This is a genomic window from Flavonifractor sp. An82 (assembly GCF_002159265.1).
Taxonomy (GTDB): domain Bacteria; phylum Bacillota; class Clostridia; order Oscillospirales; family Oscillospiraceae; genus Flavonifractor.
On record NZ_NFHG01000009.1, the window covers coordinates 1 to 54611 of the forward strand.

At 55.7% G+C, this 54611-nt stretch carries 59 protein-coding genes and 3 pseudogenes; 20 read left to right on the forward strand and 42 right to left on the reverse strand.

The window, feature by feature from the left end:
• Nucleotides 1–107: 107 nt before the first annotated feature.
• Nucleotides 108–1466, forward strand: a pseudogene (locus tag B5G34_RS10220) (RNA-binding domain-containing protein); the annotation flags it as partial.
• A gap of 169 nt (nt 1467–1635) precedes the next feature.
• Here the strand turns inward: B5G34_RS10220 and B5G34_RS10225 are convergent.
• The 13 genes from B5G34_RS10225 to B5G34_RS19485 form a co-directional block, all read right to left on the reverse strand.
• Entirely contained in the window at nt 1636–1947 is a 312-nt protein-coding gene (locus B5G34_RS10225) for a CD1845 family protein (RefSeq protein WP_087336848.1), read from the reverse strand.
• Nucleotides 1944–2249, reverse strand: a complete 306-nt coding sequence (locus B5G34_RS10230; RefSeq protein ID WP_087336851.1) for a hypothetical protein — start codon at nt 2247–2249, stop codon at nt 1944–1946. The genes B5G34_RS10225 and B5G34_RS10230 overlap by 4 nt, the downstream gene beginning before the upstream one ends.
• A gap of 140 nt (nt 2250–2389) precedes the next feature.
• Nucleotides 2390–2734, reverse strand: coding sequence for a plasmid mobilization relaxosome protein MobC (mobC, locus tag B5G34_RS10235; RefSeq protein ID WP_087336854.1), 345 nt, complete (start codon nt 2732–2734; stop codon nt 2390–2392).
• Nucleotides 2731–3663 (reverse strand): AAA family ATPase, encoded by a 933-nt coding sequence (locus B5G34_RS19135; protein ID WP_087336857.1) that lies wholly within the window; start codon nt 3661–3663, stop codon nt 2731–2733. Before B5G34_RS19135 ends, mobC (B5G34_RS10235) begins: the two co-directional genes overlap by 4 nt.
• Before the next feature lie 601 nt (nt 3664–4264).
• Nucleotides 4265–5476 (reverse strand): site-specific integrase, encoded by a 1212-nt coding sequence (locus B5G34_RS10245; RefSeq protein WP_002576318.1) that lies wholly within the window; start codon nt 5474–5476, stop codon nt 4265–4267.
• A 145-nt stretch (nt 5477–5621) separates the two neighbouring features.
• Entirely contained in the window at nt 5622–6833 is a 1212-nt protein-coding gene (locus B5G34_RS10250; RefSeq protein ID WP_002576319.1) for a site-specific integrase, read from the reverse strand.
• 84 nt (nt 6834–6917) lie between these two features.
• Nucleotides 6918–7148 (reverse strand): hypothetical protein, encoded by a 231-nt coding sequence (locus tag B5G34_RS10255; RefSeq protein ID WP_002576320.1) that lies wholly within the window; start codon nt 7146–7148, stop codon nt 6918–6920.
• Nucleotides 7149–7624: 476 nt separating this feature from the next.
• On the reverse strand, nt 7625–8095 hold the full coding sequence (locus B5G34_RS10265) for an RNA polymerase subunit sigma-73 (RefSeq protein ID WP_002576321.1): 471 nt from the start codon (nt 8093–8095) through the stop codon (nt 7625–7627).
• 167 nt (nt 8096–8262) lie between these two features.
• Nucleotides 8263–9090, reverse strand: coding sequence for a bacitracin resistance undecaprenyl-diphosphatase BcrD (bcrD, locus tag B5G34_RS10270; protein ID WP_002576322.1), 828 nt, complete (start codon nt 9088–9090; stop codon nt 8263–8265).
• Nucleotides 9090–9839 carry an ABC transporter permease gene (locus B5G34_RS10275; RefSeq protein WP_002576323.1) on the reverse strand — a complete coding sequence of 250 codons (750 nt, stop codon included), beginning with the start codon at nt 9837–9839 and terminating at the stop codon, nt 9090–9092. The genes bcrD and B5G34_RS10275 overlap by 1 nt, the downstream gene beginning before the upstream one ends.
• Nucleotides 9832–10749, reverse strand: a complete 918-nt coding sequence (gene bcrA, locus B5G34_RS10280) for a bacitracin ABC transporter ATP-binding protein BcrA (RefSeq protein WP_002576324.1) — start codon at nt 10747–10749, stop codon at nt 9832–9834. The genes B5G34_RS10275 and bcrA overlap by 8 nt, the downstream gene beginning before the upstream one ends.
• A gap of 180 nt (nt 10750–10929) precedes the next feature.
• Nucleotides 10930–11544, reverse strand: coding sequence for a bacitracin resistance transcriptional activator BcrR (gene bcrR / locus B5G34_RS10285; RefSeq protein WP_087336860.1), 615 nt, complete (start codon nt 11542–11544; stop codon nt 10930–10932).
• Nucleotides 11534–11731: a helix-turn-helix domain-containing protein gene (locus tag B5G34_RS19485; RefSeq protein ID WP_009246557.1), complete on the reverse strand. Its 198-nt coding sequence runs from the start codon at nt 11729–11731 to the stop codon at nt 11534–11536. Before B5G34_RS19485 ends, bcrR begins: the two co-directional genes overlap by 11 nt.
• A gap of 165 nt (nt 11732–11896) precedes the next feature.
• Here B5G34_RS19485 and B5G34_RS10295 point away from each other — a divergent pair, with 165 nt between their 5' ends.
• Entirely contained in the window at nt 11897–12250 is a 354-nt protein-coding gene (locus B5G34_RS10295; protein ID WP_002576326.1) for a helix-turn-helix domain-containing protein, read from the forward strand.
• An 80-nt stretch (nt 12251–12330) separates the two neighbouring features.
• On the opposite strand, the gene B5G34_RS10300 is transcribed toward B5G34_RS10295, so the two are convergent.
• From B5G34_RS10300 to B5G34_RS10330, 6 genes are all read right to left on the reverse strand, one after another.
• Complete coding sequence (locus B5G34_RS10300) at nt 12331–12627, reverse strand: hypothetical protein (RefSeq protein WP_002576327.1); 297 nt, start codon at nt 12625–12627, stop codon at nt 12331–12333.
• A gap of 284 nt (nt 12628–12911) precedes the next feature.
• Nucleotides 12912–14327: a relaxase/mobilization nuclease domain-containing protein gene (locus tag B5G34_RS10310; RefSeq protein ID WP_002578499.1), complete on the reverse strand. Its 1416-nt coding sequence runs from the start codon at nt 14325–14327 to the stop codon at nt 12912–12914.
• A 55-nt stretch (nt 14328–14382) separates the two neighbouring features.
• Nucleotides 14383–14715 (reverse strand): hypothetical protein, encoded by a 333-nt coding sequence (locus B5G34_RS10315; protein WP_002578498.1) that lies wholly within the window; start codon nt 14713–14715, stop codon nt 14383–14385.
• Nucleotides 14712–15566 (reverse strand): nucleotidyl transferase AbiEii/AbiGii toxin family protein, encoded by an 855-nt coding sequence (locus B5G34_RS10320; protein ID WP_002578497.1) that lies wholly within the window; start codon nt 15564–15566, stop codon nt 14712–14714. The genes B5G34_RS10315 and B5G34_RS10320 overlap by 4 nt, the downstream gene beginning before the upstream one ends.
• A complete protein-coding gene (locus B5G34_RS10325; protein ID WP_002578496.1) occupies nt 15563–16156 on the reverse strand; it encodes a type IV toxin-antitoxin system AbiEi family antitoxin domain-containing protein in 594 nt (197 codons plus the stop codon). The genes B5G34_RS10320 and B5G34_RS10325 overlap by 4 nt, the downstream gene beginning before the upstream one ends.
• A 136-nt stretch (nt 16157–16292) precedes the next feature.
• Nucleotides 16293–16730, reverse strand: coding sequence for a hypothetical protein (locus B5G34_RS10330; RefSeq protein WP_002578495.1), 438 nt, complete (start codon nt 16728–16730; stop codon nt 16293–16295).
• A 120-nt stretch (nt 16731–16850) separates the two neighbouring features.
• Here B5G34_RS10330 and B5G34_RS10335 point away from each other — a divergent pair, with 120 nt between their 5' ends.
• Nucleotides 16851–17090, forward strand: a complete 240-nt coding sequence (locus tag B5G34_RS10335) for a helix-turn-helix transcriptional regulator (RefSeq protein ID WP_002578494.1) — start codon at nt 16851–16853, stop codon at nt 17088–17090.
• Nucleotides 17091–17123: 33 nt separating this feature from the next.
• Here B5G34_RS10335 and B5G34_RS10340 read toward each other — a convergent pair whose 3' ends face one another.
• The 6 genes from B5G34_RS10340 to B5G34_RS19140 all read right to left on the reverse strand — a co-directional run bounded on the left by B5G34_RS10340 (nt 17124) and on the right by B5G34_RS19140 (nt 22178).
• Nucleotides 17124–17435 (reverse strand): CD1845 family protein, encoded by a 312-nt coding sequence (locus B5G34_RS10340; RefSeq protein ID WP_002578493.1) that lies wholly within the window; start codon nt 17433–17435, stop codon nt 17124–17126.
• On the reverse strand, nt 17432–17737 hold the full coding sequence (locus tag B5G34_RS10345) for a hypothetical protein (RefSeq protein WP_002578492.1): 306 nt from the start codon (nt 17735–17737) through the stop codon (nt 17432–17434). The genes B5G34_RS10340 and B5G34_RS10345 overlap by 4 nt, the downstream gene beginning before the upstream one ends.
• Before the next feature lie 152 nt (nt 17738–17889).
• On the reverse strand, nt 17890–18234 hold the full coding sequence (gene mobC / locus B5G34_RS10355; protein WP_002578491.1) for a plasmid mobilization relaxosome protein MobC: 345 nt from the start codon (nt 18232–18234) through the stop codon (nt 17890–17892).
• Complete coding sequence (locus B5G34_RS10360) at nt 18231–19037, reverse strand: DUF3848 domain-containing protein (RefSeq protein ID WP_002578490.1); 807 nt, start codon at nt 19035–19037, stop codon at nt 18231–18233. The genes mobC (B5G34_RS10355) and B5G34_RS10360 overlap by 4 nt, the downstream gene beginning before the upstream one ends.
• A 1-nt stretch (nt 19038) precedes the next feature.
• Entirely contained in the window at nt 19039–21768 is a 2730-nt protein-coding gene (locus B5G34_RS10365; RefSeq protein WP_242956978.1) for a helicase-related protein, read from the reverse strand.
• Between the two features lie 53 nt (nt 21769–21821).
• Nucleotides 21822–22178: a TnpV protein gene (locus B5G34_RS19140; RefSeq protein ID WP_242956979.1), complete on the reverse strand. Its 357-nt coding sequence runs from the start codon at nt 22176–22178 to the stop codon at nt 21822–21824.
• Here B5G34_RS19140 and B5G34_RS19145 point away from each other — a divergent pair.
• Together B5G34_RS19145 and B5G34_RS10370 are read left to right on the forward strand one after the other, a co-directional pair.
• Entirely contained in the window at nt 22177–22455 is a 279-nt protein-coding gene (locus B5G34_RS19145; protein WP_242956981.1) for a hypothetical protein, read from the forward strand. The two genes, B5G34_RS19140 and B5G34_RS19145, sit on opposite strands and share 2 nt — an antisense overlap.
• A gap of 609 nt (nt 22456–23064) precedes the next feature.
• Nucleotides 23065–23796, forward strand: coding sequence for a hypothetical protein (locus tag B5G34_RS10370; RefSeq protein ID WP_087336867.1), 732 nt, complete (start codon nt 23065–23067; stop codon nt 23794–23796).
• 21 nt (nt 23797–23817) lie between these two features.
• On the opposite strand, the gene B5G34_RS10375 is transcribed toward B5G34_RS10370, so the two are convergent.
• Both B5G34_RS10375 and B5G34_RS19150 read right to left on the reverse strand, forming a co-directional pair.
• Nucleotides 23818–24027 carry a transposon-transfer assisting family protein gene (locus B5G34_RS10375; protein WP_087336870.1) on the reverse strand — a complete coding sequence of 70 codons (210 nt, stop codon included), beginning with the start codon at nt 24025–24027 and terminating at the stop codon, nt 23818–23820.
• Nucleotide 24028: 1 nt separating this feature from the next.
• A pseudogene (locus tag B5G34_RS19150) lies at nt 24029–24238 on the reverse strand (hypothetical protein); the annotation flags it as partial.
• Between the two features lie 5 nt (nt 24239–24243).
• Between B5G34_RS19150 and B5G34_RS18460 the strand changes: the two are divergent.
• A pseudogene (locus tag B5G34_RS18460) lies at nt 24244–24420 on the forward strand (site-specific integrase); the annotation flags it as partial.
• 310 nt (nt 24421–24730) lie between these two features.
• Here B5G34_RS18460 and B5G34_RS10385 read toward each other — a convergent pair.
• Complete coding sequence (locus tag B5G34_RS10385; RefSeq protein ID WP_087336873.1) at nt 24731–24964, reverse strand: helix-turn-helix transcriptional regulator; 234 nt, start codon at nt 24962–24964, stop codon at nt 24731–24733.
• A 124-nt stretch (nt 24965–25088) separates the two neighbouring features.
• On the opposite strand from B5G34_RS10385, the gene B5G34_RS10390 reads away from it, so the two are divergent.
• From B5G34_RS10390 to B5G34_RS10400, 3 genes are read left to right on the forward strand one after another with little or no spacing between them, the layout of a single operon-like run.
• Nucleotides 25089–26021: a WYL domain-containing protein gene (locus B5G34_RS10390; RefSeq protein WP_242956982.1), complete on the forward strand. Its 933-nt coding sequence runs from the start codon at nt 25089–25091 to the stop codon at nt 26019–26021.
• 30 nt (nt 26022–26051) lie between these two features.
• On the forward strand, nt 26052–27626 hold the full coding sequence (locus tag B5G34_RS10395) for a hypothetical protein (RefSeq protein ID WP_087336878.1): 1575 nt from the start codon (nt 26052–26054) through the stop codon (nt 27624–27626).
• Between the two features lie 3 nt (nt 27627–27629).
• Nucleotides 27630–28976: a hypothetical protein gene (locus tag B5G34_RS10400; RefSeq protein WP_087336881.1), complete on the forward strand. Its 1347-nt coding sequence runs from the start codon at nt 27630–27632 to the stop codon at nt 28974–28976.
• A 36-nt stretch (nt 28977–29012) separates the two neighbouring features.
• On the opposite strand, the gene B5G34_RS10405 is transcribed toward B5G34_RS10400, so the two are convergent.
• Nucleotides 29013–29252 (reverse strand): hypothetical protein, encoded by a 240-nt coding sequence (locus B5G34_RS10405; protein WP_204245942.1) that lies wholly within the window; start codon nt 29250–29252, stop codon nt 29013–29015.
• A 45-nt stretch (nt 29253–29297) separates the two neighbouring features.
• The gene (locus B5G34_RS10410) at nt 29298–29657 is read right to left on the reverse strand and encodes a LysR family transcriptional regulator (protein ID WP_162609463.1); all 360 of its coding nucleotides are present in this window, start codon (nt 29655–29657) and stop codon (nt 29298–29300) included.
• Nucleotides 29658–29980: 323 nt separating this feature from the next.
• Between B5G34_RS10410 and B5G34_RS10415 the strand changes: the two genes are divergently transcribed.
• From B5G34_RS10415 to B5G34_RS10430, 4 genes are all read left to right on the forward strand, one after another.
• Nucleotides 29981–30841 (forward strand): FAD binding domain-containing protein, encoded by an 861-nt coding sequence (locus tag B5G34_RS10415; RefSeq protein ID WP_087336887.1) that lies wholly within the window; start codon nt 29981–29983, stop codon nt 30839–30841.
• Between the two features lie 18 nt (nt 30842–30859).
• Entirely contained in the window at nt 30860–31333 is a 474-nt protein-coding gene (locus B5G34_RS10420) for a (2Fe-2S)-binding protein (RefSeq protein ID WP_087336889.1), read from the forward strand.
• A gap of 5 nt (nt 31334–31338) precedes the next feature.
• Nucleotides 31339–33624: a molybdopterin cofactor-binding domain-containing protein gene (locus B5G34_RS10425; protein WP_087336892.1), complete on the forward strand. Its 2286-nt coding sequence runs from the start codon at nt 31339–31341 to the stop codon at nt 33622–33624.
• A gap of 69 nt (nt 33625–33693) precedes the next feature.
• On the forward strand, nt 33694–33999 hold the full coding sequence (locus B5G34_RS10430) for a cysteine-rich small domain-containing protein (protein ID WP_087336895.1): 306 nt from the start codon (nt 33694–33696) through the stop codon (nt 33997–33999).
• A gap of 39 nt (nt 34000–34038) precedes the next feature.
• On the opposite strand, the gene B5G34_RS10435 is transcribed toward B5G34_RS10430, so the two are convergent.
• A complete protein-coding gene (locus B5G34_RS10435; protein WP_162609464.1) occupies nt 34039–34392 on the reverse strand; it encodes a DUF3846 domain-containing protein in 354 nt (117 codons plus the stop codon).
• Between the two features lie 167 nt (nt 34393–34559).
• Here B5G34_RS10435 and metF point away from each other — a divergent pair, with 167 nt between their 5' ends.
• From metF to B5G34_RS10450, 3 genes are read left to right on the forward strand one after another with little or no spacing between them, the layout of a single operon-like run.
• On the forward strand, nt 34560–35420 hold the full coding sequence (metF, locus tag B5G34_RS10440) for a methylenetetrahydrofolate reductase [NAD(P)H] (RefSeq protein ID WP_087336902.1): 861 nt from the start codon (nt 34560–34562) through the stop codon (nt 35418–35420).
• Nucleotides 35417–36061 (forward strand): hypothetical protein, encoded by a 645-nt coding sequence (locus B5G34_RS10445; RefSeq protein WP_087336905.1) that lies wholly within the window; start codon nt 35417–35419, stop codon nt 36059–36061. Before metF ends, B5G34_RS10445 begins: the two co-directional genes overlap by 4 nt.
• Complete coding sequence (locus tag B5G34_RS10450) at nt 36058–38442, forward strand: homocysteine S-methyltransferase family protein (protein WP_087336909.1); 2385 nt, start codon at nt 36058–36060, stop codon at nt 38440–38442. The genes B5G34_RS10445 and B5G34_RS10450 overlap by 4 nt, the downstream gene beginning before the upstream one ends.
• 36 nt (nt 38443–38478) lie before the next feature.
• On the opposite strand, the gene hydF is transcribed toward B5G34_RS10450, so the two are convergent.
• The 4 genes from hydF to B5G34_RS10470 are packed head-to-tail and all read right to left on the reverse strand — an operon-like array spanning nt 38479 to nt 42450.
• Entirely contained in the window at nt 38479–39672 is a 1194-nt protein-coding gene (gene hydF, locus B5G34_RS10455) for a [FeFe] hydrogenase H-cluster maturation GTPase HydF (RefSeq protein WP_087336912.1), read from the reverse strand.
• A gap of 15 nt (nt 39673–39687) precedes the next feature.
• Nucleotides 39688–41106 (reverse strand): [FeFe] hydrogenase H-cluster radical SAM maturase HydG, encoded by a 1419-nt coding sequence (gene hydG / locus B5G34_RS10460; protein ID WP_087336915.1) that lies wholly within the window; start codon nt 41104–41106, stop codon nt 39688–39690.
• A gap of 53 nt (nt 41107–41159) precedes the next feature.
• Nucleotides 41160–42200, reverse strand: a complete 1041-nt coding sequence (gene hydE, locus B5G34_RS10465) for a [FeFe] hydrogenase H-cluster radical SAM maturase HydE (RefSeq protein ID WP_087336917.1) — start codon at nt 42198–42200, stop codon at nt 41160–41162.
• Complete coding sequence (locus tag B5G34_RS10470; protein ID WP_087189012.1) at nt 42193–42450, reverse strand: TM1266 family iron-only hydrogenase system putative regulator; 258 nt, start codon at nt 42448–42450, stop codon at nt 42193–42195. Before B5G34_RS10470 ends, hydE begins: the two co-directional genes overlap by 8 nt.
• A 288-nt stretch (nt 42451–42738) precedes the next feature.
• Between B5G34_RS10470 and B5G34_RS10475 the strand changes: the two genes are divergently transcribed.
• A complete protein-coding gene (locus tag B5G34_RS10475; RefSeq protein ID WP_087336921.1) occupies nt 42739–44211 on the forward strand; it encodes a M15 family metallopeptidase in 1473 nt (490 codons plus the stop codon).
• 52 nt (nt 44212–44263) lie between these two features.
• Here B5G34_RS10475 and B5G34_RS10480 read toward each other — a convergent pair whose 3' ends face one another.
• Genes B5G34_RS10480 through B5G34_RS10500 form a run of 5 tightly spaced genes read right to left on the reverse strand, consistent with a single transcriptional unit; the run spans nt 44264 to nt 47008 of the window.
• A complete protein-coding gene (locus B5G34_RS10480; protein ID WP_087336923.1) occupies nt 44264–45019 on the reverse strand; it encodes a DUF364 domain-containing protein in 756 nt (251 codons plus the stop codon).
• 1 nt (nt 45020) lies between these two features.
• Entirely contained in the window at nt 45021–45821 is an 801-nt protein-coding gene (locus tag B5G34_RS10485) for an ABC transporter permease subunit (protein ID WP_162609465.1), read from the reverse strand.
• Complete coding sequence (locus B5G34_RS10490; protein WP_162609466.1) at nt 45805–46110, reverse strand: substrate-binding domain-containing protein; 306 nt, start codon at nt 46108–46110, stop codon at nt 45805–45807. The genes B5G34_RS10485 and B5G34_RS10490 overlap by 17 nt, the downstream gene beginning before the upstream one ends.
• Complete coding sequence (locus B5G34_RS10495) at nt 46103–46291, reverse strand: hypothetical protein (RefSeq protein ID WP_087336934.1); 189 nt, start codon at nt 46289–46291, stop codon at nt 46103–46105. Before B5G34_RS10495 ends, B5G34_RS10490 begins: the two co-directional genes overlap by 8 nt.
• A gap of 42 nt (nt 46292–46333) precedes the next feature.
• Nucleotides 46334–47008: a Crp/Fnr family transcriptional regulator gene (locus B5G34_RS10500; protein WP_087336937.1), complete on the reverse strand. Its 675-nt coding sequence runs from the start codon at nt 47006–47008 to the stop codon at nt 46334–46336.
• A 141-nt stretch (nt 47009–47149) separates the two neighbouring features.
• Here B5G34_RS10500 and ychF point away from each other — a divergent pair, with 141 nt between their 5' ends.
• Nucleotides 47150–48259 (forward strand): redox-regulated ATPase YchF, encoded by a 1110-nt coding sequence (gene ychF, locus B5G34_RS10505; RefSeq protein WP_087336941.1) that lies wholly within the window; start codon nt 47150–47152, stop codon nt 48257–48259.
• A gap of 159 nt (nt 48260–48418) precedes the next feature.
• Here ychF and nifJ read toward each other — a convergent pair whose 3' ends face one another.
• Entirely contained in the window at nt 48419–51985 is a 3567-nt protein-coding gene (gene nifJ / locus B5G34_RS10510) for a pyruvate:ferredoxin (flavodoxin) oxidoreductase (RefSeq protein ID WP_087336944.1), read from the reverse strand.
• Nucleotides 51986–52394: 409 nt separating this feature from the next.
• Between nifJ and B5G34_RS10515 the strand changes: the two genes are divergently transcribed.
• On the forward strand, nt 52395–53912 hold the full coding sequence (locus B5G34_RS10515) for a YifB family Mg chelatase-like AAA ATPase (protein ID WP_087336947.1): 1518 nt from the start codon (nt 52395–52397) through the stop codon (nt 53910–53912).
• A 53-nt stretch (nt 53913–53965) separates the two neighbouring features.
• Here the strand turns inward: B5G34_RS10515 and B5G34_RS10520 are convergent, their stop codons facing one another.
• Nucleotides 53966–54211 carry a helix-turn-helix transcriptional regulator gene (locus tag B5G34_RS10520; protein ID WP_087336950.1) on the reverse strand — a complete coding sequence of 82 codons (246 nt, stop codon included), beginning with the start codon at nt 54209–54211 and terminating at the stop codon, nt 53966–53968.
• Between the two features lie 105 nt (nt 54212–54316).
• Here B5G34_RS10520 and B5G34_RS10525 point away from each other — a divergent pair, with 105 nt between their 5' ends.
• Nucleotides 54317–54565, forward strand: coding sequence for a hypothetical protein (locus B5G34_RS10525; protein WP_087336952.1), 249 nt, complete (start codon nt 54317–54319; stop codon nt 54563–54565).
• Nucleotides 54566–54611 lie beyond the last annotated feature (46 nt).

Consider the following 54611-nt stretch of genomic DNA (forward strand, 5'->3'; position numbering starts at 1 on the left):
TGGAGGATTGCATCAGGCCAAGACACTCTCATTCTAACAGCTTAGGCAACGATACGGAAAAGACACGGCTGGCTGCCGTGCCTTAAACCGTAAATATATTGTAATAGGATGTTTATGATACCGTCTGCTCGTTTTCCAACCGGGAAGGCGGGATCATTCTCCTGGGCGTCAAAGACAACGGAGAGATTTTGGGCGTTGCCCCGGATGCGGTTGACCGCATGAAAAAAGACTTCGTAACTTCCATCAACAACGGGCAGAAAATCAATCCGCCCCTATACTTGCAGCCGGAAGCCTGCACAGTAGATGGCCGCACGCTGCTGGTCATTCAGGTGCCGTCCGGCAGTCAGGTCTGCCGCCATCACGGGCGCATTTTTGACCGCAACCACGAAGCGGATATTGATATAACCGACAACTCCGACCTGGTGTACCAGCTGTACGCCCGGAAAAGCGGCAGCTACTTTGTCAACAAAGTGACGCGCTTCCAAATGGAGGACCTGCGCCCCGACCTGATGGAACGCGCCAGAGCCATGACGGCCAGCCGCACTGCCAACCATCCGTGGAAGTCCATGTCAGACGAAGAACTGCTGCGCAGCGCCGGTCTGATCTTAAAAGACCCCGAAAGGCAGCTCGAAGGCATTACCCTTGCGGCGATTCTTCTGTTCGGGAAGGACAGCACGATTCTGTCCGTATTGCCGCAGCACAAAACGGACGCCATTTTCCGGGTGGAAAACCTGGATCGCTATGACGACCGGGATGTCATCATCACAAATCTGCTGGAGACCTATGACCGGCTGATTGCGTTCGGTCAAAAGCACCTCAGCGACCCCTTTGTGCAGGAGGGCCTCCAGAGCGTCAGCGCCAGAGACCGCATCCTGCGTGAAATTTTCTCCAACAGCCTGGCGCACCGGGATTACTCCAGCGGCTATGTGGCAAAATTCGTAATTGAGCGTAACCGGCTCTACACCGAAAATGCCAACCGTTCCCACGGGCACGGCGCTCTGCACCTTTCCTCCTTTGAGCCGTATGCCAAGAACCCGCCCATTTCCAAAGTGTTCCGTGAGATTGGACTGGCGGACGAGCTGGGGTCCGGGATGCGGAATACTTACAAATACACGAAGCTCTATTCCGGTGGAACCCCGGAATTTATCGAGGGCGATGTGTTCCGCACCGTGGTTCCGCTGGCCCCGATTGCGGTGGAAAAGGTTGGGCCGCAGGACGAGACCCAAGTGAGGACCCAAGTGGGAACCCAAGTGACACTTACAGACCAGATTTTAGCCTTTTGTGCAGAACCGCGCTCGAAAGCTGAAATTGCGGAACATTGTGGGTATAAAAACACAAAGGGATTTACAAAGAGGTACTTGCGTCCACTGCTGGACAATGGACAGCTGCAAATGACCATCCCAGATAAGCCCAGAAGCCAACATCAAAAATATGTAACGGTGCAAAAGCCTGCACCAGAAAATTGAACCAAATCAGGGTGTCGGAGGAAGTTGTATGCTCCGACACCCTGATTTTTTATATGCCTTTGATGTGCGTGGACTTTACTTTCATGCTAATCTCATCACTGAAATTAGCACGAAAGTAAAGCCAAAAAAATTGCCGGGCAACTACTCCCGGCAATCCTGTGTTTTCTATTCAGCCATACACTGCGTCTTGGATGGCATACCGCAGATCCTGCACCTTGCCCACCAGCCAGGCGGCGGCCATCGGCAGGCCCACCGGGCTGACCAGGAAGGCGATCACCAACAGGATGATGCCGTTTTGCGGCGAGTAAGTCAAAAGCACCGCGATCCCCAGCAGTGCCACCACTGTGGAGGCCAGGCCAAAGATAAAGCTGGACACATACAGCAGCCCGAAACACCCCCAGGTGAACAGGGCCAGTGCCAGCACAACCGGCGCGGCGAGGATTTTCAGCCCCAGTTTCAAGATAAACCATACAACTCTCATTTCAGCGCCTCCTTCCGCCAGTCCAGGTATGGCTGGCACAGTTCGTCTACGGCTTCTTCGTCCGCTGCGGTGGCCTCCCTGCGGCCCTGCGTCCGGCGGATCAGCTCGAAATCCCAGTAATCTTGCAGCAACAGATCAAAAAGTTCCTCCGGGGTTCGGCAGAGGACGCCGTCCACACAGTAGCGGGAATCGCTGTTCCAGCTTATCCGAACGTAGCCGCGCCTGCATGGAAGGACTTCTTCCTCCGGGTCTTGCCGCAGGTAATCACGAAACACAGTCAAGACATTTTCAAACGTCAGCATCAGCCATCATCTCGTTTCTGACTCCATTATCAATCACACCCCGCCAAAACGCAACGATACGGGCAAAGAAAAAGGAGGGAGGCCCGGCGCAGCAGCCCGCATACGCCAGACCTCCCTCACAGCCAGGGCGTATGCCCCTGTCACGACAGCTTCGCCAGCTGGGTCAATATCCTATGCACCCCATCCCACAAAGCCTCCTGCCGCTGGGATATATCTTCCAGGTCGGCGTCATAAATGCGCCCGGTTTCATGCACACGACGGGTCAGCTGGTTGAGGTTGTTGCTGCTCCGGCGCATCAGGGAGACCAGCTCCTTCAGCTCCGGCAGTTCCAGGCGCACCACATAACCGTCCAAAGCCATTTTTCGCAGATATGCTTCCCGGTTGGAGGTGCCCAGCTGGGTCATCTTCTGCTCGATCAGTGCCAGTTCCTCCGGCGAGACCCGGAAGTTCAGCTGCACGTCCCGCTTGCGCTTGGGCGCTGTCATCGCTCCGGCTCCTGCTTTTTGCGGGCTGGTGCTTTCTTCTCAGGTTTTTCAGCGGGGTGCGGTTCCTGCTTTAGCTGGCGTCGAACAGAACGGCGAGGCTGGCGCAGCTCCTTACTGCGATCCTCGCTGGCAAGGATGGTGACATAGGTGCCGGGACGGTCCACCAGCCCGGTGATCGCCAGGCTGCGGAACGGCAGCAGTGCCATCAGCTGGTCGTGGGCTTGGGTGCCTGCACGGGCCAGAAAGTCCGGCGACACGCGGGCCATGTAGTGGGTGCCGTGGGGGCTGTTGGGGATATTCGGGGCACGAAGCTCCTGCAAGAGCCGAGTGGCCTCGGCCTGGATTTCCTCCGGCGTCAGCGGTTGGAGCCGCAGATAATCCTGCCGCGCCTGGTTCAGAAACAGATCGACCAGGCCAGTGTCACCATTCACCACAAAGTCCCGGTTGCGTTCGCCGCCGAAGCCGTCCGGGTTGGGCGGGATGTCCACCGTCTTGGCCCACGTCTTGTTGGCCGAACTGAACCGTCCGTCCCAATCTTTCTGCTGCACGGTGTTTGCCAGCACATAGAGAGTGCGGGTGTACTGCCGCAGGATGGTCTCCCGGCTCATGGCGTTCACCAAGCTGACCTCCATGCCGGAGAGCTGGATGTCGGCTGGCATCAGGTCCACGCCCTCCGGGTGGTGTAGGATGCCCTCACTGGGGCGGAGCGGCTCGTCCATCAGGATGCGCCCCATCGCGTCCGAGAGGGTGAAGGGCAGCTTGTCCGGCTGCGGGTTGCCCAGGCTGATGGTCAGGCTGGCCTGGGGGTCAGCGTCCACCAGCAGCACTTTCTTTCCGGCCTGGGCCAGCCCGACGCCTAAGTTGGCACAGGTGGTCGTTTTGCCGACGCCGCCCTTCTGGTTGGCGACGGCGATGATTTGCGTGTTCATTATGTTTCACCTCGTTTCTGTTGATTGCGTTCGGTTCTGGAAATAGAAAAAGCCGCCACTTCTTTCGTTAAAAAGAGTGACGGCTTTTTCTGATCCCGGAACATCAATCCCCGGAAATGCAAAAAGCGCCCAGCAGGAACACTGAGCGCTTTGCGATTAGATTTATTCTATTGTAGTCAAATTAGGCCAAATTTTCTCAAACCCACCAGACGAAAATGACCTTCTGAGAGGGCGATAAAATCTCCATTTTAAGAGCAGAAAAACAGCCCTCGGTTATCCTATTTGGTAACCACTTGGCCCTCATTTTGGCCTCTTTTTGACCGGTTAACCACTTGGTAACCACTAAAAATTGGGTAAAAATGGGTCTTGTTGCATCAAACTATATCAAACCCCATCAAAGGAAAAAGCTCGGAAAACAACGGTTTTCCGAGCTTTTTAAAGCATTTTGATAAAATTTATCGTTTGCTGAACTGCGGAGCGCGACGGGCTGCCTTGAGGCCGTACTTCAATCGTCTGAGCGATGATTTTCCTTGATATTCCGGGCTTTTTTGAGCCTCGGCCCCTCGGTTGTCCTATTCCTTAACCAAAAAACAGGCCACTTTTACGAGGGGACAGCTTGATGAAATGCAGAATTTACTACATCGAATAGCTGTTCTGGTTTATTATACTTTACTCTTGCATAGATGTCCATAGTTGTCTTGCTGTTCTCATGTCCGGCAAGGTACTGGACCGTCTTGGGGTCAACACCTGCATACAGAAGATTGGTGATGTAGGTATGCCGCAGCAGGTGCGGTGTCACATCGAAGTCCAGGCTATACACAATGTTGGGATTGTTTTTCTGATGTCCTCCCAGACTCGGCTGAACAGTGTACTTGATGCTCTGTCCGTTCACATACTTATAATAGGTACGCTCCTTGGTAGACCGAACAACGATGTACTGCCAGACACGTTTGAACTGCGAATATGACAAGGGCTGTCCCTCACTATCGGCAATCACATATTCCGATTTGGAGGCAGCCTTGGCTTCCCGCAGACAATTCACAAGGCATTTGGGAATGGGAATATCCCTTCTTGCTGCTTTCGTCTTAAGCGTTGTAGAGATAACCGGTCTGTTATGCTCTGATCGCCATGCGCGCCGCACAGAGATATATGGAGTGGGTGCATCGAGGAACACACAATCCCATTGCAAGGCGAGAGCTTCTTCTCGGCGCAGACCGGCATATAAGCCGATCATGGTAAACAGATACGGCGGAAGTCCTTTGACGGTTTCCAGCAGCACTTCCACCTGCTGGTCTGTCAGCGAATCTTTCTTTTGGGTCGGTTTCCCTCCTTTTGCCGAAATCCCCTCACACGGATTGTATTCCAGCAACTGGCTCCGCTCTGCCGAGTAAAAAATGCACTTGAGGAGCATATTCACCGTATTGTGCAGGCTCTCGGACTTATTGGACAATGGGATCAGCGCCAGACGAATATCATCCGCTGTTACTTCCTCCATATACATATCTCCCAAAGGCTTGATAATGTAGTTCTTCATATTGGAGGCGTAGCCCTTCAGTGTAGCCGGCGACACTTTTGCGGATTGCATCAACAGCCACTTCTCACAATACTCGGCCACAGTAGGATGCTCCCGGTGGAAGATGATCTCCGCTACCTGGCGTCTCGCCTCCTGCTCTTTATCGTACAGTTCCTCGCAGGTAGTCCCATACAAGCTCACCTGCTTGCCGTCTGCGTCCAGAATCCGGGTTCTGTAATACAGGACACCCTTTCGTGTGACGGTTCCATATTGAGGTATGTTTTTTTTCTTCTTTGCCATAATTAATTTCCTTTCTCGCGTGGTGATGTATCTACACCTCCTTTTTATCAGAGATTTCAAATTGAATCAAAGATACGGCCAAGGAAAAACTAAGAGCGAGACATCCTTGTCTCGCTCTTACTTCATTTTCTGAATTGTTCGGAACTTACACAGCGTCCCATAAGTCAAAGGCACAGCCCATTGCTTTGACAAGATCATCCGGCCTGTTGTATTTGACCTTTGCGTAAATGTCCATCGTGATTTTGCTGCTTTCATGGCCCGCCAAATATTGTACCGTTTTGGGGTCCACCGAAGAATGAATCAGATTGGTGATGTAGGTGTGCCGCAGCTGATGCGGTGTCACTTCAAAATCCAGGCTATATACCACATGGCCGTTATTCCTGGCTTTTTCTCCAAGTTTCGGGTAAAGCATATATTTTACATACTTTCCGTCCACAAGTTTTCTGGCCATTCTCGGCTTTGCAGTCCGCGTCACAATATACTGCCACAGCCGCTTAAACTGTGTATAGGATAGCGGATCACCGTCCCGATTGGCAATCACATAATCCGAAGTGGATTTTTTCTTTGCATCTTTCAGACATTCAACCAGACAGACCGGGAGAGGAATGTTTCTTTGTGCCGCTTTGGTCTTTAGCTCGGTAAGAATGACCGGCCTGTTATGTTCTGTGTGCCATGCCCGCCGTACCGTTAAGTACGGAGCCTCTGCATCCAGATACACAGAATCCCATTGCAGCGCCAGGATTTCTTCCCGGCGCAGACCGGCATATAAACCGATCATCACAAATACATAGGGCGGCAAATCCCGGATCGTGTCCAAAAGCCGCTCAACCTGTTCATCCGTCAATGCCTGTCTTTCTTCCTGGGGAACTCCTCCCTTTGCATCCAGGTATATGGTCGGGTCCTCGTCAATCACATGGCTCTCCTTGGCCGCCCGGAAAATGGACTTGCAGAGAATCACCACAGACTTATAAACCGAAGCCGACTTCTTGGAAACAGGTACGAGGGCAAGTTGGATGTCATCCAGGGATACATCAGCCATTCTCTTGTCTCCCAGCCCTCCAATAATGTGCCGCCGCACCTTAGAGGTATAATCTGTCAAGGTGGTGGCCCGAACATGGACGGACTGCATCAGCAGCCACTTCTCACAGTACTCAGCAACCGTAGGCGATCTTCGACGAAACGTAGTACTGTCAATCTGCTCTAACGCCTCCAGTTCCTTGTCATAAAGCTTTTCGGGCGTCTTTGCATAAAGCGCCACTCTGTTTCCATCCGAATCTTCGACTCTGGTTCTATAATATTCAATGCCGTTAAGCACGACCGTACCATATTGAGGAATTGCCCTTTTTCTTTTTGCCAATTCCGTCACCTCCTAAGAATAATGTCCAGCGCTGTACCTTTGTTTTATCAGACATATTAGGTTCCAGCAAGGATACGGAACAGCTCAAGCTCGGACACTTCGCAGCTTGCGGTATGTAGCGCTTTTTTCCACTGGCTTTGCACGATGGGTGCATTTTGCGATATACTCCTGAAGGCCAGCATCTGTAAAGTACACGCAACCATTTTGCACATACTGAACATAGGAAATTAGCCCACTGTTTCGAGCTGCATCCAAAGTGGCAATGCTAATCCCCAGTAATTTGGCAGCCTCTTTCCGCGAAATCAATTTTTCCATAGGTGGTCCCCCTTTCTGTCAAAGATGTGGTTGTTGCTTTCAAAATCACATGAATGCGCTGGCAACCGAAGCTGCCAGCGCATGGTATCTGACTTTGAAAAATTTACTCGCCACATTTGCCACGCACCCCTGGCGATGGGGACATTCCGGTCTCCGCTGGCGCGGCTGTCATAACTCCACAGCGTCGTTTTACTCGTGCGCCGCAGAGTTCCCCCCAAGTCTTTAGGAGGCCGTGAGGAAGTATCTTTAACCCCTATGCAGTCATCGCGCCCTGAAATGCCACTTTCGGGTATCAGGCTGACGTGGATCGCTCGGAACAGTCCTATTCATCACCTCCTGGGGCTGTCCATCTTCGCGGCGTGCCTGATTCGCTCGTACATAGGTTATGTACCGGAAATGCCGTCTATGAAATTGTCAAGCTCCACATTGGGAGAATGTTCTTCCCTCAATGGGTAGGCACTGATACGCTTCATTTGTTAAGTGTTATTCAAAAATTTTTTTATTTTTTTAAATCTTTGTGCAACAGCACTTCTGGAACAATGCCAAAGACGTGCTACATCAATTTGACGATAACCATCCACAAAAAGTAATGTCAATAGCTCCAAATCTTTCTTCGACAGCTTCTTCAATCTCAACAGTAGTTGTTCGTTTTCCACCGAAGCCAACCATCCATATCGCGTTTGATCAATCTTATCAACATCCCATTGATAAGATAACGATGCAAACTTTCGGAACAGCTGTGATTGACCACATACTTCATCATATTGTTCACAAGGTATTGGTTGCGTATGGTTTTGAAAAACCCTTTGACTGCAAAACCATGCCCAGTCATATTCTTTCATGGCAGCAATCTGTTCTTCGCTCATCCCTGCATCACAATACTCAACTTCTAAACGCTTCCATCTACTATCAAACTTCTTTTTCTCATATCCATAATTAAATCCCATTATTAACCTCCTGTAGATTCAATTTGCAAAATTCACCATGCAAACTAAAATCAGGAGGAGATCGACAACGAGAATCTCTGGGTTGTTTTCCATCCCCAGAAACAAAAATGCCAGCTGATCTTAAGGACCAACTGGCATTTTTATTCGCGCACAAAGAAAACGCATTATTAAGATTTTATAAGTACAACAAGTATACCAAGCACAATTCGATACCAACCAAACACCTTAAAATCATGTTTTTTGATAAAGTTCATTAGGAATTTAATTACTAAGACAGATACCGCAAATGCCACAGCCATACCGAGAACAAGAGCGAGCAGTTCTGCACTTGTAAATTCAAACCCGAATTTTAACAGCTTAAAAGCACTTGCTCCAAGCATAGTAGGTACTGCGAGGAAAAAAGTAAACTCTGCTGCTGCCACTCGTGAAACTCCTATGAGTAAAGCACCTATAATCGTTGCTCCCGACCGTGATGTGCCGGGTATAAGTGATAACACTTGAAATGCCCCTATCAAGATTGCTGTTTTATAGCTGATGTCAGAAAGTGCCATAGTAGTAGGAGTACGCTTTTTATTCCAATTTTCTATGAGAATGAATAACAAACCATAAAAGATTAACATGATTGAAATCACAATGGGGGTTTGGAGGTAAGCATCCAAATAATCATCAAATAGAATCCCCATAATAGCTGACGGTACACAAGCTACCGCAACCTTGAACCACAACGAGAAAGTATCCTTTTTAACAATTGACTGTGCTTTGTTCTTAAATTGAAAGGGAAACATCTTGTTCCAAAACATTACAACCACTGCGAGTATAGCTCCAAGTTGAATAACAACAAAAAACATTTCTTTAAATGCTTCGCTCATATTAAGTGTGATAAATTCGTCCACAAGAATCATATGTCCTGTGCTGCTGATAGGTAGCCACTCAGTAATACCCTCAACAATTCCAAGAAAAATAACTTTTAAAATTTCTATAAAATCAAGTACCATTATTTCAAATCCTCCTTTTTAAAATGATGAAAGGTCATAAGAAAACCAACTGCTGATACAAGAATAATAATAGATACAGACAGCAGTGTAGGATAGCCGGTACTCTGAAGTTTACCCTGCACCAAGAAATAGGTGGCTGTCCACGGATACAACGCTCCCCATTCTTGATTTGAAAGTGCGGCACTTCCCATGACAATCACGGCAGAGCCAATCATCGGGGCGACAAATCCTTTTGTTTTCATAGCAACAAACACAAAAGGAGAAACTGTTAAAAACATCAGGATACTGCCAAACAAAAACTTGGGGAGCCATACTATTGCCACTAGTAAGCTATATCCCTCCAATGTAAAGACAGCGTCATATAGCCCACAAACGATAAATATACCTGCCCATGTTACAAGGGTTAGCATAACAATCCAAAGAAGCAGGGTGCAAAATTTTCCAATTAATAGTTTTGTCCTTGAAATGGGTATGGGCAATATGGTTTTGAGGGTGCTTTCTGTGTACTCTCTGCTAAACAAGTAAGCTGCAATTGCCACATATATCATAATGTTTACCAGCAGCATGATATACAGTACACTGTCGCTGTATATGTCAGACAAGGTAAAGATAATCTCCGGCTTATCAAAATGTGTTTGCAAGGCTTCTATTAACATCAAAAGTGGGGTAGATAATACCCCTGCCACACTAATTAGCACCATTTTTGAACGCTTTAGTTTTAATAATTCACAAGAAATAAGATTAAGCAATACCGCCACCTCCAATCAGTTTAGAAAAGTAGTCCTCTAAGTTTTCCTCACTATCATTTATCCTTGTCACGAGCAGTCCATTTCGTGCAAATTCTCGATTGATTTCTCCAACACTTTGGCTAAAGTCATAAATTCTCACCGTACCGTCCTGCACTGTAAAATCCGTCATGTGGTAGTGGTTTTCTAAAATCTTTCCGGCTATCTCACTGTCAGATAAATCAAATTGAATGTATTTTCGATTCCTTTTGTGAAGCTCGGATATATTCACTTCCTCTACTAAATGCCCCTCGTGCATAACGCCGATAATATCTGCTATCTGTTCAATCTCGCTTAAAACATGGCTTGAGATAAAAATGGTAATGCCATGATTGTGACTAAGTTCAGATAAAAATGAGCGTATTTCAACTATTCCAATGGGGTCAAGTCCGTTAATCGGTTCGTCAAGTATTAAAAGCTCCGGCTCGTGCATAATGGCGGCGGCAATACCAAGCCGTTGCTTCATTCCGAGGGAATAATCGGAAAAGACTTTTCTTTTCTCCTTATGCAGCCCCACAACTTCAAGAGCTTTTTCTACTCCACTTTTAGATACTCCCCCTCGCAGTTTAGCGAGAATTTGCAAATTCTCATACCCTGTTAAATTACTGTAAAATCCCGGTGTTTCGATAATAGAGCCTACTTTGCTATAAAGGGTATGGATATTTTCCTTATAGTTTGTGCCAAACAAGCGTACCGTTCCCTCCGTTGGGAAAGCAAGCTGCAACATCATTTTCATTGCTGTGGTTTTGCCTGCTCCGTTTCTGCCGAGCAAACCATAAATTTTGCCCTTTGGCACATGAAGATTTACCTTATCGACAACGGTGGCTGTTCCGTATCGCTTCGTAAGATTTTCTGTTTCAATGATATAATCCATATTTGATTCTCCTTTCCGTGGGTTGCTGTTCTTGTTTTCGCTGACCACAATCTTATTATCCACGAGTATTGCATAGAAGCCAAGAAATCTACCGTCACAATGCCGACACAATAGATGTCAGCACGAAAAAAGCTCCGACACTTATCGTGTCAGAGCCTATTTTAAAGGGTTTATGGCATTTTACTTTGTTTGGGTTTGCTTTATCCAGACAAATATTTTAGCAACAAATAGCAGAAACATAAGGGCGGTTACATAGGGTTGTCTTGCCGCAGCGAAGAAGCAGATAAAAAGCGTACTCAGCACGAGAGAGCATTTTGTGATTATGTTGCTCCATGATTCCTTTTCAAAACAAACACACATCAGTTTCGCTATCCCAAGTGCAATCAAAACAATAAAAACAATCCAATAGATTGCAAGATATATTGGGGTAGTGTCTGTAAATGAAAGTAGATTGACAGAATAAATATATCCGTCAACAAGGTTACTATACAACGGCAAAAGTATAAAAGTAACCGCCATCATATCTAATATTCCATAAATGAAACTGTAAATTTTTTTCAAGTTGGAACGATTTTCAGTTTCGGCAAGTGTAATCAGTTCTTCGCCCGATAGCAGTTCATCTATGGTCACAGAAAAGAATTTAGAAATACACTTGAGCGACTCAATGTTAGGGTAACCCTTGCCGCTTTCCCATTTTGAAATGGCTGTTCTTGATACATATAATTGCTCCGCAAGTTGTTCCTGCGTTAAGTTCTTTCCAGTCCTAAGCTGTTGTAGCTTTTCATTAAATTCCATGATTCTCCTCCTGTTTGTTCCTTGTTTTCATACGTCCATCAACGGGTTTTTCTGCATCTTTTGGTATCATCCATGCACGACCAAATTTTTCAGTTCCGTCAATGCGATTTTCCTCACATAATTTTTGTATCCGTCTTTCCGATATGCCCCATTTTTCAGAAGCGGCTTTCACAGAAATGTAATTCATAATATCAACTTCCTTTCGCAAAGAGTATATAATTATTATATACGGAATGACGAATAATAGCAAGTTTCTCTCCACTAATACGAAATTATACACTACTAAACATAAAATCATACTTCGTTCAAATATCATCACCCGAAATGTACAATGATATAGGATGATATTAAAATGTACCAAGATGAAAGAAAACTTGATTTTAAGCCGTTAGGTATAGCGATAAAAAAAGCTCGGGAAGCAAAAGGGTGGACACAGGAATATCTTGCCCAACTGGTAGACCTTACGCCACGCTCTATTATGTATATAGAGAACAGGGGGCAGCACCCAAGGCTTAACAAATTTTATCTCATTACTACCTTGCTTGACATCTCTGTAGACCAGTTCTTTTTTCCATGCAATGAAGATGGCGACAACAATCGCCGCAAACAAGTTGATGTACTGTTGAATGATATGGAAGAAAAGGAGCTTATCGTGATGGAAGCTACGGCTCAAGGCTTGAAAAAGGCAAGAGAAACTGCGGAATAATTAACGCTGTTTTCGTAAGCCAAGCCAACTGAAAAAAGTGCGACACCTACACAGGCTATCGCACTTTTTAGGTTATTTTTTTATTCTCCACACAAATCATAAAGCTGTTCACATCGGTTTTGAATATCTAAGATTTCTGTTTCGGTTAAACTCCTGCGGTTATGAGTAAGTTGTTGCTCTAAAAAATCACGATAGCCATCAAGTAAGGCATCCCGTAAAAGCTCGGGGGCTTTGCAATGTTCCACACCAAACCATTGCTCATCTTTTTCATCCCAAATCATAACGGTGTATCCTCGCTTAGTGTTCACCACCTCCAAAACACTATCTTTATTTAGGTAATCGTTGAATACTTCTAAAACCTTTTCAAAGGTCATCATTTTATCAGCCCTTTCATATTTTAGGTGCTTATATGTAAGTAGTTTATATACTTATTACGACTATGATAATAAAAGTAAATCATCGTGTAAAGGATACGGATATTGTTTGCGAACAAAAGTGGCAAGCAATGCCGGTGTTAATACACTCGGCCCACAGAGGGAAAAATCCTGACGTGATTTCCCCCTCTGCTTTGCTTGTTGAGGGCAGCGCCCCCAAGCCCCTTTGAACGCAGAATTTCATTCTGCGGCTACGCGTCCGATGGACGCTTATGACCATGACCGGCTTACCGCTGGCCGTGGTCTTTTTCTTGTTCTTTTTTCTGTTCCTCATCCATTTTCAGCAGCCGATCCACATTGGCCTTTGCCGTCAAAAGTTCCCGCATTTCCTCACGGGAACGCCGGTACTCGGCGTAGGTTTTCTTCTTTTCCTCCAGCAGTTTGGCATACTCAGATTGCAGGTCTTTGACCTTGGGCAGCTTCTTCACTCCCATCTCATCAAAGGCATTTTTTGCCGCCTGATGGAGCAGAATTTCTTGCTCATGTTCCTCCCGAAATTTTCGGGAATAACCGGCCTTGCGATAGGCAACATAGGTCTCGCGGGTCTTGGCATAATTAACGATATGGGTACGCAGGACGGCGATCTCTGCCATGCGTTTCTCCGTCGCCTTAATCTGCGCTGACAGCTCATTGTGATGGGCGGTAGCCGCCACCGCTTTTTCTTCCAGCTCTGTATAGTCCAGTAGGTGATGTTCGGTAAGAAAATTCACGGTCTGCGCCATCTGTTTTAAGTTAAAAACCTTGGCCCAGCGTGCATATCCAGCACCTTTCCCGGCCTGCAATTTTGCCTGAATATCCACCAGCAAATTGACCTTGGGTGGCTCCGGCTGCACGGTGGATTTCTTGCGGGGCGTGTGCTGCTTTTCTCCAGCCAGCACCGCACGGATTTCTGTTTCGCTGTACCCGGCTCCCAGCTTGTCATCCATACGGGCTACATTCTTCCAGCCGGGAGCTTTAAGGCGGATTGCTTTCCCGCGCCGAGATACCTCGCAGCCCATCTCGGAAAGCAGTTGCAGAAGTGTGTCAAAGTCTGCTGGCTTTTGCTCCAGCGCCCGGTCAATCATCACCCGTAGCTGTTCCCGATGGGAGGGCTTGGCTTGTTCGCCCAGCCACTTGTTGTAGCTTTTTCCGTGGGGCTTGGGGTTCTCCACAATGGATAGTCCGTTCTCGATACAAATGGTGTCACTTAAACGTCGAACAGCTCTGGTGCTTCCCCAAAAGTTACGGAACTTCCGGTCACAATCCATATTGACCGCCGACCAGATGATGTGATTATGAATATGCGATTTGTCGATGTGGGTGCAGACCACAAAGGAATGATTGCCTTTGGTGAACCGCCTGGCAAATTCTATGCCCAGCCGGTTGGCTTCCTCCGGTGTGATCTCTCCGGGCCTGAACGACTGGCGCACATGGTAGGCGATCACATCATCTGTACCGCGCACTCGTCCGGTGGCGGCAATATACTGCCGCTTTGCCAACAGAAACTCTGCATCAGCAGTGCGGCTGTCACATCCATAGCTGGTAATCAATTTTCCGTTGTCGGTCTTTTGGGGATTTGCCACATAGTCAATAATATCGCTGATGGCACGGCTCTCAGTCCGACCCTTGCCGATATGCAGCGGCATGATGCGTGTGGTTGCCATAAGGGAGACCTCCTTTCCAAAAAAGAAACGGCCTGCATGGTGCAGACCGCTTTTGTTATTCTATTAAATCGTCCTCATCGAGAAAATCAAAATTGTCCTCGATGTCCTCTAACCGCTTCGGAGGAAACCTCATCTCGTATTGTTCTTTTGCCAGCGCACGAACTTCCCGGCGCTTATCTTTCATTCGGTTCTTCAGCCAGGAAATCTGCTCCTTTGATAATCTCCATGGGAGATTCAGCAAGCGGTTTATTGTCATTTGCTCCGCTTGCTTCTCCGGCGGCAAAGAAGCACAGGATTTACAGACGTGCGCCGCATGACCTTTGCCGGAAAATTTTTCATTAGCCTTATATTCTCCGCAGACTTTACAATAATGGCCGTGCTTCTTCATAGGCTCGATTCCTTTTCACTGAGAGCGTATAAACTGCGCACCGCCCCCATGATGATGTTCCACTCCAGATCTGCCGCATAGGAAAATTTTTTGCGGTACGATTCCCAAAGTTTCTGCATAACCGAGCTGTTCTCCACTTCCTCAAAAACTTCGGCAGCTTCTGCAAGATGTCGTTCTGTCCCGCGTTTGTGAGCAGTGGCCCGCAGCGCATCATGGAGAATCTGAGGGTCCAATGTATTCCCATGCAGCTGTTCCAGAATATAAATGTCATAGAAATCTCTCATGCGGGTGTTGGTGGTAGTTCTGGTAATGATCGTTTCCAGCTTTTCGGCCAGAACCGTTTCCAGATTGTACGCCCAAATATCAATGGAGCGATCTTCCAGCATCAGCTTGAAAGAGTAGCGGATCTCCCTGGGGGTAATGGCATCCCCTGTGGAAATGTCAATCTTCAAAGGCGTCACCACACCGTCAAAGGTTGTAGTCATATTTACGCGAATCCCCGGATATTCCGCCTCATCCATAATCTCCGAAATACTTTTCAGCTGGAATTTGACGCCATCATCAAGCGGGACACTCACAATAGCGGAAATCAAATTCTCTATGTCCTCCACATTGACATTGGCTCCTTTTACAGTAGCGTCCAAATCCATCGTGGAACGGGCATCCAGACCAACCATAGCCGCTACCAGCATACCGCCTTTCAGAATAAATTTGTCACGATATTCAGAAAGGGAGATACGCTCCAGAAAACGCTCCATCATGTAGTTCCGCATCAAGAGCTGGGCGTCCGCAGATTTTTTTCTGGAAAGATTGCGGATCAGATCCTTCAACTGCCTTGCTGTTTTTATCATAAAAGCACCTCCAAATACTGCCGCAGAATTTTTTCTACCCGGAACATACCGGCATACCGCATCAATGTCCGCAGGTCTTTGTCTTTTCTTCTGGCATACATCTTTAATGCCCCTTGAAAAGTCTGCATCTCCATGTTGTTCCTGCTGCGGAGCAGGTCGCAGATGGTGCGCTCCAGGTCATAGACAGGAACTGTATGCCCAAATGGTGTCTGAGCCGTTGTCAGGCCCACCCCATGCAGTTCCGCCTTAATGGTGAATACCTGTACGCCCTCTGCTTTCAGCTTGGAGGGATTATATCCGGTCTTGACTGTGACCGTATATTCCAGCGGCTCGCGGTCTGTCAGATCGTGAAAAAATAAAGCTGTCTCATGGGAAAACACTGCCTGTTCGACCCGCAGATGAAGTAAGTACATGGCATCGACCCAGGCATCCTTGGAAAGATAAATTCCATGCGCGACCCGCTCCAATTCCCGTGAGTGCACATAATCATAAAAAACAGGCTTAGAAATACCAGCAGATACTACTTGAGCTGTTCGCAGCATCCCATCCTGTGTTTCCAGCAGCTGATCCAGCTGTTCAAATTGTCCCACCGTACCACTTCCTTTCACACTAATATTATAAGCAATATTAGTTCAAAAGTAAAGTGATGAAAATTCGGCATAATTTTACCGACAGCTTAACGTTCAACAGTTTTGGAAATATGAAGTGGCAGCAAAATAGACAACCTCAGCTGCCCATTTCATCACGATATGAAATAATCTGCTTCTTTTTCTGTTTGGCACACCGTAACGTTGTGGCTGCTCCGCCCCAATCATGGAGAACATAGGCCACCACTACATCGGCGGACTCTACCATCCAGCGATTTCTATGAGAAATCGAAAAACGGCGCGGTACGTTTTCCAGCGGTGGATACACGGTACTGTCATAGCCAGAAACATCCCGGCCAGTGTTCAAATATGCCAATACAAGAACCAGCTCGATTTGCGGATACTTTTTCTTTTGTTCCCGTAAAATAGACGCTGCTAAACTGTCGAACTCTCCATATCCTCCAAGATAAAAAGTTGTTGCTCCTTGCTCAATTAGGTCTTGTGTTACATTGCGAAGCCAATTCGCAATATTGTCTGCCTTTGTGATTTGCGAATGGCCACAAAAAGTTACGTTCATACGATGGCACCCCTATTACCATCATACTGCAAATAGCTCTATTAGTACAGGTACAGGGACCAATTTTAGCAAAACTGCCCATATACTAAATATAGTACAGTCACAGGGGCGGTGTATAGAATGAAGCTAAACGAGGCGGTAAGCAAACGTCTGTTAGAATTACTAGATGAAAGAAAAATGACACAATATCAACTGTATATGAAAAGCGGTGTTCCCAAGTCTACGATTGGAAATGTCATCAACTGCTCGTATGATTCGGTTAAGCTACGGATCATTCATGAGATGTGCCAAGGAATGGGGATTGGGATAGATACCTTTTTTGCATCGCCGCTTTTTCAAGAAGATAACCTAGAACCATAAAACCTCCGACGAAATTCGTCGGAGGTTTTCATATTATCCATAAACCAAATCTTGAATGATAAACTTCAAGTCCTGTACCTTGCCCAGTAGCCAGATTGCAGCCATTGGCAAACCATAGGGACTAATGAGAAATGCTATCACCAGCAGGATAATGCCGTTTTGCAAGGAGTAAGTAATCAGAACTGCCACACCCAGCAGGGCAACCACCATGCTGATAAGCCCCAGCACCAAACCGGAGACATAGACAATCCCCACACAAATCCAGACGAACAGGGTCAGCGACAGAATCACCGGAGCCATTAAAATCTTCAACGGCAGTTTCAGAATGAACCAGATCGCCCTCATTTTTCTTCCTCCTTCCATCGTTCCCGAAAGCTCTGACAGAGAATTTCTGCCTGTCTTTCATCTTCTTCCGTCACTTCTCGGCATCCTTTGGTTAGCCGCAGTTCCTCATAGCTGCGATAATCAGATAACAGCACCTCGAATAGTTCGTCCGGTGTCCGGCTGAGAAGTCCATCCACACAGTAGCGGGAATCTCCATTCCATGTGACGCGGAGATAACCTTCTCGACAAGGGAGGACTTCTTCCTCTAGATCACAGTCCAAATACTCACGAAAAATCTCCAACACCTTCTCAAAGGTTTTCATCTATTCTCAACTCCTTTGCGGCAATCTGTTTTCTACCCATATTATCCTTCCAACATTTCAAAAAGACAAGGATATGGGCAAAAGAAAAAACGGAGGAAGGCGCGGCGAAAAGAACGCCGTTCCTCCCTCCGCAGTTGGGGCATATATCCCTGTTACGAAAGCCTGGAAAGCTGGGTTAGGATTTCTTTCACGCCCTCCCATAACTGCTCCTGCCGTTGGGCTATATCCTCCAGGTCAGCATCATAAATCCGCCCCGTTTCATGTACCCGTCGGGTGAGCTGGTTCAGGTTATTGCTGCTTCGGCGCAACAGGGATACCAGTTCCTTCAGCTCCGGCAAGTCCAGCTGTACCACATAGCCGTCCACAGCCATCTTCCGCAGATAGGCGCTCAGGTTTTTTGTTCCGAACTGTGCCATTTTCTGCTGGATCGCTTCCATCTCCGCATCGGAAACCCAAAACAGGACCGGCACATCCCGTTTACGCTTTTTGGCGCTCATCGTTCCGGCTCCTGTTTCTTCGATAAAGCAGGCTTGTGGGTGGTAGGCTCCTGTTTGAGCTTTTGCAAGACAGAGCCTTTCTCCGGTTCCTGAAGCGTTTTTCGTGCCTGCCGTGTAAACAGATCGGTCAGACCAAGATTGACCTCATCCACAACCAGATAAGCACAGTGGCGCGAAGTGCCGCTGTCCTCCGGCATGGGAATGGTCTTTGCCCAGGCTTTGTTGTCACGGGAAACGCGACCGTCGCTGTCCTTATGCTGGATGGTGTTGGCAAGGATGAACTGTACTCGTTCCGACCCGAACTTTTCCAGCACCGCCTTAACCGCAGACTCCGTATCCAGTCGGTTATCCGCATAGTGGGCGCTGATGGCGTGTTCAATGGCCTCTTTACAGTCAAAGTTTGCCTGATAAGAGCGGTTATATTGTGCCATCTCCCCATGCTGGGACGCATAGGCGGCAGAATGGAGATAGAGAGGGATGGACCGCTGTTCTTCCAAAACCTTACACACATCATCCGCTCGGTTTTCAATGCTGTCCCGGATCACATCCATGTAGCCGGTCTCCAGCTTCTCAAAGTGACGGTACACATCGGCCAGCGGTGTAGGCGAATCCAAAAGCGCCTGGGCCTGGGCATCGGTCAGCTCCAAGTCCTCCATCGCCATCACAATGTCCTCCCGGACGGTGTACTCATAGGTATGGTGCAGGATTTCCTCCGGGGGCTGGCTTTTCAGCCAGTCCCGGTATTTGTCCTGTTCAGCGGCCATCTTCTCATAAAGGGCCGTATTCAGATCGTTGGTATTCATGTTATCGCACCTCCTCATGTTGTTTCGGTTTCTTTTCAGGGCTACGGGGTGGCACCGGGCGCTTCAAGCTGTCCAGCACCGAAGGCCGTGCGCTCTTGGCAACCACAGTTTCCGGCTGGGCATGGCCCTTGCCGTCAATGTTCAGCAGCGTGTCCAGTTCCACCAGACGGGCGGACTTGACTCGCAGATCATCCTCAAAGGGAAACGGCTTTCCGATTTCCTCTTTGGCTGCGGCCTGCTGTTGGTAAAGGTTGTCCAGCTGGTTTTTCACGGCTTCCAAACGCTGAGGCATTTGAGCCAGTGCATTGTCGATACGGGTGAGGTTTCCGCGCGGGTCTGTGCCGAGGCTTGCCCGGTGGGTCATCTGGCCTTTCAACAGGAGCGTATATTCCTGTTTCCAAGCGGAAAACTCCACGGACATAGTAAAGCCCCGATAGCTGCCGATCTGCACCGGTTCGGAGCCTTTGACCTCCTTACAGGCGTCTAGCAAGGCTGCACCGGCGTTTTCTTTGTCAGTCAGCACATCGCCCCGGATCTCCATTCCAGCAAAGCCATCCTCCGGGTGAGGATGGGCGGCCAGGGTCTCCAGATCCGCTTCAAAGCCTTTAATAAACCCCTTGTTAGTTTCGATTTCCTGGGGGAAGTATTTGAGCAACTGATCCTCCAGGCGGTACTGCTTGCTCTGATGGTCAGCTTTCATCAGCTTCAGACGCGCAACCTCCACATCCAAATCCATGCGCTCCTTGATACGGGGGTCTCCGGCGCACAGGGCCTTGATCTCGGCAAAGGACAGCGCCGTTTCGTCCACATCATCGCAGGAGCGGACCGGGCTTTTGCTGGTCATGATTTGCGAAATGAATTTCTGTTTGTTCTCCACCGTCTGCCACAGGTAGGCATCGAAAGTTCCCTCGGTAACATAGCGGTACACATGGACCAGCGGATTCTGGTTGCCCTGGCGCTCGATACGGCCCTTGCGCTGGGCAAGGTCTCCCGGACGCCACGGACAATCCAGGTCATGGAGCGCCACAAGCCGGTCCTGCACATTGGTGCCAGCGCCCATTTTGGAGGTGCTGCCCAGCAGGACGCGCACCTGCCCAGTGCGAACCTTGGAAAACAGTTCTTTCTTCTGCACCTCGGTCTTGGCTTCGTGGATAAAAGCAATCTGCTCGGCGGGCATTCCCTGGGCGATGAGCTTCTGGCGGATGTCCTCATAGATGGTAAAGGCAGGCTCAGGCTCATCCAACGGCACAGCCTGTTCCAGCGCATGAAGTGTGGGATTATCCAGCTGTTTGGCTGCCTTTTTGGAGGGGGCTGCCTGGGGCGTGGAAATGTCGCAGAATACCAGCTGGGTCAGCTTGTCAGCCTCGCCGTCCCGCCAGATCTGCATGATATTACCCACACACTGATTGACCTTGGTGCCGGGTTCATCCGGCAGCAGCTGGTTGATGATACGCTGGTCTAGGCCCAGCTTGCGGCCATCGCCGGTAATCTTGAGCATATTGTCCTCTGAGGGGTCAACGCTGCCGCTGTGTACCCTGGAGGCGCGCTCGGAGAGAACCTGCACCATCTCTTTTTGGTGTTCAGTAGGCTGGGCCACGATGTTGTGGTATTCCACCTCCGGGGTGGGCAAGTTCAGCTGATCGGCGGTTTTGATGTCGGCAACCTCTTTGAACAGGATCATCAGCTCCGGGAGGTTGAAAAACTTGCTGAATCTCGTTCTTGCCCGGTAGCCGGTGCCTTCCGGTGCCAGCTCCAGTGCCGTGACGGTTTCTCCGAAGCGGCTGGCCCAGCAGTCGAAGTGGGTCATGTTCAGCTCTTGCAGGCGGTCATACTGGAGATACCGCTGCATGGTGTAAAGTTCGGTCATGCTGTTCGATACGGGGGTGCCGGTGGCAAAGATAACCCCTCGGTTGCCGGTGATCTCGTCCATATAGCGGCACTTCGCAAACATATCGCTGGACTTTTGGGCATCGCTGGTGGAGAGACCTGCCACATTCCGCATCTTGGTGTATAAAAACAGGTTTTTATAGTTATGCGCCTCATCGACGAATAGGTGGTCCACACCCAACTGCTCGAATGTTACCACATCGTCCTTGCGGCTCTCGGCCTGCAATTTCTCCAGCCGGGCTTCCAGGGACTTCTTGGTGCGTTCCAACTGCTTGACCGTGAAACGCTCACCGCCGCTGTACTTCACCTCGTCAATGCCCTCGGTGATCTCGTAGATCTGCTCCTGAAGGAGCCGTTCCTGACGCTCTCGGCTGATGGGGATTTTCTCAAACTGGCTGTGTCCCATGATGATGGCGTCATAGTCGCCGGTGGCAATGCGGGCGCAGAACTTCTTGCGGTTGTGGGTCTCAAAGTCTTTTTTGGTGGTGACAAGAATGTTGGCGGATGGATAGAGCCGCAGAAACTCCGACGCCCACTGCTCAGTCAAAAGCTGGCCGATACGCTCAGCGGCACTCTCCCAGGAAATGACCTGGACGGACTTGTCGTAACGGGCAGTTTTGCCGTGGGAAAGATGGATTCCATCCTCGGCATACCATGCAGTGATGCTGCCAATCCCGTTGCCGCCATGGTACAGGGTTTTCAGGGTGTCTGCAATCTCAACAGTGGACTCCTGTTCTTCAAAGGCCGCGATAATACGCTCTCTCTGACGATAGGTGTTGCCGCCCAGCCGCAGCACATGGTCGATGTCAGCCTGGGCAAAAGAAAAAGCAGAGGATGTTTGCACATTCTCTGCTTCATCTATGATTCTGATTTGTTCTGCTTCGGAGAGGAAGAAACTCAGCTGTGAATAAGCTCCGCCATCAGAATCTCCTCGGCCTGGGCCTTGCAGGTGTTCATCAGGCCCACCCACTTCATCGGGTCGCTGGCTTTCAACTGTTCCGTGGCGCCCGCTGCCGCCGCCAGCTGGGGCATCATCTGCTCCAGACGGCTGTTCGCCGTCTCGTCGATCTCGATGAGGTGCGGGTACAGCTTCTCGGTCAGCAGCAGCTGGTTGTAGATCAGGGGCCGGTGTTCCTTCAGGTACGCTTTCCGCATCCTGCCGTACTTGCCCAGGGGTTTCATCGGCTGCTCGCTCAGGCTCAGGTCGGGAATCAGGTAATCGCCGTTCCTCGTGTAAGTCAGGTTGTTCTCCATGTGTAACGCTCCTTTCCGCGAGTTGTTCGCGCTCATAGTTCTGGATGGTGACGCCGATCTGCCGCAGCACCTGCTGGTTCACCTGGCTGACCGCTGCGCCCAACGCCCCAACCGTGGCCGGGGTATTGAAATCGAAAATCGGCATGAAGTCCTCATGCTGGAAATATTGTTCCGTATCCAGCCCACAGCGGGACATCAGGGCGTAGGCGATACTGACGGTGGCGGCGGACTTAAATTGGACTTCGATGTTGAGATCATCGTACTCCTCCAGAAATGAACCGTCAACGATATAGCGAAAGTCCTGCTGATGCTCGTCCCAATATTCACTGGCCAGCTTTCCGGCCACATCAATAAGCTGCTGGGCGAGATTGCCACCAGCAACCCCGTAGTTGCACTCCAGCATGGCCGACACAAGTCCGATGTGCTGTTCCTCCAGCTGCCACAGCCAGGGGGTGCGGGAATGTTCACAGGTCCCAGTGTCGGAAATATCAAACACATAGCGCAGGCGGGGCTCGTCGCCGGAATCATCTACCAGGGCGATACCCTTGGAACCGCGGCGCACATACCGGCCCATTTTTTCATTCCATAAATCATACTCGGCGCAGGCGGTGGCATCCGGGCGCTGGGCGTAAATCATCATCTGCTCATGGAACGGGCACTTATAAAGGCGGGCGGCGGTGCTAAGAAAAGCCGTCCACTCCTTCCAGCTGCCCACAAGCTGGGTCGATACCTGTTCGGCCATCTGACGGTAAAATTCAGCTTTGGATGGCATGGTTGTTTGCCTCCTTTCGGTTTTTAATTTTGGCATATAAAAATATTAACAATTTACGTTTACCATGAGCCATGCTATACTAAATGTAAATAAACTTTGGCTGGTGGACGCTGTATGAAAGAAATTTTAGATTTAATTAAGACTATGACGGAGTATTTTCAAAGCCAAATGGCTCCGCAAAGTTTCCTCGATCTTTTGGTGCAATACGTTATTCCTATTTTGCAAGCGATAGTTTTAGTTGGTGGTGCCGGGGCTGGCATTTATAAGTATTATCAGAGCAAAAATAGAGAAATTAACGAAAAAATACTTAGTACAGTTTATGCGCCGCTCTATAACTATTTTGTAAAGCAAGAGCTATACTGCAACCTAAAAGGTCTTCAGCGTGATGTTAAGCAAACTCCTATATTAGAAATTTCGTCTACACGAGTTAAAACGAAGTTAGGAAATGGCAAGGTCGAATCAACACGCGAAAAATTTTCTGTACTAAACCTCGATCGAAAAGAATTTATAAATGTACTTCACTCAGTTAATATCGGGCTTGCAAACAAAAATTTATACACCTTGCTTTCTATGTATGAAGTTGTTTGCCACGAAGAAGAAAACTTTGGTGGACAAGAATCCTTTTTCAAGGCTGGAATATTAAAAGTTCAGATTGAAAATGAAATCCGTAAAGAAATTATTACAGGATACGATTACTACCAGAAAAAGTTAGGGCTTAATCGAAAGAAGAATACACATCTTTGTCGAATTGCTAATGGCGATATAGAATTTGATTTTGATATTCCCCAGGATTCGATAGATAAATTTAGAGAAGATTACGAATCACACCCTGAACGTTATCAATAGTGCAAAACATCATCAAGGCCGTTAGAAATCGGGATACAATTCCAAACTATCAAACTCCACATCAGTAATGGTGTGGAGTTTTTGTATGGCGCTGTCCGTCAGCTCCCGCAGCTCGGCCTCGTCCGGTTCCAGGTGGCCGCGCATCTCCGTCAGAGCGTCGATCAGCCCGGTGCGGCTGCCGGTGTTGTAGATACAAAGCAGGTTCGTTTCCTCAAAAGTGAAGTTTCCCATATCAAATCTCCCTTTCCGCGCTCTTTTTTGGCGCTGTCCTTTTGTGTTCCGCCTTGGGCTGGCTTTTCAGCTGCTCCATGACGGACTTTTTCTTTTCCCGGTCCTCCCGGTGGGCGGCGGCAGCCAAATCCATGAGAGAAATCGGCTGGCCGCTGCGGGCCTGCTGTTCCAGCTGGGCCGCCGTCGCCTCCTTGGGGCCGTTGTTGATGATAAGGGCACACCTTTGCCACGCTGGCCCTCCAGAACGGGGTGGACGTAAAAACGGTGTCCGGGATGCTGGGGCACTTCAGCGCCGGGTTCACCCTGGACACCTACGCCCACGTGACCACGGCCTCCCAACGCCAGGCGGCCAGGACTATGGGCAGTATCCTCTCCGGCAGTCTCCGGCCCTAACCGCTCCGAGATCCCGTATGGGTCACGGTTTGGGTCAGACGAAAACGGCAAAAATAATCAGCCCGAAAAAGTGATGAAAGTTAGAGAAAACCCGCCAGAATCCGCGGATTCTGGCGGGTTTATGGTTGCGGGGGAAGGATTTGAACCTTCGACCTCCGGGTTATGAGCCTGTATAGTTTACCGCCCGAGGCAATACGACAACGCCCCCAGGCTATCCTGCCTGGGGCGTACTCTTTTCCCCTTTTTGCGGAAAATTTTGAAAGTGACAATAGATGTCCTCTTGATCTGCTACACTGGAGATGTATCAGGGCTACTCATCAAACAGCAGGAACTTATAAGCCGGTACATCCAACACCGAGGCGATGTCAAACAGCGTATCTAGGGAGACGGCCTTGTTGATATTGGGGGCTTCAATGTGGCCGATGAAGGCGGGGGTACGCTCCACCCTCTCCGCAAGCTGCTCCTGAGTCAGGCCCCGGAGCTTGCGGTAGTAGGCGATTTTCAGGCCGATCTGTCGGTATTCCGGTTCATATTCTGGCTTCATGCCATCACCTCGCTGTGATCTATGTTACCCAAGAAAGACAGCGATTGACATGACTATATAATTATATTATTATATCTATAAAATATGAAAAATTGACAGAAAACGCATGAAGGAGGGGAGAATCTTGGACTATCTGCCGGAGGCAAAGTCCGCGCGTCTGTTGGCGATCTATGCCCGTCTGCTCTCTGGGGAGGCGCTGAACCGGATTGCCCTGGCCGGAGAGTACGGGGTCACGGTGCGGAGTGTACAGAGAGACATCGAGTCCCTGCGATGCTTTCTTGCGGAGCAGCATCTGCCCCAGGATGTGATCTACGACCGCCGTGAGCGGGCCTACAGGCTGGTCAACAGTGTGCCGAGGGGACTGAGCAACAGCGAAATCCTGGCGGTCTGTAAGATCCTGCTGGAGAGCCGCTCCATGCGGCGGGACGAGATGATACCCATTCTGGACAAGCTGATCGACTGCTGCGTGCCGGAGGAGAGTAAGCGGGCCGTCACCGAGCTGATTGCCAACGAGAAGCATCACTATGTGGAGCCCCATCACGGGAAACACATCCTGGACGGCCTGTGGGAGATCGGCCAGGCGGTCAAGCACCGGCAGGTCATGGAGATCACCTATGAGCGTATGAAGGAGCCCAGGCTGGTGAGCCGGCGGATTCAGCCGGTGGGGATCATGTTTTCCGAGTATTACTTCTACCTGACCGCCTTTCTGGAGGACAGGACGGACTTTGAGAACCCGGACGATTTCTTCCCCACCATCTACCGGCTGGATCGGATCAAGGGCTTCCAGGTGCTCAACGAGCACTTCAGCGTGCCCTACCGCGACCGCTTTGAGGAGGGGGAGTTCCGCAAACGGGTGCAGTTCATGTACGGTGGAAAGCTCCAGACGGTGAAGTTTGTCTACACGGGCCCCTCCATTGAGTCGGTTCTGGACCGCCTCCCCACAGCGGAGATTCTGGAGGAGCATGGCGGGGCCTATACCATCCAGGCTGAGGTGTTCGGCAAGGGGATTGAGATGTGGCTGAGAAGCCAAGGAGATTTTGTAGTCATACAAAATTAAAGTACTTCATGCATAGGGAGGGACGCACGTATGGGAAAGTTTTGGCCGTTCCGGCGCAACTCTTCTAATGATGGAACAAATGCATCAAGTATTCAGACTGTGGCCCAAAATGTTGAGTATCAGAATATTATCCGCTTGCAAGATCCTGACGATGGGTTTATAGTGGAATATGAGTTGGCACAAATCGATGCTTTGCAGACTATGAACTCAGATGTCAGAGAGAAAATAGCTGCTGGCTTGAATGATGTCGAACTTCGCATCCAGAAGAATGAGGACCGGATTCAGGTCCTTCGAGTTGAGGAGGACCGCCTGACCAATCATGCAGATAGTTTTGATTATGCTGTTGCTGTTGCAAGTGGATTGTTGACAGGCACTATTGATGCATTCTTTGTAGACGAGTTTGATATTTCTAAGTCAAAAGGGTGGAGTAATCAGCAAATTAACACCCTAGTGATGCGTGCTGCTCGCAAAGAAGGATATACTGGCGATAGACTATCAGGTGCAATAAAAAAGTTAGAAGACAAATATAAATTCGCTGGTGATGGTGTGTACCAGCTTGCAGAAAATGCTGGACATAATATTTCCAATAAAAGTCATCATTTGGATGATTTTCGTCATCACCCCACAATCATAGGTCTTATTTACTCCCTAATTACACAATTCTCCTCTGATCATATTGCATTCTTTTCAAACCGATATGGCGAGAACTTTTCTTTTCTTGTGGCAGATGATGGGGATCTAATAGGCCACACTTTCAAGGAAAAGATTATTGCTGGTACGTTCAACTGGGTCAAGCACTTAATCAGCGATATGTCTGGTTCAAACAAAACGAGTGGGACTGGTATGGGTCTACCTGGGCCTCTTTTAGCAACCCTAAAAGAAATTTCCGCTTTACCGGCTATCAATGAAACAGAGTTAAGTGAAGTCGTAAATGATCTATTTGTCAACAAAAAATTTAATCTGCAAAGTGAGATTGCTCTTGGCGCGGAGCTTGGTCGCCAATCTCTTCCGGTAATACTCAATGAAGTGCTTGTTCGGGCATTTTATTTTGTTCGGCACTTTAGTAAGGAATATCAAAAAGCCAAAAATCTGAACTATATTCAATGGGAAAACGTACTTCCTATAAAGTATAGGACTATCGCCAGGATGCTGACGATCTCTACGGGGACTTTTATGGCAGTAGATATGGCAGATGCGGCAATCAGATCAGCAGTCAAGTCTGGGGGCAATGCTGTCGGCTTTGCTTCCAGCTTTGTTCTCCGAGTCAACTTTGTCGGGATCGGCAGGTTTGTCATTGCGCTTGGGACCGATATCGGGATGGAGATCCAGCGGCAGCGAGTCCAAAACGAACAGATCCAAATCTATATGGAGCAGATTCACCTCTGCAACGCGAGAGTATTTTATAAACAGGCAGATATGTGGCTCAGTGCCAAAGAGGCTGGGTTAGCCATCCGTGATGCATACCAGAGTGTGGAGCGAGCGGTGGCGCTCTATGATAGAACTCTGGTGGAAAATGACCGCGCACTAACAGATATTCAAAAGAACGTCAAAGCCATCAAAAAGAAAAACGCAGGATTGATTGACGATATTCTGGAGGACTTGTAAATTATGGCTCCTGATATAGATTTAGAAAATGTTGATATAAAATCAATCTCTGAAGCACAACTTCCGGGTGTGGTTCGCTCTCAATGTGAGATATTAGCCGAATTGGATCGAAAATTGGAAATCGCGCTTCAAAAGGCACGTAGAGCCCAGGGATCTGCCAATGCAGCAGCAAGTGTGAAAACAGGGTTTTTTGCGTGGCTTTGGGGTGGCGGGACCAAGAAGGCTACACAAGCCACCCAGCAAGGTCTAACAGATCTTGCTGATGCCAATGCAGCAAACGCAGAGGCAATAAGAGTTGTATGTGAGTACCAAAAGCAAATTGCCAATATCATGAATTGGTTCCTCACTCTGGGCACCATGAGCATTGCCATGAACCGCGCGACGATAAATCAATTGCAGGCCATCCTGAAAGAGGGAACCTCCGTTCGCTTGTCAGACGCGACTAAGGCAGAACTCAAAAATGTTATCCGCAATCTCAAGTCCCAAGAGGACTTCATGCAAAAGCAGGCCAAAACCGAAACTGCTGTAAAAGGGCACGAAAAGCGGCTTAACAAGGTGGAAAAACGCCAAAAGCTCTTATTTGGTGGGATGATTTTGGCATTGCTTTTAATTATCGTGGTCGGTGTGGCGGCAAGCCGGAAAAACATTTTTGCATCCGATCAAGCCAGTACAGAGACTATCCTTCCAGTACCATCTGAGCCGGCGGAAATTGAAGACCCAATTACTTCACCTGTGAGTGCCCCTCCTGAACCTACTGAAGATCCGATAGAAGAGCAACAAGCCATCAGCACAGACAGCACGAGTCAAACAGTAGAAGAAAGTGCTCTTCCGGTACCATCCAGCACTCCCGGTTCAAACAGTGTTGTTTTACCAGCAGAAAGCACACCGCCTCAAACGTCAGAAACTCCAGAAGTAACCAGCATTCCTCAAGGTATGGATCTAGCTTCCTTAACAGGTATGTGGTATCTTCGATCATACGCAGCATATATCAATATATTTGAGGTGGCCGATAAATATTATATAGCGTTTGCTGTACCAAATGGAGGATTTACGCATTATCTTCCTCAGCCAGCGGAATTGACCGTAGACGGGGCATTCGCCGTAGCCTCATATAGCGCGGATAACGAGGGGAATCATGGTACGATAAGAATTCAGCTTTCGGATGATGCTTCTCTCCTCATTACGGCAACCATGAATGATAGTAGTACGCCAATATATAGTAGCACCACTGATGATATGCTTTATTTGATTGTAACTGATGCTCCTATGTATTCAGACCCGGATATGAAAGATTATCCCGTTTACAAAGAATATCTTGACCCGAGCCTATTTGGAAATCTTACAGGATGATCCTTCATTTGTGGTGGCCAGTACGATTCCTGACCTTTAAAGACTAGCGGCACCCGGGACTGATCCCGGGTGCCGCAATTTTACATCACCCCAGGCCGCGTCAAAGGAGATGGCCACCATCTTCTGGTCCCGCTGGACACAGTAGATGGGCAGCTGGCGGTTGGACGACGCGGCGCTCACCACCTCCGGATAGTTCACCACATAGAACATGGCCGCAGCCGCCAGGGCGCAGGCCAGCACCGCCAGCAGCTTCCGCCGCAGGAGAATGATCTTCATTGCTGTACCCCCTACCAGTTTGTTGGTACAGCTTATGACAAGATCCTAGGATTCAGAAGCATTCTCCTCCGTTCCCAGATGCAGCTCCTCCAGCTGAGCCAGGGCACACTGCTGGATCTGCTGCCGGGCCCGGTGGAACCAGGCCAGCAGCGCCCGCGCCTGAGGGGTGATGGTGGTGCCCCCGCCTCCCAGTCCGCCCGCCTCCGCCCTCACCAGGGGGACAGCCAGGCCCTGCTCCGCCGCCCGGAGGATCTTCAGCGCCTTGGAGTAGGACAGGCCCATCCGCCGGGCAGCGGCCCGCAGCGAGCCGGTCCGCTCCACCTGCTCCAGCAGCTCCGCCGGTCCCGGCCCGAAAATCCGCCGGCCGGTCTCGTCCGTCAGATAGAGTTTTCCCTCCGCCTCCATGGCGCTCCCTCCCTTCGCTGTCCGGTTTTCTCTGCTCACAGCCATTATATCGTTATGTTTTCAAAAACACAACGTAGATTTTTACACGCTATTTCTTCCCTTACCGCCTGGTAATGATATGAAATTTGCAATTTATTTACGCCGTTCTGTTTGATAAGCCCGGACCTTTTCCTTTTTCACCGCACCCTTTTCCATTTCGCCGTTTTTTATTTGTATCCAAATTATTTATTTGACTTTTCTCAACCGAATGGTTTAAATATAATCACAGTTTAATTTTAAATATTATTGTTTTGAATTTTTGAATCAAAGGAGAGGAGTATACCATGGAATATGTGAACGCATCATCCGTCCGGCAGGTGCTGGACGCGCTGACCCAGGCCGACGGCGGCGCCGTGGTCATGGCCGGCGGCACCGACCTGATGGTGGATTTCAAGGCCGGGAAGCTCCAGCCAAAAATGTGGGTGGATGTGACCCGGGTGCCCGAGCTGGGCGGCATCACCGTGGAGGACGGCAAGCTGGTCATCGGCGCCGCCGTTACCCTGACTACCATTGCCCGCTCGCCACTGGTGCGCCAGTACTTCCCCTCCCTGGCCCAGGGCTGCGGCACGGTGGGTTCTCTCCAGATCCGCAACTCCGCCACACTGGTGGGCAACGTGGTGAGCGCCCAGCCCGCCGGCGACGGCGCCATGTCCCTGGCACCTCTGGACCCCACCTTCACCGCTCTCTCCGCCCAGGGGGAGCGGCAGCTGTCCATGGGTGAGATGTACGCCGGCTTTGCCCGCAGCGCCATCGACCACAGCCGGGAACTGGTCACCAAGATCTCCATTCCTCTGCCCCAGCCCGGGGAGGCAGCCTCCTTCGTGCGGCTGGAGCTGCGCAAGTCCCTGTCCCTGCCCATGCTCAACTGCGCCGCCATGATCCATGTGGAGAACGGCGCGGTCACCTGGGCCCGGATTACCATGGCCCCCGTGGGGGTGGGTCCCGTGCGGGCCAAAGCCGCAGAGGCCTTCCTGGCAGGCAAGGCCCTCACCGAGGAGAACATGACCCAGGCCGGACAGCTGGCCCTGGAGGACGCCAACCCCAGAAGCAACCCCCTGCGGGGCAGCCGGGAGTACCGGCTGGACACCCTGCCGGTGCTGATTCGCCGGGCCCTGGAGGCCTGCCGGGATCAGCTGGAACATTGAGAGAAAGGCGGAATTGACATGGCTGTTTTACATACCACCATCAACGGCGAGGCCATCGTGGCAGAGGTGGACCCCTCCATCTCCCTGGCCCAGTTCCTGCGGGACAATCTCTACCTCACCGGCACCAAGATCGGCTGCGGCAAGGGGGAGTGCGGCGCCTGCACCATCATCATGGACGGCAAGTCGGTGACCTCCTGTATTATCCCCGTCATGCGGGCGGAGGGGGCCGTCATCCAGACCATCGAGGGTGTGGCCCAGAACGGCAAGCTCCACCCCCTCCAGGAGGAGTTCGTCAATCAGGGCGCCGTCCAGTGCGGCTTCTGCACCCCCGGCATGATCATGTCGGCCAAGGCTCTGCTGGATGAGAACCCGGAGCCCAAGAAGGAGGAGATCCGGGAGGCCCTGGGCGGCAACATCTGCCGCTGCACCGGATACGTCAACATCGAGCGGGCGGTGGAGGCCGCCGCCCAGCGCATCCAGAAAGGGGAGTGAGGGGCATGAAATACGTAGGACAGAGCATTCCCCGCAACGACGGCTTTGACAAGGTCACCGGCCGGGGCCTGTTCACCTTTGACGTGAACCTCCCCCGGATGGTATACGCCAAGGTGCTGCGCAGTCCCTACGCCCACGCCAAGGTCCTGTCCATCGACACCTCCGCGGCCGAAGCCCTGCCCGGCGTCCGGGCGGTGTGTACCTTTGAGAATACCACCAACAAGGTGTGGAACGGGGCGGCCCCCATGTTTATTACTCCCCTGCCCCACAAGCCGGTGCTGGACCAGACCATCTTCACCGACGAGCCCAAGTACATCGGCGACGAGGTGGCCGCTGTGGCCGCCGACACCGAGGCCATCGCCGAGGAGGCGGTGAAGCTCATCCGTGTGGAGTGGCAGGAACTGCCCGCCGTCTACGACCCCCTGGAGGCCATCAAGCCGGAGGCCCCGGAGGTCCAGCCCAAGTACGCCAACCCCGACTTCCACAACATCTGCGGCGGCCCCATCCTGCTGGAGTTCGGCGGCGATCCCACTCCCGCCTTTGAAGGATGCGACGCGGTGGTGGAGTACGACGTCACCCTGCCCCGGGTGAAGCAGGCCCAGATGGAGCCCCACGGGGCGGTGGCCACCTACAACCCCGACGGGCGGCTGGAGGTCATCTGCACCACCCAGGCTCCCTACCCCACCAAAATGATTCTGGCCGAGGCTCTGGACATTCCGGTGAGCAAGGTCACCGTCAAGAATCCCCCCTATGTGGGCGGCGGCTTCGGCGTGCGCATCGGCCTGTCCGGCAAGGCGGAGATTCTGGCGGCCGCCCTGTCCATGAAGTGCTTCCGCCCCGTCAAGCTGATCTACACCCGGGAGGAGGACTTCACCTGCTCCGACTCCCGCCACGGCGGCTATCTGAAATGTAAGCTGGGCGCCAAGGCCGACGGCACCTTTGTGGCCATCGACACCCAGGCCTGGCTCAACACCGGCGCTTACGCCACCTTCGGCACCGACCTGGTGGGCGTGTGCGGCGCCTGCGGCACCGCCGGCGCCTACGCCATCCCCAACTTCCGCTACACCGGCTGGCCGGTATACACCAACCAGATGACCGCCGGCGCCATGCGTGGCTTCGGCACCCCCCAGGGCAACGCGGTAGTGGAGCCCGCCATCGACCTGATGGCCGAGAAGCTGGGCATGGACCCCATTGAACTGCGCAAGAAGAACTCCACCCGGGAGAACACCAAGAACTGGTTCCCCTTCCCGCCGGGCTCCTGCGGCACCAACGAGTGTCTGGACAAGGCGGCCGCCGCCGTGGGCTGGTACGACAAGCATGGCAAGGCCGACCAGCAGACCGGCTCCATCCGCCGGGGCGTGGGCATCTCCGCCGGTACCCACGTCAGCAACGCCGCCCCCTTCTGCGTGGACTACAACACCGTCATCCTCCGTATCGAGCGGGACGGCACCCTCTTCGTCAACTCCTCCATTCCGGAGATCGGCCCCGGCTCCACCACCGCCTGCCTCCAGGTGGCCGCCGACCTCATCGGCGTGCCCTACAAAGATTCAGTGATGAAGTTCGGTGACACCGACGCCGCCCCCTTCGACATCGGCTCCCACGCCACCCGCACCCTGTACACCGTCAGCTATGTCATGGCCGACGCCGCCAAAAAGCTGCGCAAGGATATCTTTGACTGGGTGGGGGCCAAGCTGGGCATCGCTCCGGAAAACCTGGACATGGCGGACGGTATCATCACCTGCGACGGCAAGCAGGTGGCCACCCTGGCCGACATGGCCTCCCAGGCCCACCTGGAGGGCAAGCAATTCCTCGCCTCCTCCTGCCAGGTACCCCCCAACTGTCTCCCCTTCTACGCCCAGGCCGCCGAGGTGGAGGTGGATATGGAGACCGGTATGGTCAAGGTCATCAAGGTAGCCGCCGCCCACGACGTGGGCAAGGTGGTCAATCCGCCCCTGTGCCGGGGTCAGATCGAGGGCGGCGTGCTCCAGGGCGTGGGCTATGCCGTCCGGGAGGAAATGACCTATGTGGAGGGCAAGGGCTTCTACAACAAGGGCTTCCACTCCTACATGCTGCCCACCGCCGACGACCGGCCTGAGATCGAGGCCATTCTGGTGGAGAATCCCGACCCCTCCGGCGTGTTCGGCATCATCGGCATCGGCGAATGCGGCGTCAACCCCACCCTGGCCGCCATCGGCAACGCGGTGGCCGACGCCACCGGCGTGCGCTTCCACGAGTTCCCCCTGACCCCCGGCCGGGTGCTGGCCGGTCTGAAGGCGGCAGGCAAGGCCTAAGTTCCTTGACAGGTCCCGTCCCCTCCGTGTATGATGAGAGCACAGACTCACACAGAAAGGGGCGCGGTCATGGAAGAGAACAAACCCTACTGGGAGGGCAAGCACTTCTCCTTCTACACCAACAAGGAGTGCGAGTACTACCCCTGCCACAAGGTCCCCGAGGGACAGGACTTCAACTGCCTGTTCTGCTACTGCCCGCTGTATATGCTGGGCCGGGAGTGCGGCGGCAACTTCAAGTACCTGGACAGCGGCATCAAGGACTGCAGCAACTGTACCCTCCCCCACAAGCGGGAGAACTACGGCTACATTGCCGCCAAGTTCCAGGAGATCGCAAAAGCCATGGCCGACCGGGAGCGGGAAGCCGGGCAGAAATAACCAAACGGACCGACTGCCCAGGCAGTCGGTCCGTCTTTTTTATTCCGCCACCGGCATCAGCCGGTCCAGTTCCTCCTGGTAATACGTCATCTGCTCCTCTGTCAGGCTGGCCAGGTCTCCCTCCTCGTCGCTGGTACACAGCAGGAAAGTACCCACCATCAGGTCCCAGGCCTGACCGGTGGCCGGGTCCTGAATCCACCGGTTGGGGCTCAGGCCCTCCCATTTGCCCTCCTCGTTGTACACCGCAAACACCTTGGTGTCGGGCACAGGGTAGCTTACCCCCACGCGGCCGTCCACCAGCCGGGAGAGGGTCTGGAGGTCTGTGTGGGTTTCCACCCGCCGGGGCTTTCTGCCGGGCTCCACCAGCAGGGCGGCAATCTTCTTCTCACTCATATTCCCATCCTCCTTCTGTCTCATCGAAGTGTGGATACAGGATACCACCGGACTCCTTACAAATTTTCCGAGCTCCCGCCACCCCCTTTCCGTTTGGTGGGATATAGGATTTTTCCCCCATGTGTGATATAATGTTTCTTAATTCCCCAAGCGAAGGAGATGCTTCCATGAAAATCATCGACATATTAAATCAGGGTCGTCCCACCCTGTCCTTTGAGGTCTTTCCTCCCAAGACCAGCGATACCTACGACTCCGTGGCCAAGGCCACCCAGGACATCGCCGCTCTGCGGCCCGACTTTATGAGCGTCACCTACGGCGCCGGCGGCGGCACCAGCGACTACACCGTGGGCATTGCCTCCGGCATCCAGCAGCAGTACGGCGTGGATGTGCTGGCCCACCTGACCTGCGCCTCCTCCACCCGGGAGCATGTGGCCCAGGTGCTGGAGCATCTGAAGGAGAAGGGCATCCAGAACGTGCTGGCCCTCCGGGGCGACATCCCTGAGGGGGGCGCCCCCGCCCACGACTACCAGTACGCCGCCCAGCTGGTCAAGGACATCAAGGCCCACGGCGACTTCTGCATTGGCGGGGCCTGCTACCCCGAGGGACACCCCGAGTCTCCCACCAAGAACGCCGACATCGACCACCTGAAGGCCAAGGTGGAGGCGGGCTGTCAGTTCCTCACCACCCAGATGTTTTTCGACAACAATATCCTCTATAACTTCCTCTACCGCATCCGGGAGAAGGGGATCACCGTGCCTGTGGTGGCGGGCATCATGCCGGTGACCAATGGCAAGCAGATCGCCCGCATCTGCAAGCTGTCGGGCACCTACCTGCCCGAGCGGTTCAAGGCCATTGTGGACCGGTTCGGGGACAACCCCGCCGCCATGCGTCAGGCCGGCGTGGCCTACGCCGCCGAGCAGATCATCGACCTCATCGCCAACGGCGTGGAGCACATCCACATCTACTCCATGAACAAGCCGGAGATCGCCTCCTCCATCCAGACCAGCCTGTCGGAGGTGCTCAAGTGATCCACGTCCCCCGGGAAGAGGCCCTGCGCTACCTGGGCTGCGGGGGCGCCCAGCCCGACGAAGCCACCGCCGCCCTGCTGGAAGCGCGCATCCGGGCGGTGGAAGAGGCCGCCGACCCCCGGTGGACTGCTCTGGAGGTCCCCCTCACCCTCTGCCCCGGCGGGGCGGAGCTGGGAGACTGGTCTATCCGGAGCGAAAAGCTGCGCGCTCACCTGGAGGGCTGCACCGCCGCCCTCCTCTTCGGGGCCACCCTGGGAGTGGGGGTGGACCGGCTCATCGCCCGCTCGGCGGCGGGCCGGGTGGCCCAGGCCGCCGTGGATCAGGCTGTAGCCGCCGCCCTCATCGAGGCGGTGTGCGACGATGCCTGCGACCAGCTGGCGGGGCAGTACCCCGGCAAATATCTGCGCCCCCGGTTCAGCCCCGGCTACGGAGACTTCCCCCTCACCGACCAGCCGGAGCTGCTGCGGCGGCTGGACGGGCCCCGGAAAATCGGCCTCACCGCCACCGACAGCTGCCTGCTGGCCCCCATCAAGTCGGTAACGGCGGTGATCGGTGTGGCGGACACCCCGGGCAAATGCCATGCCGGGGGGTGCGCCACCTGTTCCAAAACCAACTGCGCCTTTAGGAGAGATACCAAATGAAATTCATCGACGCGCTGCACAGCCAGCGCCTGTTTTTTGACGGCGGCACCGGCACTCTGCTCCAGGCCCAGGGCCTACGGGGCGGCGAGCTGCCCGAGACCTGGAACCTGCTCCACCCGGAGCGGATCTCCGCCCTCCACCGGGCCTATCTGGCGGCGGGGAGCAACATTCTGTGCACCAACACCTTCGGCGCCAACGGCCTGAAATTCCCCGCCGGCGGTCAGTTTGACCCGGAAGAGCTGGTGAGAGCCGGGGTGCGGCTGGCCTGTGAGGCCAGAGACGCCGACCCCCGGCCCGACGTGTTTGTGGCCCTGGACATGGGCCCCACAGGCAAGCTGCTCAAGCCCATGGGCGACCTGGACTTTGAGGACGCGGTGGCCCTGTACGCCCAGGTGGTGCGGGCAGGCGTGGCCGCCGGGGCCGACCTGGTGCTCATCGAGACCATGAGCGACTCCTACGAGGCCAAGGCCGCCGTGCTGGCCGCCAAGGAGAACTGCGACCTGCCGGTGGTGGTGACCACCGTGTACGGGGAAAGCGGCAAGCTGCTCACCGGCGGCACCCCCGCCTCCACTGTGGCCCTGCTGGAGGGCCTGGGGGTGGACGCCCTGGGCGTCAACTGCGGCCTGGGCCCCGCCCAGATGCTGCCCATCGTCAAGCAGCTGCTGGAGTACGCCTCGGTGCCCCTGGTGGTCAACCCCAACGCCGGTCTGCCCCACGCCTGCGACGGCCACACCGTCTTTGACGTGGGCCCGGCGGAGTTTGCCGTCCACATGGGTGCCATTGCCGACCTGGGTGTCCAGATCCTGGGCGGCTGCTGCGGCACCACCCCCGACCACATTCGGGCCGCGGTGGACGTATGCCGGGACAAGCCCTACACCCCCGCCGTTGACCGCGGCCGCACCCTGGTGTCCTCCTACGCCCAGGCGGTGGAGATCGGCACTGCTCCCGTGGTCATCGGCGAGCGCATCAACCCCACCGGCAAGAAGAAGTTCCAGCAGGCCCTGCGGGACCACAACATTGAGTACCTCCTCAATGAGGCCTTTGCCCAGGAGGAGGCGGGGGCCCAGGTGCTGGACGTGAACGTGGGCCTGCCTGAGATCGACGAGCCCGCCCTGCTGGTGGAGGTGATGGAGTCCCTCCAGGCGGTGCTTCCCCTCCCCCTCCAGCTGGATACCTCCGACCCGGAGGCCATGGAGCGGGCCATGCGCCGCTACAACGGCAAGCCCATGCTCAACTCGGTGTCCGGCAAGGCCGAGAGCATGGCCGCCCTCTTCCCCCTGGTGAAGAAGTACGGCGGCGTGGTGGTGGGCCTGGCCCTGGACGAGAACGGCATCCCCGCCACAGCGGAGGGCCGGGTGGCCATTGCCAAAAAGATCTGCGACACCGCCGCCCGGTACGGTATCCCCAGAAAGGAGATCGTCATTGATCCCCTGACCCTCACCATTTCCTCCGAGCCGGAGGCCGCCAAAATCACCCTGGAGGCGGTGGGCCGCATCAAGAAGGAGCTGGGGGTGTCCACCATTCTGGGCGTGTCCAACGTGTCCTTTGGTCTCCCCAGGCGGGAGCTGGTGAACACCGCCTTCTTCACCATGGCCCTCCAGCAGGGGCTGGACTGCGCCATCCTTAACCCCAACAACGCCTCCATGATGGGGGCCTGGCGGAGCTATCAGGCTCTTATGGGTCTGGACAGCCAGTGCGGAGCCTACATCGCCGCCTACGGCGGGCAGGAGACTCCCGCCGCCCCGGTGACCGCCGGAGATGGCCCCTCCCTTACCGACTGCGTCCTGCGGGGCAGCAAGGAGGGTGCGGCCCAGGCCGCCAAGGCCGCTCTGGAGGGCGGCAAGGCACCCCTGGACATTGTGGACAGCGTGCTCATCCCCGCCCTGGACCAGGTGGGTCAGGGCTTTGAGAAGGGCACCCTCTTCCTGCCCCAGCTGCTCATGAGCGCCGAGGCCGCCAAGGCCGCCTTTGAGGTGGTCCAGAATGCCATGTCCGGAGAGGACCGGCCCAGCCAGGGCGCCGTGGTGCTGGCCACCGTCAAGGGGGACATCCACGACATCGGTAAGAACATCGTCAAGGTGCTGCTGGAAAACTACAGCTTCACCGTCGTGGACCTGGGCCGGGACGTGACCCCGGAGGCCATTGTGGAGGCCGCCGGGCAGCCCGGGGTAAAGCTGGTGGGTCTCAGCGCCCTGATGACCACCACCGTAGTGAGCATGGAGGAGACCATCCGCCAGCTGCGCACCTCCTGCCCCCAGGTGAAGATCGTGGTGGGCGGCGCGGTACTCACCCCCGCCTACGCTGACCAGATCGGGGCGGACTGCTACGCCAAGGACGCCATGGCCACCGTCCGGTACGCCAAGGAGATCTATCAGGACTAAACGAAAAAGGACCGCTGCGGTGCAGCGGTCCTTTTTTCATGCCTGAAATTCCGGGAAGGGCTCCAGGGTACGCTCCAGAATGCCATTGAGGGAGGCAATGAGAATCCCGTAGTTGGTGATGGGAATGCCCTGGTCGGCGGCGGTGCGCTGGCGGTACTTCATCTCCCGCTCCCCCAGGGTGCAGCCTCCGCAGTGGATCACCATCTTGTAGGGAGTCAGATCCTCCGGGTACTCCCGGCCGGAGCAGAAGGTGTAGTCCGGCTCCACACCGGTGGCCTCGTGAATCCACCGGGGCAGCTTCACCGTGCCGATGTCCTCGCACTGGCGGTGGTGGGTGCAGCCCTCGGCAATGAGCACCTTGTCCCCGGTTTTCAGCTCCCGCACCGCCCGGGCCCCCTCCACGGTGAGGGCCAGATCTCCCTTGTACCGGGCCATGAGGATGGAGAAGGAGGTGAGGGGCACGTCCCGGGGGACGATCTTGGCCACCTTGCCGAACACCTGGCTGTCGGTGACCACCAGCCGGGGGGGCTTGGGCAAGCCCTCCAGGGTGAGGGCCAGTTCGGTATCCCGGCACACCAGGGCGGAGGCCCCCGCCTCCAGCACATCCCGGATGGTCTGCTGCTGGGGCAGAATCAGCCGGCCCTTGGGGGCCGCCTTGTCGATGGGCACCACCAGCACCACCGTGTCTCCGGGCTGGAGCAGGTCGGCGATGAGGGGCCGCCTGGGACCCTCCTGGCCCGCCAGGCGGGCGGCCTTCTCCTTCAGCTCATGGATGTGCAGGCCGTTGAGGGCACTCACCCACAGGGTGTTCTCCCCCTCCTGGGGCACGGTATCCAGCAGGTCGGCCTTGTTCCAGGCCAGCAGGTAGGGGATGCCCTTGTCCTTGATGAGGGCAAGCAGCTCCTCCTCCGCCTTGCCCAGGGGGGCAGTGGAATCGGCCACCAGAATGGCCAGGTCGGTTTTGTTCAGGACCTGCCGGGTCTTTTTCACCCGCAGCTCACCCAGGGCACCCTCGTCGTCGATGCCGGGGGTGTCGATGATCTGCACCGGACCCAGGGGAAGCAGCTCCATGGCCTTGTACACCGGATCGGTGGTGGTGCCCTTCACGTCGGACACGATGGCCAGGTCCTGGCCGGTAAAGGCATTGACCAGGCTGGATTTACCGGCGTTGCGCCGGCCGAAAAAAGCGATGTGGACCCGCTCGCCGGCGGGGGTGGCGTTCAGGCTCATGGGTATCCCTCCTGCTTAGAAGCGGAAGTCCCGCTCGCCCTGGGCGATCTTCACCAGCCGGTCGGCCACGATCTCCTTCACCTTGGGGTTGGTGATGTAGGCCTGCTGCTGGGCGATGACCTGATCGCCCACCACTTTCGTCTCGGGGGCGGCGTAGTCCTCCAGGTACTCTTTCAGGGTCATAAGGGCGTTGGGCAGGCAGCAGTTCTGGATCTGCCCCGCCTTGCACAGGGACATGAACCGGTCGCCGGTTCTCCCCTCCCGGTAGCAGGCGGTGCAGAAGGAGGGCACATAGCCCAGCTCCATGAGCCAGCGCACCACCTCATCCAGGGTACGGCTGTCAGACACGTCGAACTGGGCGGAGGACTCCTCCTCCGGCTCCTTCTCCACGTAGCCGCCCACGCTGGTGCGGGAGCCGCCGGAGATCTGGGAGATGCCCAGACCCAGCACCCGCTCCCGGACCTTCTGGGACTCACGGGTGGAGATGATCATGCCGGTGTAGGGCACCGCCACCCGGATACAGGCCACGATCTTGGCAAAGATGTCGTCTGAGATGCCGTTGTCAAAGGCGTTGGGGTCGATGTCGTCGGCGGGGCACACCCGGGGCACGCTGATGGTGTGGGGGCCCACCCCGAACACCGCCTCCAGGTGCTCGGCGTGCATCAGCAGACCGGCAAACTCATAGCGGTAGAGCTCCAGGCCGAAGAGCACCCCCAGACCTACGTCATCGATGCCGCCCTCCATGGCCCGGTCGTGGGCCTCGGTGTGGTAGGCATAGTTGCTCTTGGGTCCGGTGGGGTGGAGCTTCTCGTAGCTCTCCTTGTGGTAGGTCTCCTGGAACAGGATGTAGGTGCCGATCCCGGCCTCCTTCAGCTTGCGGTAGTCCTCCACCGTGGTGGCGGCGATGTTCACGTTCACCCGGCGGATGGCGCCGTTCTTGTGCTTGATGGAGTAGATGGTCTTGATGGACTCCAGAATGTATTCCAGAGGATTGTTCACCGGGTCCTCCCCCGCCTCCAGCGCCAGCCGCTTGTGGCCCATGTCCTGGAGCGCAATGACCTCCGCGCGGATCTCCTCCTGGGTCAGCTTCTTGCGGGGAATGTGCTTGTTCTTGGCGTGGTAGGGGCAGTACAGGCAGCCGTTGACACAGTAGTTGGACAGGTAGAGGGGGGCAAACATGACGATGCGGTCCCCGTAGAAGTCCTTCTTGATCTGTTTGGCCAGGTCATAGAGCTCCTGGTTCTTGTCCTCCAGCTCGCAGGCCAGCAGCACCGAGGCCTCCCGGTGGGTCAGGCCTTTGCGGAGCCGGGCCTTCTCCAGGATGGCGTCGATGACCGCCCCGTCGTTCTTGTGGGCGTCGGCGTAGGCCAGGGTGTCCAGGATCTCCTGGTGGTCGATGAATTCCTCTGCTTTTCTGGATTTGGGATCGTACATGGGTGTTACTTCCTTTCTTTTGGGTCAGGGCAAATGCCTTCCCCGTCAGTTTTTTATGAATTGGGAAAGTCTCCACGGTGGACGGCCACGGTGCAGCCGATGGCGGCCAGGCGCTTCCGCAGGCCCGCCAGGTGTTCGGCGGCCTCGTCTCCCGTGCAGAGCTTGTTGTCATAGAGGGTATACTTGTCCCGGGCGGCCGGGGGAGACAGATTGGGCATCACCACGTTGGCCCCCGCCTGGATGCCCAGCTCCCGCCCCTGGGGATGGATGGTACCCAGGGCGGTGGTGGCGGGCAGCAGCACCTTTGGTAAGGTGAGCCGCACCAGGGCCAGCAGGATCAGGGTATCCTCCAGAGTGCCCGCCTGCTCATGGGCAAAGGGAGTGTCCTTCTGAGGGATAAAGGGGCCCAGACCCACCATGTGGGGCTGAAACTCCTGGAGGAAGCAGAAATCCTCCGCCAGGGTATCGGCACTTTGCCCCGGAGAGCCCACCATGAACCCGGCCCCCACCTGGTAGCCGATGTCCTTTAGGGTACGCAGGCAGTCCAGCCGGTGGGCCAGGGTGAGCTCCGGGGGGTGTAGTCTGCCGTAATGGACCGGGTCGGCGGTCTCATGGCGGAGCAGATACCGGTCGGCCCCGGCGTCAAACCACAGCTGATACACATTCCGGTCAAACTCCCCCAGGGAGAGAGTCACGGCACAGTCCGGAAAGCGCCCTTTGATGGCCGCCACCGTCTCCGCCACCCAGTCCGGGGTGAGCCCCGGGTCCTCGCCCCCCTGGAGCACAAAGGTGCGGAAGCCCCAGCCGTAGCCCTTCCCGCAGCAGGCCAGGATGGTGTCCCGGTCCAGCCGGTAACGGGTCACGCTGCGGTTGTCCCGCCGGATACCACAATACAGACAGTTATTTTTACAGATATTACTACACTCAATTAACCCTCGGACGTAGATCTGGTCGCCGTACCACCGGCGGCGCTCCTCCAGTCCCCGGGCAAAGAGGTCTTGCCGGTCCAGGCTGTGCCGCGCCTCCAGCAGGGTCCGCCACTCCGCCCGGTCCAGCCGCCGGTTCTGGCACAGCTTGTCCAGCAGATCATTCATTGGGCAGCTTGGAGTATACCGCCTTGCAGCTCACCCCGGGCAGCATGCCTGCCTTGCCGGACAGGGCGCTGATGGCGTCGGCGGGGGCGTCCAGCACGATGGAGATGATGTTCACCTTGCGCTCCCGGTAGGGGATGCCCATCCGGCCGATGATATAGTCCTTGTATTCGTGGAGCAGGGCGTTGAGCTCCTCCACCGAGTCGGGATTCTCCACAACCACGCCCAGCAGGGCCACACGGGTCTCTTCCATAGCAATTTCCTCCTTGCATAAAATGACAAATGGCGCGCCCGGGAAAACGGGTGCGCCACAGCTTTGTAAACCTCTGTCCGGCGACCCTTTCCCGTCAGGCTGTTACCCCTTCCACGTCAGTGTCTGTTTGGTAAATTATACTTCCCATTTTAGTTTTTGTAAAGTCCTATCTTTCACAACCGTTGCTTTTTCTGTCAAATAAGTATAAAATGGAGGGGCAATTCCGGGTCGAATTTTGCGATATTGCAAAAAGGCCTGGCAAGACAAGAAAGAGAGAGGCGTTCGTGTATGAAGAAATTGTCCCTGCGTGTTGGCGCTCTGCTGCTGGCGGGAACCATGTCCCTGTCCGCCCTGCCTGCCCAGGCCGCCGAGTATTCTGATCTGGACTGGAACCATTGGGCCTATGAGGAGATGACAAGGGCGGTGGGCCTTGGGATCCTCCAGGGTGTGGGCGGCAACCAGCTGGCTCCCGCCCAGACCATGACCTGGGGCCAGTTTCTGGCCCTGATGGCCCGTACCTTTGCGCCCGAGGACTATCAGCAGGCCCTGGACCAGGGCGCCGCCTGGGACCTGGCGGGCTATCAGGCCGCGGAGGAGGCCCGCATCCTGCGGGAGCGGGACGACCTGCCGGTCACCCCCGACCGGCTTGGGGAGGGCATCACCCGGGAGGATGCGGCGGTACTGCTCTACCGGGCGCTGCCGGAATCCCTTCAGGATACCTATGAGGAGCAGATGGACAACCTGGGGACCGGCGGTCTGTTTTCCGACTTTGCGCAGATGGACAGGATCCATCAGATCGCGGTGTACGCCTTGTCCTGCAGCAGCGTGGTCAACGGCAAGCCGGACGGCTCCTTCGGCCGTTATGATCTCATCCAGCGCTGCGACGGCACGGTACTGCTGATGCGGACCCTGAACGTGGTGGACCGGGCCCTGGCCGGTGAGCCCATGTCCATTACGGTGCACGGCGTGGACAGCGAGACCGGCGAAATCCTGTATACCCGGCAGTATGATGCAGCGGTGAATCAATCTCTGTACTACCTGCTGGGCGATGATCCCCAGTATTACGTGTACGACTACCCCCAGAGCAACGATACCGTCACCTCCGCCTGCTCCACCTACTATGTGCAGTACCGCCCCATGACCCAGTCCGAGCGGGCGGAGGCTGAATTCTGGGACCGGGTGGAGCAGGGCCTGGCCACCGAGGATGAGTACTGGACCCAACCCTTCTGGCTGACCACCCAGGGCGCAAATGCGGCCAAGAGCACGCTGCTCTTCGGCGACCCGGGCAAGTACCGCTTTGACAACCGGGCGGAGGCTCAGGCCAGCATGACCACCATCACCGTCCCCGTCTGGCGGCTGTCCGGCGGAGTCAAGAAATCTGCCACCTCTACCATCCAGGTCCACACCGCCATTGCCGAGGACATCAAGGCCATCTTTACCGAGATCTACAATGACCCGGAGCAGTTCCCCATCAACGCCGCGGGCTGCTTCCGCTATGTGGAGGGCACCTCCGGCGAGCACAACTGCGGCACCGCCATCGACCTCAACCCCAATGAGAACTATCAGATCCGGGACGGCCAGATCATGACGGGCAGCTGCTGGGAGCCGGGGACCAATCCCTACTCCATCGCCCCGGACAGCTCGGTGGTGCGGATCTTTGAAGCCCACGGCTGGAGCTGGGGCGGCGACGCCTGGGCCATGGACAGCGACGACGCCCAGGGCTACCACGACTACATGCACTTCTCCTACATGGGCGGCTGACCTGTCCGCCCAGCAAAAACGGACCTGCCTGAGGCAGGTCCGTTTTTTCACTTTATTGCTCCTCCATAGTCCGGTCGGCAAAGCAGGCCCGTTTCAGGCCCAGGATGGGGGCGGCGCCTGCCAGGGTGGTACCGAAGAACACCACTTCCTTGTCCAGGTCCAGGTAGTCCACAATGGTACCATTGCACAGGGTACTGCCGGTACACAGCACCAGATCAGCCCAGTCCACCGCCTCCTGCCGCCCGGACGCGCCGTCCAGCACCGGGCAGCCGTCCTTCACCTTGCCGATGTTGTCCGGATTCAGATCCAGCACTTTCAGAGGGAAGCGCTGGGACAGGGCGGCAATGAGGGCGGGCTGGAAGCCCACCAGGGCGATTTTGGGAGCACCATAGGTATCCGCCACCCACTGGGCCATATGGCGGGCACACAGCTCCGGCCCGCCGTCCCTGCAATGGACGGTGTTGTCCGCCCGGCCCAGATATTTCATCACCGCATTGAGGGTGGCAATGAACAGCCCCCGGCTGTGAGGATCCCCCTCCAGGTCCAGAGCCAGCACCTGGTCCAGGTACCCCTCAAAGTGTGCAGGGGCGTCGGTAAAAGCCTGGCCCATGGCCCCCCGGAAATCGGCCATCAGCATGACCTCCTTGCCGGTGAGGATGGGGTAGTCGGTGCGCTGGGTGCGGCCGATGGCCTCCTCCGGGGTGAGGCCCCGTGCCCTGACGGTCACCGCCGAGCCGGTGAGCCCGTGCTCCTCCAGAGCGGCGGCCAAAGCGGAGCGCAGGGTCTCGTACAGCGTATGCCGGTCCATGTTACAGCTCCCTTCCTTTCCCACCGGCCAGACGGCTCACCCCCTGGACCGCCAGGGAGAGCAGAAGCAGCAGCAGGGCCGCCGCCAGCGCCATACCGTTGTCGCCGGTGGAGATATTGAGATAGATACTGGCGGGCAGGGTCTCGGTCTTCAGCCGGGTGACCCCCACCAGCATCAGGGTGGCGCCAAACTCCCCCATGCCCCGGCTCCAGGCCAGCAGAAAGGCCGACAGCAGGGCGGGGCGGCACAGGGGCAGGGTGATGTGGCGAAAGGCCTGGAACCGGGTGGCTCCCAGGGTCTGGGCGGTGAGGGGGAGCTCCGGGTCGATCTGCCGAAAGGCCTGGGCGGCCAGGTGGATCACAAAGGGCAGGTTGATGAGCAGATGGACCGCTACGATGCCCTTGGGATCAAAGACCAGCCGCAGGCCCAGCTCCTTCAGGGCCTTGCCGAAGGGGGAGGAAAAGAGGGTGAGCAGGCACAGGCCCAGCACCAGATAGGGCAGGGCCAGAGGCAGCTCCAGCAGGGCTTCCGCCCACCGCTTGCCGGGCAGTGGGGTAAAGGCCAGCAGATAGGCACAGGGGACCCCAATGAGGATGCACAGCAGGGTAGACAATGTGGTGGTCCACAGGCTCAGCCCCACAGCAAAGCGGATCTCCCCGTCAGCCAGGGCCCGGCCCAGGTTGGGCAGCCCCCCGGCCACCACGCCCCACAGGCTGGCCGCCACATAGAGCAGCACCCCAAGCAGCAGCACCAGAAAGCCCCACTCAAAGGGCTTTAAGGGACGTTTATCCCGCCAGCTCATAGCCGTAGCTGGTCCAGATGTCCCAGGCGGTCTGGCTGTCCAGGAACTGGGCGAAGGCGTCGGCGGCCTCGGCATCCGCCGAGCAGGTCAGCCGGGCGGCAGGGATGGTCTTGATGTAGTTCTCCATCTCAGGACAGTCCACGATCTCCCCCTGGTCAGCGTTGACATTCTCCTTCCACACGATGATGGCGTCGCACTCGTCGGCGGCCAGAACGGTGGACATGGCGGGGGCGGTGGTGGTGTTGGACACGATGTCCACCTGATCGGTGATTCCGAAATCCTCAAACACCTGGACGGCGATCTTGCCGATGGGGGTGGCCGCTCAGGTCGGCGGCCGCCGGGGTGGTCTCAACGGCGGCGGGGGTGGTCTCAGCGGCGGGATCGGTCTCCGCCGGTGGGGGACTGGAGCAGCCTGCCAGCAGAGAAAGGGCCAGCAGGGCGGACAGCGTGAGAGAGAACAGCTTCTTCATGACAAACACCTCCTGGTTTGTCACGAGTATACCAAAATTCCCTCACTTGGTATGTTGTCTGGACAACTTTTCAGAAAAAAGGGTGAACTGGTTCTTCCGGAAGGTGAGCACCCCCTCCCCCTCCAGCTCCTTGAGGGTATGGGAGAGGACGGAGCGGTTGAGGCACAGGTAGTTGGCCATGGCCTCCCGGTCAAAGGGGATGGTGAAGGTATCGCTTCCCGACCGCCCGGCCTGGGCAACCAGGTACTTCAGAATGCGCTGCCGGGCGCTTTTCACCGAAAGGGCGTCGATTTTATAATATTTCCGGATATTCTGGTTGGCCACGAAGTGGAGCAGATTGCCCAGCAGGGCCAGCCGCAGCTCCACCGGCAGACCAGGGTCCTCCAGCCGCTCCAGAGGGACCCGCCAGACGGCGCAGGGCTCCAGGGTACACACCGAGTAGGGACTGGTCCGTTTGGGGGTACAGGCCACCTCCCCCGCCACCAGATAGCCGGGGTAGAGCTGCTGGTAGAGAACCTCCGAGCCGTCGGCGTCCAGCCGGACCGCCCGCATGGTGCCGGTGAGCAAGATCTCCAGCCGGTCCACCCGCTCCCCCTCCTGGACGGCCACGGTGCGGGCGGGGTACTCCTCCCGCCGTCCTCCCAGCTGGGTCAGGGTCTCCTCCAAGTCCAGACCGCGAAAGAGCACACAGCCCTCCAGGATCTCCCGTTCTTCCATGGTCCCACCTCCTTGCCCGAAGGATAGCACGCCGGGAGGATTTTTGCAACCAGTCCTCCGGGATGGGCCGGAACACTTGTAATTTCCAGGCGGATAAGATATAATACTGGGGCTAATACGCCGAAAGAGGGTAACTGACCGATGAAATTAGGTATCGTGGGTCTGCCCAACGTGGGCAAATCGACCCTTTTCAACGCCATCACCAACGCCGGCGCCGAGAGCGCCAACTACCCCTTCTGCACCATCGACCCCAACGTGGGCGTGGTGGCGGTGCCCGACCAGCGTCTGGACGCACTGACCGAGATGTATCACCCCAAGAAGACCACCCCCGCCGTGGTGGAGTTCGTGGACATCGCCGGTCTGGTCAAGGGCGCCAGCCAGGGCCAGGGCCTGGGCAACAAGTTCCTGGCCAACATCCGGGAGTGCGACGCCATCGTCCATGTGGTGCGCTGCTTTGACGACGAGAACATCATGCATGTGGTGGCCGACACCAGCACCAACGTGCCTGTGGACCCCGCCGGGGACATCGGCGTCATTGACATCGAGCTCATCATGGCCGACGTGGAGATGGTGGAGCGCCGCATCGACAAGGCTCAGAAAGCCGCCAAGGGCGACAAGAAGTACCTGCGGGAGGTGGAGGTGTTCACCGCCCTGAAGGACTGGCTCAACGACGGCAACTCCGCCCGCTCCTTCGAGTGCGACGAGGACGACGCCGCCATCATCGCCACCGCCGAGCTGCTCTCCCTCAAGCCCATCATCTACGCCGCCAACCTGGACGAGGACGGCTTTGCCGACTGCCACAGCAATGCCTACTACAAGATCGTGGAGGATCTGGCCGCCAAGGAGGGGGCCCAGGTCATCCCTGTGTGCGCCAAGCTGGAGGCCGAGATCGCTGAGCTGGACGCCGACGAGAAGAAGATGTTCCTGGACGATCTGGGTATCGCCGAGTCCGGCCTGGACCGGCTCATCAAGGCCAGCTACGCCCTGCTGGGCCTCATCTCCTTCCTCACCTCCGGCGAGGACGAGTGCCGGGCCTGGACCATCAAGAAGGGCACCAAAGCCCCCCAGGCCGCCGGTAAGATCCACACCGACTTTGAGCGGGGCTTCATCCGGGCTGAGGTGGTCAATTTTGACGACCTGATGGCCTGCGGCTCCATGAACGGCGCCAAGGAAAAGGGCCTGGTCCGTTCCGAGGGCAAGGAATATGTGATGAAGGACGGCGACATCGTCCTGTTCCGATTCAACGTGTAATTGATGCGAAAGCCCCGTCTTTTGGGCCGCTTTGCGGTTCAAAAGACGGGGTTTCTTTTTGTGCGGGCCGATGAAGGCATCGGCCCCTACAAACCATGGAAGGACCATCGCTGCAAAAAAGACCCCCGGGCAGTTGCCCGGGGGTCTTAGTGGTTCTAATTACTTGTACAGCTCCACCAGACGGGTGAGGTGCTCCCAACGGGCCTTGGCGGCCTCTTCGTTCTGAGCGAAGAGCTCCTTGGCGCGCTCGGGGAAGGCACGGGTCAGGGAGGAGTAACGAGCCTCGTTCATCAGGAACTCCTGATAGCCGCCAGCGGGGGCCTTGGAGTCCAGGGTGAAGGGGTTCTTGCCCTCGGCCTTGAGAGCGGGGTTGTACCGGAACAGGTTCCAGTAGCCGCAGTCCACGGCCTTCTTCATCTCCTGCTGGCAGTTGGCCATGCCGCCCTTGATGGAGTGCATCTCACAGGGAGCGTAGCCGATGACCAGGGAAGGACCATGATAGGCCTCAGCCTCGGTGATGGCCTTCAGAGTCTGGTTGGGGTTGGCGCCCATGGCGATCTGAGCCACGTAGACGTAGCCGTACTGCATGGCGATCTCAGCCAGGCTCTTCTTGGGCTGGGTCTTACCGGCGGCGGCGAACTGAGCCACCTGGCCGATGTTGGAGGACTTGGAAGCCTGTCCGCCGGTGTTGGAGTACACCTCGGTGTCGAACACGAAGATGTTGACGTCCTCACCGGAAGCGATGACGTGATCCAGGCCGCCGTAACCGATGTCGTAGGCCCAGCCGTCGCCGCCGAAGATCCAGACGGACTTCTTGTTCAGGTACTCCTTCTCCTTCAGGATCTCGCGGACCAGCTTGCAAGCCTCGCAGTCGCAGCCCTCGGCCTGGGCCTTGTGGCCCTCCATGGCGGCGATGTAAGCCTTGGTGGCCTCACCGTTGGCAATGCCGTCCTCCATGGTATCCAGCCACTTCTGAGCGGCAGCAGCGATGGTCTCGTCCACATAGTCGATGGCGATCAGCTGGCGGGTCTGGTCAGCCAGGCGGTCACGGATGGCCTTCTGGCCCAGGTACAGGCCCAGACCGTGCTCGGCGTTATCCTCGAACAGGGAGTTGGCCCAGGTGGGACCCTTGCCTTCCTTGTTGACGGTGTAGGGAGAGGTAGCAGCGGGGCCGCCCCAGATGGAGGAACAACCGGTGGCGTTGGAGACGTACATCCGGTCGCCGCACACCTGAGTGATCAGGCGGGCATAGGCGGTCTCGGCGCAGCCGGCGCAGGAGCCGGAGAACTCAAGCAGAGGCTGCTTGAACTGGCTGCCCTTGACAGTGGCGATATCCTCCACGTCGGCCTTGGGGGCAACCTTGGCCACCATGTAGTCGAAGACTTCCTGCTCGGCAGCCTGGGACTCCTGGGGCTTCATGGTCAGAGCCTTCACGGGGCAGGTGCTCACGCAGACGGTGCAGCCCATGCAGTCCAGGGGGCTGACAGCCAGAGCGAACTTGTACACGCCCTTGCCCTTGCCGGCCTTGATGTCCACGATCTTCGCCTGAGCGGGGGCGTTCTTGGCCTCCTCCTCGGTGAGGGCGAAGGGACGGATGGTGGCGTGGGGGCAGACGTAGGAGCACTGGTTACACTGGATACACTTGCTGGAATCCCACTCGGGCACGGACACGGCCACGCCGCGCTTCTCGTAGGCAGCGGCGCCCTGGAAGAAGGTGCCGTCCTCGTGGCCGTTGGCAAAGGCGGAAACAGGCAGGCTGTCGCCGTCCATGCGGCCCACGGGCTCCATGATGTCCTTCACCATCTTCACGGTGTCGGCGTTGCCCTCCAGATGCTCCTCAGCGGGCTTGTCCTCGGCGGTAGCCCAGGAAGCGGGCACCTCGAACTTGTGGAAGGCGGTGGCGCCGGCGTCGATGGCCTTGTGGTTCATGTCGACCACGTCCTGGCCCTTCTTCAGGTAGGAGTGGGTGGCAGCGTCCTTCATGTACTGGATGGCCTCGGCCTCGGGCATCACCTTAGCCAGCTTAAAGAAAGCGGACTGCAGGATGGTGTTGGTGCGCTTGCCCATGCCGATCTCGATGGCCAGGTCGATGGCGTTGATGGTGTAGACCTGGATGTTGTGCTCAGCGATGTAGCGCTTGGCCACGGCGGGCATGTGGTGATCCAGCTCCTCATCGGTCCACTGGCAGTTGATCAGGAACACGCCGCCGTCCTTCACGTCGCGGACCATGGGGAAGCCCTTGACGATGTAGGCGGGCACGTGGCAGGCCACGAAGTCGGCCTTGTTGATGTAGTAGGGAGCGCGGATGGGCTGATCGCCGAAGCGCAGGTGGCTGATGGTCACGCCGCCGGTCTTCTTGGAGTCATACTGGAAGTACGCCTGAACGTACTTGTCGGTGTGGTCGCCGATGATCTTGATGGAGTTCTTGTTGGCGCCCACGGTACCGTCGCCGCCCAGACCCCAGAACTTGCACTCGATGGTGCCGGGAGCCGCGGTGTTGGGAGCGGGCTTCTCCTCCAGGGAGGTGAAGGTCACGTCGTCCACGATGCCCACGGTGAACTGGCGCTTGGGCTGGTCCTTGGTCAGCTCCTCATACACGGCAAACACGTTGCTGGGAGGAGTGTCCTTGGAGCCCAGGCCGTAGCGGCCGCCGATGATGGTGGCCTGACGGCCGGCGTTGGCAAAGGCGGTGACAACGTCCAGGTACAGAGGATCGCCCAGAGCGCCGGGCTCCTTGGTGCGGTCCAGAACAGCGATCTTGGTAGCGGTGGCGGGAATGGCCTCCAGCAGCTTGTCGGCGCGGAAAGGCCGGTACAGGCGGACCTTCACCAGGCCCACCTTCTCGCCGTGGGCGTTCAGGTAGTCGATGACTTCCTCGGCCACGTCGCAGATGGAGCCCATGGCGATGATGACGCGGTCAGCGTCGGGAGCGCCATAGTAGTTGAACAGCTGATAGTTGGTGCCCAGCTTGGCGTTGACCTTGCCCATGTACTCCTCGACGATGCCGGGAACGGCCTCGTAGTACTTGTTGGCGGCCTCGCGGTGCTGGAAGAAGATGTCGCCGTTCTCGTGAGAACCGCGCATCACAGGACGCTCGGGGTTCAGGGCGCGCTTGCGGAAGGCTTCCACAGCGTCCATGTCCACCATGTCCTTCAGGTCCTCGTTGTCCCAGATGGCGATCTTCTGGATCTCATGGGAGGTACGGAAACCGTCGAAGAAGTTGATGAAGGGAACGCGGCCCTTGATGGCGGCCAGGTGGGCAACGGCGCCCAGGTCCATGACCTCCTGGGGGTTGGACTCACACAGCATGGCAAAGCCGGTCTGACGGCAGGCCATGACGTCGGAGTGATCACCAAAGATGTTCAGAGCGTGGGTGGCCACGGTACGGGCGGACACGTGGAACACGCAGGGCATCAGCTCGCCGGCCAGCTTGTACATGTTGGGGATCATCAGCAGCAGGCCCTGAGAGGCGGTGTAGGTGGTGGTCAGAGCACCGGCGGCCAGGGAGCCGTGAACGGTACCGGCAGCACCGGCCTCGGACTGCATCTCCACCACGTTGACGGTGGTGCCGAAGATGTTCTTGCGGCCCTGAGCGGCCCACTGGTCCACGTTATCGGCCATGGGGCTGGACGGGGTGATGGGGTAGATGCCGGCGACCTCGGTGAAGGCGTAGGACACGTGGGCGGCAGCGGTGTTGCCGTCCATGGATTTCAGCTTTCTCGCCATGAAAACGATTCCTCCTTGTTCATTGTTCCAGGGCAATGGGAATCGGTCCCCGCCTCATCTCGAGACCGGGCCGGATTCCCATTACCCTGGCTTTTTCCCCGCTTACCAGAAAGAAACTTTCTCGGAGCGACTTCATTGTAACACCATCGAAACGGTTTGTAAATCAAATCTTACTTATCTGTGAAAATTTTCTTCCCATTTTAAAATCCCTAGGATTTTACACGGTTTTTTCCGCTTTTCCCCGAAAAAAATTCGTAACTGGGTGTATCTGCTGAACCCGTTGTACTAGACTGTGCGTTCTATTTGACTTTCCTAAACATTTCCATCCAATCCTATCCTGCCACCCCGTCTTGGCGGAAATTTTCGTCCGTGATATAATATGGTAAACACATGGGAAGAGGGTGATGCCATGCTCTGCGAAGTGCGTTCTCTGGGTCTGACCGGCATCTCGGGCTACGAGGTACGGGCGGAGTGCGACCTGTCCGGCGGCCTGCCCGCCTTTGAGATCGTGGGCCTGCCTGACGCGGCAGTGAAGGAGGCCCGGGACCGGGTGAGGGCCGCCATCAAAAACTGCGGCTTCTCCTTCCCGGTCTCCCGCATCACGGTCAACCTGGCCCCGGCGGACCGGAAGAAGGGAGGCACGGTGTACGACCTGCCCATTCTGGTGGGCATTCTGGCAGCGGGGGAGCAGCTCCGCCTGCCCGCCGCCCCCTGCGCCTTTGTGGGGGAGCTGTCCCTGTCCGGCCAGCTGCGGCCCATTCCCGGTATGCTGCCCATGGCCCTGGCCGCCCGGCGGGCGGGCATCAAAGAGCTCTACGTCCCCGCCCCCTCCGCCGCCGAGGCCACCCTGGCCGGGGAAGTGACCGTCTACCCGGTGGAGAGCGTCTCCCAGCTGGTGGCCCACCTGCGGGGAGACGCCCCCATCCTCCCCGCCGACCCCTGGGTGCCCGGAACCGATGTGGAGGCGGAGCTGGACTTTGCCGACGTGAAGGGCCAGGAGAACGGCAAGCGTGCCCTGGAGATCGCCGCCGCCGGAGGCCACAACCTGGCCATGGTGGGCCCGCCGGGTTCGGGGAAATCCATGCTGGCCCGCCGCCTGCCCTCCATCCTGCCCGATATGACCCGGCGGGAGGCCCTGGAGGCCACCGCCGTCCACTCGGTCATGGGCCTCACCGATGCCCAGCATCCCCTGCTCACCCACCGTCCCTTCCGCTCCCCCCACCACTCCATCTCGGCCACCGGCATGGCGGGAGGCGGCTCCCCCCTGCCCCGCCCCGGGGAGATCTCCCTGGCCCACAACGGGGTACTCTTCCTGGACGAGCTGCCCGAGTTCCACAAGGACGTGCTGGAGACCCTGCGTCAGCCCCTGGAGGAGGGCCAGGTGGTCATCAGCCGGGCGGCGGGCAGCGGCCGCTTCCCCGCCCGGTTCATGCTGGTGTGCGCCATGAACCCCTGCAAGTGCGGCTGGTACGGCTATTCGGACCGGTGCCGCTGCACCCACCAGGCGGTGGAGAAGTACCTGGGCAAACTGTCCGGGCCCCTGCTGGACCGGATCGACCTGTATGTGGAGGTGCCGCCCCTGGACTTCGACCAGCTGTCCAAGCGGCCCGACGCCGAACCCTCCGCCGTCATCAAGGCCCGGGTGGACGCTGCTCGGGCCATCCAGACCGCCCGCTTTGGGCCGGATGGTCCCGACTGCAACGCCCATATGGGCCAGCAGGAGCTGGCCCGGTTCTGCCGGCTGGATGAGGCGGGCACCGCCCTCATCAAGGGGGCCTTTGACCGGATGGGCCTCACCGCCCGCAGCTACGACCGCATCCTGCGGGTGGCCCGCACCATCGCCGACCTGGACGGGGCGGAGGCCATCGGGGTGGAGCATCTGGCCGAGGCCATCCAGTACCGGGAGAGCGCCCTGCTCCGGCGGTAATAGGACAGACATCTGATTTTCAAAGATAGGACCCCCTGACCATTGGCCACTGGTCAGGGGGTCTCTTTCAATAGTTCATCATAGCTGGTTTGCAGTACATCCCGGATGGCTTTCAGCTGCGTGGCAGAGATATGCTGGATGCCCCGCTCGATCTTGACCAACGCTTCCCGGGTCATGTCCACGCCCTCCAGCTGCAGCTTGTTTGCCAGTTCCGTCTGTCCCAGCTTTTTCTCCAGACGCAGCCGCCGGATGTTTCTGCCGATCTGGATTTGATCCTGCTTGATCTTTTGCTCCTCCAAATCCTCACCTCCGGACTGATTTGAGTCCTTTTTCTTTATTCTATGGATTTGAGGTGATATAATAGGACCAGTTTCAGTCCACTTATAGATAAGGAGGATAAATTTATGGATCTGGCTATCCAGCTTTTGTCAAACCTTTTGGAACGACGGCAAATAAGTGTAACTTTTCCGGGTTTAAATCTAACCGCTCAAGAGATGTTGGAGGCATCCAGCTATCAGGCATTGTGTCAAATCAGAGAAATTCTCTGTGATGACAGTCTGAGTGACCCGGAATGTTTTGAAAAGATCGAACGTATTGTCTGCCTGTTTGAGCATATGGGCTCCGGCTGCGGCAGCAGGCACGATTTTGGATAGATTTTTGGCAATGTAACCCCCATTTTTCTGGACATTCCCCCCGGTT

What these genes read in the sequence shown, in the direction of transcription:
- B5G34_RS10225 (WP_087336848.1), bottom strand. Translation starts at nt 1,947, where the DNA reads ATGAGAGTTGTATGGTTTATCTTGAAACTGGGGCTGAAAATCCTCGCC.
- B5G34_RS10230 (WP_087336851.1), bottom strand. Translation starts at nt 2,249, where the DNA reads ATGCTGACGTTTGAAAATGTCTTGACTGTGTTTCGTGATTACCTGCGG.
- mobC (WP_087336854.1), bottom strand. Translation starts at nt 2,734, where the DNA reads ATGACAGCGCCCAAGCGCAAGCGGGACGTGCAGCTGAACTTCCGGGTC.
- B5G34_RS19135 (WP_087336857.1), bottom strand. Translation starts at nt 3,663, where the DNA reads ATGAACACGCAAATCATCGCCGTCGCCAACCAGAAGGGCGGCGTCGGC.
- B5G34_RS10245 (WP_002576318.1), bottom strand. Translation starts at nt 5,476, where the DNA reads ATGGCAAAGAAGAAAAAAAACATACCTCAATATGGAACCGTCACACGA.
- B5G34_RS10255 (WP_002576320.1), bottom strand. Translation starts at nt 7,148, where the DNA reads ATGGAAAAATTGATTTCGCGGAAAGAGGCTGCCAAATTACTGGGGATT.
- B5G34_RS10265 (WP_002576321.1), bottom strand. Translation starts at nt 8,095, where the DNA reads ATGGGATTTAATTATGGATATGAGAAAAAGAAGTTTGATAGTAGATGG.
- bcrD (WP_002576322.1), bottom strand. Translation starts at nt 9,090, where the DNA reads ATGGTACTTGATTTTATAGAAATTTTAAAAGTTATTTTTCTTGGAATT.
- bcrA (WP_002576324.1), bottom strand. Translation starts at nt 10,749, where the DNA reads ATGGATTATATCATTGAAACAGAAAATCTTACGAAGCGATACGGAACA.
- bcrR (WP_087336860.1), bottom strand. Translation starts at nt 11,544, where the DNA reads ATGGAATTTAATGAAAAGCTACAACAGCTTAGGACTGGAAAGAACTTA.
- B5G34_RS19485 (WP_009246557.1), bottom strand. Translation starts at nt 11,731, where the DNA reads ATGAATTACATTTCTGTGAAAGCCGCTTCTGAAAAATGGGGCATATCG.
- B5G34_RS10295 (WP_002576326.1), top strand. Translation starts at nt 11,897, where the DNA reads ATGTACCAAGATGAAAGAAAACTTGATTTTAAGCCGTTAGGTATAGCG.
- B5G34_RS10300 (WP_002576327.1), bottom strand. Translation starts at nt 12,627, where the DNA reads ATGATGACCTTTGAAAAGGTTTTAGAAGTATTCAACGATTACCTAAAT.
- B5G34_RS10310 (WP_002578499.1), bottom strand. Translation starts at nt 14,327, where the DNA reads ATGGCAACCACACGCATCATGCCGCTGCATATCGGCAAGGGTCGGACT.
- B5G34_RS10315 (WP_002578498.1), bottom strand. Translation starts at nt 14,715, where the DNA reads ATGAAGAAGCACGGCCATTATTGTAAAGTCTGCGGAGAATATAAGGCT.
- B5G34_RS10320 (WP_002578497.1), bottom strand. Translation starts at nt 15,566, where the DNA reads ATGATAAAAACAGCAAGGCAGTTGAAGGATCTGATCCGCAATCTTTCC.
- B5G34_RS10330 (WP_002578495.1), bottom strand. Translation starts at nt 16,730, where the DNA reads ATGAACGTAACTTTTTGTGGCCATTCGCAAATCACAAAGGCAGACAAT.
- B5G34_RS10335 (WP_002578494.1), top strand. Translation starts at nt 16,851, where the DNA reads ATGAAGCTAAACGAGGCGGTAAGCAAACGTCTGTTAGAATTACTAGAT.
- B5G34_RS10340 (WP_002578493.1), bottom strand. Translation starts at nt 17,435, where the DNA reads ATGAGGGCGATCTGGTTCATTCTGAAACTGCCGTTGAAGATTTTAATG.
- B5G34_RS10345 (WP_002578492.1), bottom strand. Translation starts at nt 17,737, where the DNA reads ATGAAAACCTTTGAGAAGGTGTTGGAGATTTTTCGTGAGTATTTGGAC.
- mobC (WP_002578491.1), bottom strand. Translation starts at nt 18,234, where the DNA reads ATGAGCGCCAAAAAGCGTAAACGGGATGTGCCGGTCCTGTTTTGGGTT.
- B5G34_RS10360 (WP_002578490.1), bottom strand. Translation starts at nt 19,037, where the DNA reads ATGAATACCAACGATCTGAATACGGCCCTTTATGAGAAGATGGCCGCT.
- B5G34_RS19145 (WP_242956981.1), top strand. Translation starts at nt 22,177, where the DNA reads ATGTGTAACGCTCCTTTCCGCGAGTTGTTCGCGCTCATAGTTCTGGAT.
- B5G34_RS19140 (WP_242956979.1), bottom strand. Translation starts at nt 22,178, where the DNA reads ATGGAGAACAACCTGACTTACACGAGGAACGGCGATTACCTGATTCCC.
- B5G34_RS10370 (WP_087336867.1), top strand. Translation starts at nt 23,065, where the DNA reads ATGAAAGAAATTTTAGATTTAATTAAGACTATGACGGAGTATTTTCAA.
- B5G34_RS10375 (WP_087336870.1), bottom strand. Translation starts at nt 24,027, where the DNA reads ATGGGAAACTTCACTTTTGAGGAAACGAACCTGCTTTGTATCTACAAC.
- B5G34_RS10385 (WP_087336873.1), bottom strand. Translation starts at nt 24,964, where the DNA reads ATGAAGCCAGAATATGAACCGGAATACCGACAGATCGGCCTGAAAATC.
- B5G34_RS10395 (WP_087336878.1), top strand. Translation starts at nt 26,052, where the DNA reads ATGGGAAAGTTTTGGCCGTTCCGGCGCAACTCTTCTAATGATGGAACA.
- B5G34_RS10400 (WP_087336881.1), top strand. Translation starts at nt 27,630, where the DNA reads ATGGCTCCTGATATAGATTTAGAAAATGTTGATATAAAATCAATCTCT.
- B5G34_RS10405 (WP_204245942.1), bottom strand. Translation starts at nt 29,252, where the DNA reads ATGAAGATCATTCTCCTGCGGCGGAAGCTGCTGGCGGTGCTGGCCTGC.
- B5G34_RS10410 (WP_162609463.1), bottom strand. Translation starts at nt 29,657, where the DNA reads ATGGAGGCGGAGGGAAAACTCTATCTGACGGACGAGACCGGCCGGCGG.
- B5G34_RS10415 (WP_087336887.1), top strand. Translation starts at nt 29,981, where the DNA reads ATGGAATATGTGAACGCATCATCCGTCCGGCAGGTGCTGGACGCGCTG.
- B5G34_RS10420 (WP_087336889.1), top strand. Translation starts at nt 30,860, where the DNA reads ATGGCTGTTTTACATACCACCATCAACGGCGAGGCCATCGTGGCAGAG.
- B5G34_RS10425 (WP_087336892.1), top strand. Translation starts at nt 31,339, where the DNA reads ATGAAATACGTAGGACAGAGCATTCCCCGCAACGACGGCTTTGACAAG.
- B5G34_RS10430 (WP_087336895.1), top strand. Translation starts at nt 33,694, where the DNA reads ATGGAAGAGAACAAACCCTACTGGGAGGGCAAGCACTTCTCCTTCTAC.
- B5G34_RS10435 (WP_162609464.1), bottom strand. Translation starts at nt 34,392, where the DNA reads ATGAGTGAGAAGAAGATTGCCGCCCTGCTGGTGGAGCCCGGCAGAAAG.
- metF (WP_087336902.1), top strand. Translation starts at nt 34,560, where the DNA reads ATGAAAATCATCGACATATTAAATCAGGGTCGTCCCACCCTGTCCTTT.
- B5G34_RS10450 (WP_087336909.1), top strand. Translation starts at nt 36,058, where the DNA reads ATGAAATTCATCGACGCGCTGCACAGCCAGCGCCTGTTTTTTGACGGC.
- hydF (WP_087336912.1), bottom strand. Translation starts at nt 39,672, where the DNA reads ATGAGCCTGAACGCCACCCCCGCCGGCGAGCGGGTCCACATCGCTTTT.
- hydG (WP_087336915.1), bottom strand. Translation starts at nt 41,106, where the DNA reads ATGTACGATCCCAAATCCAGAAAAGCAGAGGAATTCATCGACCACCAG.
- hydE (WP_087336917.1), bottom strand. Translation starts at nt 42,200, where the DNA reads ATGAATGATCTGCTGGACAAGCTGTGCCAGAACCGGCGGCTGGACCGG.
- B5G34_RS10470 (WP_087189012.1), bottom strand. Translation starts at nt 42,450, where the DNA reads ATGGAAGAGACCCGTGTGGCCCTGCTGGGCGTGGTTGTGGAGAATCCC.
- B5G34_RS10475 (WP_087336921.1), top strand. Translation starts at nt 42,739, where the DNA reads ATGAAGAAATTGTCCCTGCGTGTTGGCGCTCTGCTGCTGGCGGGAACC.
- B5G34_RS10480 (WP_087336923.1), bottom strand. Translation starts at nt 45,019, where the DNA reads ATGGACCGGCATACGCTGTACGAGACCCTGCGCTCCGCTTTGGCCGCC.
- B5G34_RS10485 (WP_162609465.1), bottom strand. Translation starts at nt 45,821, where the DNA reads ATGAGCTGGCGGGATAAACGTCCCTTAAAGCCCTTTGAGTGGGGCTTT.
- B5G34_RS10495 (WP_087336934.1), bottom strand. Translation starts at nt 46,291, where the DNA reads ATGAAGAAGCTGTTCTCTCTCACGCTGTCCGCCCTGCTGGCCCTTTCT.
- B5G34_RS10500 (WP_087336937.1), bottom strand. Translation starts at nt 47,008, where the DNA reads ATGGAAGAACGGGAGATCCTGGAGGGCTGTGTGCTCTTTCGCGGTCTG.
- ychF (WP_087336941.1), top strand. Translation starts at nt 47,150, where the DNA reads ATGAAATTAGGTATCGTGGGTCTGCCCAACGTGGGCAAATCGACCCTT.
- nifJ (WP_087336944.1), bottom strand. Translation starts at nt 51,985, where the DNA reads ATGGCGAGAAAGCTGAAATCCATGGACGGCAACACCGCTGCCGCCCAC.
- B5G34_RS10515 (WP_087336947.1), top strand. Translation starts at nt 52,395, where the DNA reads ATGCTCTGCGAAGTGCGTTCTCTGGGTCTGACCGGCATCTCGGGCTAC.
- B5G34_RS10525 (WP_087336952.1), top strand. Translation starts at nt 54,317, where the DNA reads ATGGATCTGGCTATCCAGCTTTTGTCAAACCTTTTGGAACGACGGCAA.